This window comes from Oscillibacter ruminantium GH1, from assembly GCF_000307265.1.
Classification (GTDB): domain Bacteria; phylum Bacillota; class Clostridia; order Oscillospirales; family Oscillospiraceae; genus Oscillibacter; species Oscillibacter ruminantium.
This window is the reverse complement of the sequence record NZ_DF158896.1, coordinates 197,253-253,657: the sequence shown is the minus strand read 5'-3', so window position 1 is coordinate 253,657 and position 56,405 is coordinate 197,253. Positions and strand designations below refer to the sequence as shown.

Below are 56,405 nucleotides of genomic sequence, written 5' to 3'. Positions count from 1 at the left end.
TCGTTTGCGGCGGCCTTCTTTCCACCCAGCAATCCGTTGATTCCCGCCGCGGCGATGTCGCCGGTTCCGGCGGCGGAATCGTCCTTCTTGGGCTGCGCCGGCATAGGACCATAGGTTTTGCCGTTTTCGTCGGTATAGGTAAAGCCCTCCACAGGGGTGATATGGGCCAAGCCCGTGCTGGAATCAAATTGCACTTTGGCGATCTTGTCGTCTTCAATCAGGGTGACAAACTCACTGTAACTGATCTCTGCGGAGGCGCTGTCCTCCGAACCGGAAATCCAAGCGCTGGCATAGCTGATCAGGATCGTCAGCAGCAGTGCCCAACATACCAGGGAGACGACTCCCCGCCAGTTGTTGCCGCCGTTCTGTCCGTTTCGGTTCGGACCCTTGCGGTTCTTTTGATCGTTATTCTGACTCATCCAATGAATACTCCTTCGGTTCTTTGCCTGATAAGAGGCTGTGCTCAAATTACCATGCAGTATACCATAAAAAGAGGAGGGCCACAAGGACAGCCGTCCCCCTTTTCGATGAAATTTCTGTGAATTTCACTTTATTGTATGCGAAAACTATGATACAATTATAATAATTATCGACATCTCTCAGAAATTCAAGCATACAGCCGGACGGTCACCCATGTTTTCGGCCCTGCAAAGCTGCTGCTGCATTTCTGAATCCCCGCGCCGTTTTCACGGAGACGGCGTCTTTGTCCCGCCTGACGGCGGGAACCTGATTTTTACGACATTGAAGGAGAACGTATGGACAGCGAAAAGAAAGACCTGCTCACCGCCGAGGCAGACGGCATTATCGAAGGCCGCAACGCGGTGATCGAAGCTCTGCGCGCCGGGGAATCCATTGACAAGATTTATCTCGCCAAGGGCGAGACGGACAAAACTCTGGGCCACATCGCCTCCAAGGCCCGGGCCGCAGGCGTGGTGGTTGTGGAGGCCGACCGGCGCAAGCTGGACGGCATGAGCCGGACCCACGCCCATCAGGGCGTGATTGCTCTGGCCGCCGTCCGGGAATACGCCACAGTGGAGGATATTTTGGCCATCGCGGAAAAGAAGGGAGAAAAGCCCCTGCTTGTCATCTGCGACGAAATTTCCGACCCCCACAATCTGGGAGCCATCATCCGCACCGCCGAATGCGCCGGGGCGCACGGAATCGTGATCCCCAAGCGCCGCAGCGCGGGACTGACCGCCATTGTGGCCAAGACCTCCGCCGGAGCGGTGGCCCATATGCCGGTGGCCCGGGTTCCCAACATCCCGGCTCTGCTGAAGGATTTGAAAAAACAGGGCATTTGGATTTTCGGCACGGCCGCAGACGGAACCACCGCCCTTTACAGCGCGGACCTGAAGGGAGCCGCCGCCATCGTCATCGGCAGCGAGGGCGAGGGAATGACCCGTCTTGTGGCGGAAAACTGTGACTTTTTGGTCAGCATCCCCATGCGGGGAAAGCTGAATTCTCTGAACGCCTCCGCAGCGGCGGCAATTTTGCTGTACGAAGCTGTGCGTCAGAGGGACTGAGATAAAAACATCTACGCGGGTGGGAGAGAAAAATGGCAGAGATCGTTGAAGGAAAAAAACCATATGACGCGCTCACCGATGCGGAGGATTTGACAGCCGGAACCGATGTGACCGCAGAGGGCGACTTTTCTCTGGAGGAGATTTTGGCGGAATACGGCGGAAGCCGCCGCCAGCAGATTCTGGAGGAAGTAGAGGAAAAGACCGCGCCGGTGGAGCCGGCGGAGTCCGCCCCCCTCGCCGGTGGTGCAGAGGACGCTGACCTCCCCTTCGTTCCGGAAGAGCCGGAGGAAGATACCCTTCTGGCGGGGACATCGTCCCGCGCAGAGGAGCCGCCCATTCCTGAGGAAGTTCTTCCACCACCGCCACGGCCCGTATCCATTGAGCAGGCTGTGGGCCTAACGGTGGGAGACGTGATGGAAGAACGAGAATCCCGCATGGCGGAGCGCGGCTCCCGGCGGGGTCTGTTCTCCCGAAAGAAACTTCCTTTGGAGGATACGGAGCAGCTTTTTGCGCCCCCCGGCCCGGAACCGGAGCCGGAACCGGAGGAACCGCCCATCGGCCCGGAAGAACCGCTGGATGCCGCCATGAAAAACGCTCTGAAGGCTTGGCGCCGCAGCCGGCATCCTCTTGCGCCCGCTGCGGTCATTTCCCTTTTGCTGCTGATTCCGCAGGCGGCGGAAGCCGCTGGCTATTCCATCCCCTTTTGGGCAGGGGACGCGCATCTGCAAACCATTGTCTCCGCCGGAGCGTTGATTCTGATGTGCATTCTGTGCCGCCATGTTTTTATCCGCGGTTTTTCCCGGCTGGCCCATAGATTTTTTACCGGTGAGCTGATGATGGCAGTCGCTGCGGCTGCGGCGCTGCTGGACTGCGCCGCCCGCATTTGGCTTCCCGCCCGCAGCGACGCGCCGCTGTATGCCCTCCCCGCCTGCGTGGGACTGCTGTTTGGTCAGTGGGGCTATTCCCAGCGGGAAAAGGCCCGGTGCGACACGTACCGTACCGCCGCTTTGGACTCCGCGCCGCCGTACCTGGTGACGGACCTTGATAAGGGTGCCTGCAAACAGCCGGGGCGCATCCCCGGTTTCTGGTCCGACGCGGAAAAACCATCCGTGTCGGAGCTTTGGCAGGCTGCGCTGCTGCCGGTGGTCTTTGTCGCCACCATTGTGTTCGCGGGCCTCGGGTCTTTAGGTCAGGGCCGCGGCTCCGATTTTCTTTTGAATTGGTCCGCGATCTTAGTGGCGTCCACCAGTCTGTGTCTGCCCATGGCGGATGCGCTTCCCACCGCCCGGTTGGCAAAGCGCCTGCAAAAGGCCGGGTGTGCCGTGGCAGGCTGCGCGGGCGCGGATCGGATCAGCCGAAAAAAATCTATGATTGTTACGGATCAGGATTTGTTCCCCCCCGGCGCCGTGAGCCTGAACGGCGTGAAGCTCTTTGGCGAGGAAATGCCAAAGGTCGTGTCTTACGGCGCATCTCTTGCCCGGGCCTCCGGCTGCGGACTGCGGCGGCTGTTCGACAATCTGCTGGTATCCGAGGGCGGTTCGCTGGAATCGCTGGACGATTTCAGCTTTTACGAGGAAGGCGGTTTTTCCGCCAATATTCGCGGGGAATCGGTTCTGCTGGGCACTGCGTCCTTTATGCGAAAAATGGAGGTTCGCCTGCCCAGCGGACTGAATCTGCGCACCGGTGTGTTCCTCTCCATCGACCGCCAGCTGGCAGCCGTGTTTGCGGTGAAGTATAAGCCCACAGACAACGTGGACTGGGCGCTGCGCCTTTTGCACCGGAACCATATTCTTCCGATTCTTGCCTCCCGGGACCCCAACGTGAATCCCGCACTTTTGAAGCGGAAGTTTTCCGCTAAGGTGAAGGTAGATTACCCCTCCCTTTCAGATCGGCTGGCATTTTCCGAACAGGAGAACGCGCAGGGCCGTCCCCGCGCCCTGCTGCTGCGGGAAGGTCTGCTTCCCTATGCGGAGACGGTCACCGGAAGCCGCCGCCTGTGCCGCGCCGTGCGGGCAGGTACGACGCTGGCGCTGCTGAGTTCCGTCTCCGGGGCGTTGCTGAGCTTCTATCTGACGGGCCTTGGCAGCTATGCGCTGATGAACCCTCTGCGGCTGCTGGTCTTTTCCCTTTTATGGACGCTGCCGGTCTTCCTTCTGGATAATCTGGCAGGGCGATATTAACGCAACAAACCCCCGGTATCCATTTTTGGATACCGGGGGTTTTCTTTGTTCTTACATTTCGCGGTCATATTTAAAACGGTAATATATCCCCACGCCTTCCGCGAAAAGGTCTGCAAAGACCAGCAGCAAAAGAGCTGCCATGTCTGTCCCCATCAGGGCAAAGGCCAGCATCAGCGCGCACTGGATATAGGTCATTGCTTCCCATGCCCGCGCTTTGGCGCAGTTTGCAATGGCAATGTTCCGTTCGTCTTTTTGATCAATTTCCAGTCGTCTTTGAGCCTCCGGGTCCTTTTCCACGGCTCGGCGGCTGACAACGGCGCCGACTCCATGCCCAAATGCGCCGCAGCCCAGCCCTACCAGCACATAGGGCAGCGCCCGTAAAATTCCACCCGGTGTATCCAGCGTTCGTATCAGCGCAAAGCCGACAGCCGCGGCAACCACACCCAATACCGCCATGGCAAACCCCTTGGATTGATTCATACCTGCTCCTCCTCATAGATAAAAATGTCCTCAATGGCCATTCCGAAATATCGGGCAATCTTAAACGCCAGCAGAATGGACGGGTTATACCGCCCGTTTTCCAGCGACCCGATGGTTTGGCGTGAAACCTCCAGTGCGTCGGCCAGTTCTTCCTGACGAACGCCGCGCTGCTTGCGCAATTCTTCCAGTCTGTTTTTCACCGTCACCCTCCTCAAAACGGAAAGTTTGCTTTCCATATCGCTATCATAGCACTTTTACGTAAAATGTCAAGTCTGCTTTCCATTTTTAAATATTTGAAAAGCACTGCGCGTCGCTTCATTGCGCGGAATCCCTTGAAAATATAAAAATCCAACATTTTTTTCAAAAGTGGTTGACAAGATCAAAATTATCGTGTATTCTAATCCTGTTCGTTTCGGACGATTAGCTCAGCTGGCTAGAGCACCTGCTTGACGTGCAGGGGGTCACAGGTTCGAGTCCTGTATCGTCCACCATAGAAGCTCCTAGAGCCGCAAGGCTTTGGGAGCTTTTGCTTTGCTTGCGCATAAGGGCAAAGCAGGAAGTACGACAAAAAGACGACACTTTTCCTTGAAATTCACATTGAAATTTGACTCAGAACAAAATGAATGCTCTGCGTGGACAACAAAATAGCCGGTGATACCCTAACTGTTAGGGTATCACCGGCTCGCTTATGCCCGGTTTTAAGGCCGCTCTCAGCGTTTCAGGGCTGGTATGGTCATAGATTCTGGTCAGCATCTTGAGGTCACTGTGGCCAAGCAGACGGGCTACCATGTAGGGGTCTACCCCTTGGGCAATCCAAAGCGTTGCTCTTGTGTGTCGGAGCTCATGAATGGATAGCCGTGGAATGTCAGGATACGCGGCACACACCGTATCCATGAACGGACGATATACGCGGTTCACCCAGTTGTTTGGCTGGAATGGCTTTCCCTCAGGGCTGTGGAATACAAACTCCGGCCTTACCATACGCTTGCCCACTGCAATCTCACGAGGCAACATCTTTAGGCGAGTAAGTAGCTCCTGATCCATAATTGGGATGCTCCGTTGGCGATACTTGTTTTTCAGGCCATTGCTTTCGGAGACCCATTTCCCCTGATCCTCCGAGTGATAGAACACCAGTCCCTGATTGATGTGCAGCAGCGCATGATCGATATCCACGTCCTCCCACCGCAGTCCTAGCAGCTCGCTTCGGGATACACCCGTCTCCAGCGCTACCATGATCGGCAGCCCGTTTTCGTACCCCTTGGCCATCTCATATACCTTGTCATACTGCTCTTGGGAAAATGCCTGTTTCTCTGTTACTGTCTCATATTTTGGCATCCGGAGACTTTTGACCATAGGACTGCTGCTGCAAAACTGGTTATCCACACCGGTCTGAAAAATCAGGCTTAACGCATTGAAGTCTTTCTTAATGGTTTCTGGCGAATAAATCTTTGCCGCGTCATTGATGTATTTTTGAACATGAAACGGTTTGATATTGTCCATGTTCATATTTCCGAAGTAAGGAATTAAGTGTTTTTCCACAGGCGCGACATAGGTGCCCGCGTATGTATTTGCCTTCACAAAGGGCTTCTTGTACATTTCAAGGCAGGAGACTGCCCAATCGGAGAATTTCATTGTTTTGATATAGGAATTTACGCCGACGCAGTGCTCCATCTCGTATTGAACGCGAAACCGTTCCGCTCGTCTTTTGGCATCCGCTTTGCTTTTGGTGCTGTAAAATGATTTGCGTAAGGGCGTGCCATTTACCGTTTTCCCGAGGTTCAATTTGTACTCATATCGTTTTTTCTTGACGTCCATGGACAGTCTCCTTTCTCAGCATATTACATGCGCTTTACTGTGCTATGGTTTTTGCTCCCGTAACCCAGCAGTAGAATGTGATAGTGGGAACCTTATACGCCGCCTTATCCCCTAACTTCCACGCCAACCCAAATGGGCAGCGTCCTTGTTCCATGCTTGCCCTAAGAGCCTCTGGCTTAACATGCAGGAATTCTGCGACCTTTGACACAGGCAGGTAAAGCGGGTGTTCCTCAATCAAGTGACTAAGCTCTTTCTGCCGTTCTGAAATGACACGGTAGGCTGATTCAGACATTCTTGTTTTTCCTCCTTTTATGCGGTATCCGATCCTCACATTAAAATAATATATCTGTCATTTGTATTTGAATCCGTGTATCAGCGGACTACGATATCGACGCCCGTCAAATCCAAGAACAGATTCTGTTTGGCTGTACATCTGCGAAGGCCGCTCCCTCGCAGATGTACAACCTTAAAGGGGATCCCATCAGGATAACTCTTCTTTTTCCCGCTTCTTTCTTTTCTTGTAGACTTTAGCCTTCAGCCCCATTTTAGCAGCCCTGGAGAGAATCGCCTCTTCTCGCCGCTTCATCTGGACCGCAATTTCGGTAATCCCGACACCGCCCAAATACAATCGGGTCAGTTCTCGTTTATCCTCTTCAGTCCATGGGCTTCCGTAGTTTTGGACGTTCGTGCGGTTGTTGCGCATATCTTGCACGTAGCTCCTGTTTGCTTGACCACTCGTTCCAGAAGAGTCGACGCCCGTGTTTTCCTTTTGATGCTCCGCTTCGTCGCCATTTTTTCTTTTCAGTTTCATAAAATATCAGCCTTTCTATAATTAATGATAATTGGTCCCATACGCCGCAATCGCTGTGATGCCCATGAGTCGTTGTCACAAATGTCTTCCGGTCCGCAAAATAAAACCGAAAGGTTTCTCGGATTGCAACCATTGCAACCGGAGGGAATTTGCAGTAAAATTAAAAACATCTTATTCAGTATTCTCTAGGCGAACCCTACCCGTTGCAAAACCTATTCCTTGTATGCCCCTATGATCCTGTCCCTGCACACGCTTCACCGGGATCAACTGCTTGAAGTTGTGGATCAACCGCCTTGCAAAATTAATTTTTGTACACGATGTAAGGCCTTTTGCTTCGCAGAAGCCGCAGTATTCCACATACAGATTCTCTGTAATCGTTACGCTGCTTGGGTTTAGCACGCAACATTTTCGGACAAATTCCGCGATGGACTTATCTTCATCCCTTCCGGCATCCTCGTCAGGATTAAAGATCACATCATCCAACTCCATTGCAACGGTCAATTGGTTGTTTCGCCGTTTCAAGGCCTGTACGGCATCCACGAGTTTTCCTACAATGTAAGGGGCCTCTTGCTCATACATGAGTTCTGCCAAATGTGGAATCTGCTCCTGCTCTGGAATCGCCCTAAAAAAAGGAATCGGCGTAATTCTTTTCAGAAGCGCCTCCTGGTTATAGATGTCGGGTATTTTGATTTTATGGTTGGTTGCAAATACCATTACGGTTTGGGACTTGAACGTAAACGGATTTTGATATTTTCTATTTCCCAGAATGGGGTCATCCCCTGAGAGCTGCTTCAATACCGAAATTGTCTTAGGGCTGAGATCCTCATCTGGCAAATCCAAGCAGAGGCATAATCGCTTATCCATCAAGGTTCCGGTCGTCCATTCGCCCGAGAAGTCAGATACACTGGAAACTGCCGTGGTGAGGGATTCGCCCAGAAGCTTTTGCAGAAAAAGCCCCCATTGGGATTTTCCTGTGTTGCTGGCACCATACAAAAAAAATATCTTTTTCATATAAATATTTGCGATAATTGCACCTGACATTTCCATGGTTGCCCAGTAGGCCTCTGTCTGCCCGCCAAATGCATTTTTGACATAGCTGTCAAAATACCGGTGAGGCCCGCACCCGATGCTCCCAACGGGGATGTCGATAAAACCAAAAAAATCATATTGACTTGAGTGTGGATAGACGGTGCCGTTCAACGCGTCGTAAATGCCATCGTTGCAATTTATAAGATAATCCTTGCTTTGAAACGACCGGTTATCTATGTGGATACTTTTGTCTGTCCGCAAGGCAGCAACGATTTCCCGAATAAGTCTGGGCGCCATATCTACGTTTTCAAGGTGCAGCTTGACCCAGTTCTTAACCTCCGCCTCCGCTTCTTCGCGGGAGAGGATAACCCAGTGGATCCCGTTGTAGTAGCAGAGATTTTTGTTGATCAGGGCGAAATCGCCCTGAGAGGCAATTCGCCTTGCGACCTGTGCCACAAAAACGCCGGTTTGGTTTTTTTGAACTGCTTTGAGGTCGATGGAAGGCTGTACGCAATCAGCAAAGGCGACACTCAGCATTTTTGGCAAATCGCATTGCTGCGGTTGCGGCATTCCCTGCTCAATTCCGCCATAGTACGTGCACAGAGTATCGCCCTCCATAAAAGCCCGGAGATCAACCATCTCCTCCACCGGCTCGGCATCAATTTCCGAAAACCCAGGCCCATCCCAAATATCTTCGCCAAAGTATTTGCCCAATGTTGGCGGCGGGTCCCCATCGCTTTCACGCTCACATCCCTGCACAGGTGAAAACGCGCAAGACCTGAACGCGGCTTCATCAAAGCTCTCAGAACAGTCAGTTGACGACGCTTCAAAATCAAAGCTCTTCATATATGCTTGTCACTTCCGTCAGCGCGTGAGCAAGTGCAACGAAGTCCTCGTCGGAAGACGCTTCTATCCATGAAGCGACACCTTCTTTTGCGTTCCATGTAGCCACAAGTCCCACTGACCTTTCTGGATTTCTTCCATTCTGTGCGACAGCGGAGAAGAACCCCTCGGCGTCTGCGCCATTGGAATTAATCACCTCTTCACCACCGATGATGATAGAGAATCGGGCATTAGTCCTCTTTTTTTGGTCCATCAGGATAAAAAGGTCGGAGCCCTTTTGAACACTCCCATCTGGCAGAGAAAGGGTCTTTCCGTCGGCGCTGAATTTCCCTGCCAATGCCAGAACGTTTCCAAAGACGTTGCCGCATTTCATAATGGCAGGCGAGCCTTCTTGTATGCTAATGGCCCACGCACGTTGCCGCCCCTCTTGCATGTGCTGGAAAATACTGGTTGCCGTTTCGGAGTAATTGTTCATCATTTGTTCCTCCATTAAAAAAAATAAGTTCGGGTTGTTGCCCTTGCTTATATTTTAAAGGCAAATTTATGTTAATTTTCACCTTCAAAACCGGCAAGATTTTTAGTGTCGATTTAGCAGAGTTGACAAATGTGAAAGGGGAAGTTATATGAGCGAACCATTTTGTATAGCAAAGGCATGCATAAAAAAACGCGTAAAGGATTGCCAAGCAAAACTTCAATTTATCGATTGTGAAGATCCCAAAGAGCTTGATGGTTTCATAAAAAAGCATGAAGCTTGCAACCCATGTTATACCGAGCTTTTTTTAGCAATAGATTCGGTTTTAGGCGAATTGGTTGAGTATATATGTAGAAATTATAAAAATTATCAATCGAGTAAAGAATACGAAGGACTATTGCCGTTATACGACATATTGGGCAAGACGGCACCCGAATATGATTCCGTTGGTCAGGCCAGCAAGCTTGAGTTGTCCTGTGAGCTTAAAAAATATCTACATTATTTTTTCCCCAGTGAAGCGGGCAGATATAATGCAGAAGCTCTGGTCCTGCTATTTGATGACCGCGATGATGCGGTGACAAACATTCTGCCCTATCTGCTAACATCTTTTTATTTCAATGCCCCCGCGAGCCGTGCGTTTATTTGTGCAGAAAATTCTGATAGTAGTGCTCCTAGCATACTGGAGAACTTATTCCAGATAAACAACGCCAATGCCGGCAAGCAGTACAAAGCAGCTGAAACGGTAACCAACATGTTTTCTATGGAAGGGTACATGAAAAAACTTGCCAAAAGGCTAGGGCTACCCTTTGGTGACAATAATAATGATGCCTTGCGAACGCACCTGTCGTCCAACTACGCTCCCGTCGTTTCCGATAGGCAAGTTTTTAGAGCCTTTATCTATTCTCTCTTTGTTCTTGCCTGTTCTAAGGTTCCTGCTCTTTCGAAAAAGGTGGATTACAAATTGTCTTTTGAACTATTTGATGCAGAAACTCTTTCATTTCAGTCAAAAATTAGTGTCTTCAAACCTTTTGCTGGTTTCTCTAAAAGAGAATTGTTCATTCCACCGCTCATTATGTACATCAATGATCATAAGTCGGAACTATTTCCAATAAAATCCAATAGCGCTGAAAATTTATCTTCCCTTGATTTCTCAAGTGTAGCCGTTGCTGATTCAGAAGCCATCCTTTTAGGTATTAATACAGAAACTAATGTTGATATTAACCAACTTTATGTAATTTTTGCCGCAAAATGCATTTTGTTACTTTATCCTACCAATTTTATTCCGTTTGATTACAATAACATTGAAAAAACGCTTACTGGCGAATTTAAACCGAAGCGATATAAGAATGCGGTCTCTAAAAAAAGCACGACCAATCAAACGCGTTCTAAACAATAGGCTGATGGCCCGTTGCGATTCTTTCACAGTACCTTTGTAAATCCCACCTACGTACACGCCAGAGCTTTCCAATACGAAATGCCGGCAGCTCTCCTGAATGGACTAATTCATAAAACTTGTTTTTTCCGATGCAGAGTAGGCTCATGACTTCTCTGGGAGTGAGATACTCATTCTCTATGTGATTTTCTTCCATTACTTCGTCGTCTTCACGTTGAAAGAACATAACTGAAACCTCCTACAAGTATTGTCGCCAGGCAATGCTTCCGCCGCGCCATTTTATCTGTCCGCACAAAGCCCTGCGTTCTGCATTTTGCTGGAACACAGGGCTTTTTCCGCTTTGCACGGCCAGATAAAACAGCACATCGCTCGCATCACCTGGCGGGGGCAAATTGTCCCTTAATGCATTGTTTGCCGTTATTTTCTCCTTTTGAACGGATGTATTATTACTATAGAGGTTCAGCGTCCCCTTGTTTGGCGGCAATTTGGGTACACACGCCTCTCAATGTGTTTAACAAAAAGCAATGGATTCACGCGTAAAACCTGAGCAAATGCCTTGGTTTTACGGTATTGGAAAGGAGTGAACAAGGCCATGCTTCATCAGATACTCATCGCCATTCGCCGCGTTTTGTGGATGATCGCAGAGCGACTACTCTCCACGCACTCGTACGCATAACCTGAAACAAGGTCAAAAGAGACAGAAAGGAGGCTGATTCCCAATGGTAAAATGACAGCGAACCAGAATAACATCTGGAGTATTGTAATCGCCGCGGTAGCCACTGCATTGTGCGTGGCAATTGACATCTTAATATCGGAGGACAAATCATGAAGGTTTTACTCGTAAAACCAAACCAGATTCCACGCGCTTATGATCTGGAGGACAGTCTGGATGCTATGCAGGCCCTAGTTGGCGGCAGCATCCAGGCTGTTTTTCCGTTTCAGGAGCCGGTTGCGCTGGTCTGTCACGAGGAGGGGAAGCTTTTGGGGCTTCCCCTGAACCGTGCTCTATCCCACCCCGACACCGGCGAAGTTTACGACATCATCAGCGGTCCCTTCTTCCTGTGTGCTGCACGGGAGGATTCTGAAACATTTGAAAGCCTTACCCCTGCTCAGATAGACACCTATACTCAGCAGTTCTATAATCCCCAGCAGTTTATCCGGACTGAGAACGGACTCATAATTTTTGAAGAAGTAAGGAGCGTTTAAACCATGAAGGAGCCTTGTATTTGCTCCATCTGCGGAGCCCAGTGCCATAGCGATACCATTACCGAATTTGACGGACAACTCTTTTGTGAAAGCTGTTTGGAAGAAGAAACCACCCTTTGTGATCACTGCGGCGATCGGATTCTCCGAGACAGAGCCGAAGGAAACTGTGAAATCACCCTGTGCCGCAGTTGCTTTGACAATGACTTCACCACCTGCGAGCAGTGCGGAACCCTAATACGTAATGTGGATGCTTATTTCCCGGAGGAGGATGACATCCCCTATTGCCGGGATTGCTGTGAAGAACATAGTCGCTCCAGCATCCACAGCTATTACTATAAGCCGACCCCCACCTTCTACGGCGCAGGGCCTCGCTACTTCGGTGTGGAGTTGGAGCTTGATCGCGGCGGGGAGCTTTGCAATAACGCAAGCAAGTTACTTAGCATTGCCAATCGTGATTCCGGCTATCTCTACGCCAAGCACGATGGTTCCTTGGATGACGGATTTGAGTTGGTGTCCGAGCCGTGTTCTCTTTCTTATCATGAGAAGGAAATTCCCTGGAATGAGGTTCTTCAGGAGGCTGCTCACTTGGGTTATGTCAGTCATAAGGCAGGCACCTGTGGTTTGCATGTCCACATTAGCCGCAATGCATTCGGTGAGGAAGAGGCTGAGCAGGATCGGTACATTGCCCGTATTCTCTATTTTGTGGAAAAGCACTGGGAAGAACTATTAAAATTCAGCCGCCGCACGGAATCTCAGCTGAAACGCTGGGCTGCACGCTACGGCTACCAGGAGCATCCCACGGAGATTCTGGATCGGGCCAAAAATGGTTACTCCGGCGGACGATATACCTGTGTCAACCTGACCAACACGGATACCATTGAATTCCGCATGTTTCGTGGGACGCTGAAGTTCTCCACCTTTCTTGCAACATTACAGATGGTCAACGCAATCTGTAATGTTGCAACTTTTTATACTGACGAAAATGTCCAAGAGCTATCTTGGACAAGTTTTGTTTCCGGCCTTGATTGCAAGCAGTACCCCGAGCTGATTGCCTATTTGAAAGAACGCCGCCTGTATACCAATGAGCCCGTACTCGCGGCGGAGGAGGTTTGACCATGTGCTGTCTCTTCGGAATTGTAGACTATCAGAAGAGCCTTTCACTCCATCAGAAGAATCGCATGCTGGCCGTTTTGGCAAAGGAATGCGAGGCGAGAGGTACCGATGCCACTGGCATCGCTTACAATAGTGGCGGAAAGCTGCGAATCTATAAGCGCCCTCGTCCTGCCCACGAAATGCACTTTGTCCTGCCCCGCGATGCCAATGTCATTATGGGGCACACGCGAATGGCCACGCAGGGTAGTGCATGCAAAAACCCAAATAACCATCCGTTTCCCGGTTCAATTCCAGATCACCCTTTTGCATTGGCCCATAACGGCGTTTTGTATAACGACAGAATGCTACGCAATCTTTTGCAGCTGCCAACCACCCGCGTGGAGACCGACAGTTTTATCGCTGTGCAGCTTCTGGAACAAAAGAGAGCCCTCACCTTTGACAGCCTAAAGTACATGGCTGAACAGGTGGAGGGCTCTTTCTGTTTCTCGGTCTTGGATGATCTCAATCGCTTGTATTTGGTCAAGGGGGACAATCCGCTTTGTCTGTATTACTATCCGGCTATGGGGTTATACCTCTACGCATCCACTGAGGGAATACTTCGTGCAGCCATTCACCGCATACGAGGCCTCCGAGGCAGGCCTGTTCAGGTTGCCATTTCCCCCGGCGACATTTTAGAAATTCAGCCAAATGGCCAAATTACGACGCAGCAGTTCCTATACGAAGCGCAAACACCAGATTGGTTTTATAGTGGGCGTGGTAGTTCAGCTCATAATGTATATCGCTATGCCAGCACTCTTGATAGCGAGGCTGATGATTGCTACCTTATACAACTGCAGGAGATTGCCCCGGCCTTCGGATACACCCCCGATGAGATTGATGCGCTTTATCAATCCGGATTTGCACCAGAGGAGATTGAGGAGTGGCTTTATAGCGGTGAGATATGATGTGCCAATAGGGTGTACCCATATGGCACAGTGAAAAAGTATCCCAATAGGGTCGATATTTGGATTTTGGCATGTGCCAGTTCAAATGCCGACCCTATTGGAAAAACAAAGTTCAAATTTAAGTTCGGGCGGATGGGCGGATGTTTTTGGAAAAAGTTTTTTGCGCAATCTTTGTACGTGAATGCATCGGGAAAAAACTTTTCTTGAATAGATCCGCCCATCCGCCCGGGACAGGAGATGAAGATATGAAGATTGGGTATATTCGCGTGAGCACTGCGGAACAGAACACCATTCGTCAAGAGGTGCTGCTGCAGCAGCTGGGTGTGGACGAGTTGTTCATTGACAAAGCCAGCGGAAAGAATACCAATCGGCAAGAGCTTAAACGCATGATGGAATATGTACGGCAGGGCGACACTGTTATTGTAGAGTCTATAGGCCGCTTTGCCCGTAATACACGCGATCTGCTGGAGCTGGTGGAGCAACTGACGCAAAAGCAGGTGGAGTTTATCTCACGCAAGGAGTCCATTGATACAACAACGCCGTCCGGCAAGTTTATGCTTACTATTTTTGGTGCAGTTGCAGAGTTGGAGCGCGAGTACATTCTCCAACGCCAGAAAGAGGGTATTGCCGAAGCAAAAAAGCGCGGTGTCTATACCGGGCGAAAGCGAATTGAGCATCCGGACTTTCATCGTGTGGTCCAGCAGTGGCGAGATGGTGATCTCACAGCGGTGCAGGCCATGCAGAAGCTTGGTATGAAACCAAGCACGTTTTATCGAAGGGTAAAACATAGTGAGTAATTCTTTATTAAAGTATATCCGCAGCAAGCTATAAAAAACCTCTGCCGCTACAAAGGTGAAACGACAGAGGCTCTTTATTTTTCAGGGGAGTCCAAGGCCATTAGGTAGTTCTTCAAGATTTCCTCCGCGTAATGCCGCTGTGCCGGGGTGCATTGTTGCAGCATTTGACTGATGGGGGTGGTGTTCGGTTCCTCACCTGTTCCGCTGAGAATATAATCCGTGGACAGCTTCAGCTTAGAGGCAATCCGGAGAAGCGTAGGAATGGACATACCCTTAAGGCCCAACTCGATATCCGAACAAAACTTAGGAGTGACCCCAATCTGTTCCGCAAATTGTTCTCTAGTATATCCCATAAACTCACGCTGGCGGCGGATTCGTGACCCAATTGATCTCCAGTCCATATGTATCTCCCTCCGTCTATTTTCCTTAGTTTACCCCGGGGAGTTATAGACATAAACCAACTATAAGGGTTTACAATATACAACTGTTAGCGTATAATCGTACCATCAATTAGTGTGTGGACTGATCAATAACCAATAGCAGAAACGAAAGAAAGAAAGAAAGAAAGAAAGAAAGAAAGAAAGAAAGGAAGAAAACAACATGGATTTAATTTTACTGTTGCTCTATTTTTGGGCCGGATATTGGGCGGCTGGACTTGTGCTATTTTATAACAAAATTGTGATAGGGGGCATTGGTGCGCTGTTCCTACAGAGGCTTGCCTTTGGTGCAATCTTTGGCTGGGCGCTTATTCCGATTGCCTTAATTATGAAGCTTTTTCGGATCAGATAATAATTGCTGCTATATTTTTGAGCAACCGACAATAGTCTACGTTGTATGTAACATGCGACCTGTTGTCCGGCTGACATTCCATTTCCGCAGGACTTTCAGCTTCTGAACGAAGCCAGAGAAAAGCTGCATATTACTAAGCATTCAATATCTCCACAACGGTTTACCCTCTAATTTGAACCCGCGCAGCGGCTCCTGCATCGCTGCGTTGTTGATGCGGCAACTTTACAAATGCCGTTGATCGTTGCGGACTTGGCACCAGCTTTTGACTAAGCCTTCAATGGGAGCAGAATCTTCCTGCTCCCATTGACGGCCTTGATTTTTTTGATGCAGTTGTACTATGATGGATGAGAAAGGGTGTGGTGCCGCATGGATTATCAGGAAATCAAAGAACTCAGCACCTCCCCCAAGTGCCGGGCAATACTGATTACGGACCAGCAAGAACGGCATTTTGTGCGAAAATGGATGGCAGGAAACCACGCGGCCTATCAGCAATTAAGAGATCTGGATCACCCCTACCTGCCGCACATTGAGGAAGTAACCTTTGCGCCGAATGAAACGATTGTCACAGAGGAATACATTGACGGCCCAAGCATCGGAGAAGCAGGACTGAAACCTCATAATGTTCTCAAAAGCATTCGGGAGCTTTGCGCCGTACTGTCTTACCTGCACCGGCAGGGAATTGTTCACCGGGACATCAAGCCCTCCAACATTCTTCTGGCTCCGGATGGCCATATCCGTTTGATTGACTTCGACGCTGCCAGAACCGTAAAAGGCGCGATGCATGAGCAGGACACGATCCTGCTAGGGACTCGTGGCTACGCGCCTCCTGAGCAATATGGTTTTTCGCAAACGGACGCCAGAGCTGATATTTACTCACTGGGAGTTACCTTTCGTCAGCTTCTCGAAAAAACTTCAAAGAAACAAAAATATCAGAGGATTATCAAAAAATGTACTGCCTTCGACCCCAAGCAACGATACCCCTCTGCCGACAACCTGAACCGAGCTCTCTATTTTTTGACAGCCAAGCAAATTCTTCGCCATGTCGCAATGATATTTCTGATTTTGTTAGTTGCCCTGCTTTTTCTGCCATCGTGGAGTACGGTCAGGATGGTTGTCAACGATTTGCATCAATTGACGTGGCAAACGGTAGTCCCCTACCTGAAGCAGGGAATTGTTCCGGATGATATGCTGTTTTACTACCCATATATGGACTACGCTTCCATAGACGGACAGAGCCTGACCGAAGGAAAGCGGATTGACCTCTCTGTGGATTTGGACAGAGACGGAAACAAAGAATATTTTACCGCTTATCTTGATAAACAGGGCTCCCTTGCAATCACCGGCAGCGCCAACGGACAGGACATGAATTTCTCTTCTGATCCATGGTTCCGCGAATTATCGACCGAAGGCTGCTCTGTGCAGCTGGCCGCCTGTGATACGGACGGTGATGACGTAAAGGAGGTCTACGTCTCCTTGGGGGATCATTCCACATGGCAAACTACGGCTATCTATACGCTGTCAAAGGGAGACCCGCCTTACGATGATCGGGGCAGCATCACGGACGGCATTCGTGTTGACTATCTGCACCATCACCTTGTTGCGCATGATTCTGCAGGAGGAGAAATCAGCGAATACTTCTTCACCAATCAAGATGGTCTGCATGTATTTGGAAAACAATAAAAAAAGCGCATCCACTGAAAGGATTTTCAGTGGATGCGCTTTCCTATTCCAAACATTCAATATGATTGTCATACAGCAGCTCGTTGGCTTCCAGAATCGTCTGCCGGTGGACCACAGACGAAATCAGCAGCGCATCCCTTGGATCGCGGGCGTAGAGTTCCCGATAGCCTGCCTGCTGCAAGAGCTTCTTCGTTTCGGTTAAATCCATGGCAAAGCCAAACGCCAGTGCAATAACTTTATCTCTTGACGGCGTTTTCAAGCCCAAAAATATCTGATAGACGTAGGCCCGATTCAAACCGGATCGGCGCGCCACCGCAGCTTTGGTACATTTTTTGATTTTTAGCCACTGTCCAAGACTTTCAGAAAAACCGTTCAACTGCAATTCCGCACGGTTCTTTTCAAAATAGTCCACCATATCGGTAGCCTTACAAATTTCGTTTGTCAGTTCGTCTGTTGTTTTCACGCCCTTCACCTCTGCCAGTATCATAACAGATCATACTTTGAAATGGTTAGCTGTCGGCTAACCATTTTTTATTGTCTCTATTGTAAACTCATTTTGTAACAGGCACAAGAAACCATAATACATCTGCTCACTGGCATTCATTTTTATGATAAAAGTTGATTTTTCTCTCAAAAGAGAGCATACTTCAGTACAAATAGAGTTAACCATTTTCAGAAGTCAATTAAATATACCAGCAAAGCAGGTGAAAACCTGCCCTCGCAAAGCTATAGGGCCTCCGAACAGGTGGTTGCCAGTTGCAAACGTAGGACGGCCATCTCTGATTTTGAGATGGCCGTCCTGTCTTAATCTGCTTTTAAAAGAAACAGTTTCAAAACCTGCTCTGCTAATTTTAATTCTCGTTCACTGCACTTGGAGAGAAGACTAAAGATATCTGACGGATCTCCCTGCTCGGGTGGCGTTCCAAACAAGATATACTCGATCGGAAGTTTGGCCGTGTGCGCGACTTTTATCAAGGTGTCGATGGACATTTGGGATGTCCCAACTTCAATCTGCCCATAATAGCCGGTTCCAATGTCGGCTAGCTCTGCAAATTGTTCCCGCGTCAAGCCCAATGCATTCCGCTGCTGCCGCAGGCGATTTCCCATATCAGCCAATTGCTGCTTCTCCATATCTTTCAACACCTCTTTTTCATTATTGTATAGGGTGTCCCCAATCGGCTGAATATGCTTAAAAATATTGAAAAACGTTATTTTATAGAATACAATTGTTACACTGGAATCTTACTCAAACGGGGTGGTAAAAATGTACTGTGCAAGATGCGGCGCAAAACTGCCGGACGAAGCAAAGTTTTGCCCAAGATGTGGGAAGAACACCGGCGTGGCTACAAAGACAATGGATTTCACACTTAAGGATTCTTCTCCGAAAAATGATGCCATGCAGGATGCCCAATCTATTTTTAGCAAAGGAGATCTTCAGTCAAAAATCCAAGATTTGAAAGCTCAACCGCCAGTAATTACAGGCGATATAGACATAGATGAATGTTTAGATGCAATTGAGCGTTCAAATACTTTAAAAACTCATGAGGCAGTTGAAAATAGCGCAGCTAAAGATAAAAATTTTTCAGAAAAAGTATACTCAATTCACGCTGAAGCTTCAAAAAGGAATCTTCAGGAACCCGCATTGAAACAGCTGACGGCAGATTCGAATACAATATCTGCAGAAAAATTTTTCAAGATCCCAAAAAACTCTGATTGGCAGCAGCAGGAAACATCCAACAAAGAAGCGCCCGTGATAGACGATGACTGTCCTTTTTGTGGAGCGAAGGGGTGCCATCTGGTAGAAAAGAGCACTGTTACAATGAACGGATCGAATTATCACGCGATTTGCGGTATTTGCGGAGCTTGCCTAGTGGGACCCTTTGGTGCTTTATGTGGGCTTTGCGGAAGCGGTACAAAAGTTGATATTAGAAACGAAACATGGTGGCAATGTCTCAACTGCGGAAAACAACATATCGCGTCACAAGATGCAAGGGAAAAGGCAAAAATGATGGGTACATCTGCGCTACTCTATACAATGGTATGTTCTTTATTTCTTTCTCATGCGATTTGGTATGGCCTAAGACTATGGCTTCTTTTCCTGTCCTTGATCGTACCTCCTGTGTGCTGGTTTGGAATCTATTCTGAACTTTCAACCGAGTTGGGATGCTCTCTTTTTTCTATCTTTACTGCTTCTGAACGCAGAAATATGATGATTATTGTTGTTTCGTTAACCGTGGCAATGCTTATCTTGGGGGCACCTCTGTTGGCAGAAATTTTGGGGGGCTAAGATGGAGCGAATGTATACTGTACTAATGCGAATAGGTAAGTTGTCTGGGTGTCACCAAAGAGCTGACAGAAGCTTTTTCTGGAGGGGAAATCAATTTCCTGTCTGCGCACGTTGCACAGGTGTTTTCTTTGGGCAATTCTGCGCCTGTTTTTTGTTTCAATTTTGCCGTGCTCCATTTTGGATTATGATTGCCTTTTGCAGCCTGATGTTCTTAGATTGGTTTCTTCAGTACAAAGAAATCAGAGAGTCCACAAATCTGCGCCGGTTTATAACCGGGTCTCTGTGCGGATATGCTTTTGGTTCCACTGTATTGTGGGCACTGAAAAAGCTTCTTTATTGATGGAGGGATAGACATGAGCGGAGTTTGTATTAACTGCGGAGCAGCTCTGGAAGACGAAGCGAAGTTTTGTCCGCAATGTGGGGCAAAGGTATTTGTACCAACGTGCCCAAACTGCCGGGCGGAGATTGACCCTGATGCAACCTTCTGTACGCAATGCGGACAACCTGTAAGCAAAACATCCTCGGAATCACATTGCCGGCAAGATGGTTCCCCAACTGATAACAATAGGGATAAGACCGTTTACGGGGAAACAGGCAGAAATGAGGAGACCAATGCTGCAGAAGAGCAAGCTAAAGCAGCACAGGCAGAACATGACAGGCAACTTCATGATTTTGCGTATGTTATTGGGAAGAACACAGAATATTATCTTCCCGAATTTGAAAAAGCAGGGCGTGGTGGAAAGGTCAAATTTAATTGGGCCGCATTTTTACTGGTACCGATGTTTTGCTTCTATCGAAAATGTGGAGATCTATTCATAAAATTTTTCTTACTTCCACTAATCGTTGAAAATGCAGGCGGGATTATTTCCCTTATTGGTATGGCTGTTCTTCCTTTTCAATCTACCGTGGCACTTGTTATGATGGCCGGAGGTGTTCTATCGCTGCTAGTCGGCATAGTATGGCTTGCCATAAATGGGATTCGGTTTGGTCTTCATTTTAATGAACTATATTATCACCATTGCTGCCAGTTGATTAACTCCAGAGACATCAAACATTGTGGAACCTCCGTATGGCATGCAATTCTATATGCTGTTGTGGCTTATTTAATTGAAACGATGTTAGGGGTTATATTGGTGGTTGCGATGATACCGGCTCTTCTGATGGGCGTTCAGTTATCAGGGACAGGCTTGCCCTCTGATGAAAACACTCCTGTATTCTATGATGCATCCGAATCTCAAAGCTCGAGCAATGTAAACAATACTGAATCCGGCAGTAATGATCCTTTCAGCAATTATACGGGAGATTATGAAGCAATGATGTTTCTGAAGGAATGTTGGAGTTGGAAATGGTATTATTGCGTATTTTTTGATTATGAAAAAAACATATTTAACGGGCAGGAGATGCAAAATGGGGATACTTTTTACATAACGTCTACTTCAATGAACGGATGCGCATATTCAATATTGAATGGATATCGTACGGGTGATACATATACCTATACGGTACAGATATCTGGAAGCACTTTTGATATTATAATTACGCACTATGATGATCCTTATGAATCTGATTATAGTATTCAATCTGACTGCACAAACAAAGATTTTTCCTTTCAGGCGTTCCGTGAGCAGGATAGTAATTCCACTGCTGATTCAGGCGGAAATAGTAATGATTATCTTTTCCCCAGCGACACACAGTACATCTCTGTATCAGATCTCTATGACCTGTCCAAAGATCAGGTCAGTTTGGTTTTAAATGAGATCTACGCCCGACACGGCTGCAATTTCAATTCTACAAATCTAAGAGATTATTTTAATGCGCAGGACTGGTATTATCCAGAGGAGGGGTTGAATGCCTCCAACTTCGATTCGTCCGTTCTAAATGACTGTGAGAAAGAAAATACCGCAACGATCGTACAATACCAGAAGGATCAGGGGTGGCGTTCATGAAGAAACAACTTTTTGCATTGCTTTTTCTATGCGTTGTGCTGTGTGCCGGATGCGCAATTCAATCTTCTGCAGAGACTCCTGCGGAGCCGGGCTCTGCTGCTGTTTCCACACAGGGAGTCTCCGCGCCGGATGAGTCTGCAGAGACACATGAGCAGGAAGCGAATTCAAGTATAAATAACGAAGCACCCGCTGAATCTGCATCATCTAAATCATTGCCATTGGAGGGGCATATCATCTGTGTAGATCCGGGGCACTGTGTGACTGATGAAATTGGAAAAGGCGGACAAGAACAACTATCACCGCTCTCCAATCAGACAAAAACCGCTTTTGGCGGCGGTACACACGGGGCAAATATGACGGAAGAAAAGCTGAATCTGTCCGTTGGCCTGAACCTTCGGGATGCCTTGGAAACTGCAGGCGCACAGGTTATTATGACGCGGGAGGTTTCGGAAATCACACTCTCCGGACAAAAGCGATGCCAGATCGCTCAGGATGGAAATGCGGAGGTGATGGTTCATATCCATGCCGATGGATATAGTGATACCTCCGTACACGGCGTATCCGTTTTAGTCCCCTCCGGAGATCTTCTGGGAACACCTTCCATTGTCAAAGAGAGTGAACGCCTAGGCAAACTGATGGTTGATGCAGTAGCCACCGCTACGGGCGCCAAAAATAGAGGTACTAGCGGAAGGTCAGATATGGTTGGCTTTAACTACGCAACCATGCCAACCGTTTTAATTGAGATGGGCTTTATGACAAATCCGGAGGAGGATGCATTGTTGGAATCGGACGTCTACCAAGATAAAATTGTACAGGGAATGGTAGATTCAATATGTGATTGGTATGCCGTAGACGGATACGAATAAAGAATTGAATTTTTGGGAGTATCTGCGGATTTATAGCTGCGGTGGCAATCATTTTTACGAAAATATCTGAGTGATGGCATTATACAAGTTTCGAGAACATTTTTGTTGCATAGAACGCGTTTAAATATGGAGGAGCAATTGTGGGATGTGGGACATTGGGCCTGGTTTTTGCAGGCGGTGGAGCGAAAGGCGCTTACCAGATAGGTGCATGGGCGGCAATGCGGGACTATTCTGTTAATGGATCCCAGCTGACAGAATATGTTACCAAAATATCGGGAACATCCATTGGAAGCCTTAATGCAGCCCTATTTGCACAGGGAGACTTTGATAAAGCCAGAGATATTTGGGAATCAATTTCTTCATCACAGATTTTCAATATCCGAGGGATTGAAGAATTTAAGAAAACGCTATATTCTCTCCTTAAGATAATCAGGGCACATCCAGAAAGTACGAAGGAAAAAGAACATGATACTACTGTTCATGCGGCTGTAGCAGGGGCACTGGGAGCAAGCGCTATTTATCAACGAGAAAAAAGCAAGAACAGCTATGTTGCTCTGTTCAAATGCTGCGTATCAATAGTACTAACGGTAGGACTTGTGACCCCTGTTGCAACAAACGCCGCATTGGTGTCAGCAGGCGCGACGGTACTTGGCTCAGGAGCATTTCTTTCGGGGACACTCCCTATATCTGTTGCCCCGCTGGTCTTTCCTATGGCACTTGCGCTGACGGGATTTCTGATTAAAAGCCGTCCAACTAAGGATGAGTTATTTGCAATACTTCGAAAGCTGAAACAAATTTCCTCATTTTCCTTTTTAAATAGTGACGGGATTCAATACATGCTCCGAGAGGCACTCCAGTTTGGCGTGGTATCTGAGTCAAAAATTCAGTGCTATGCTACATGCACAAATTTAGAAAAAGATGTCGGAGTGTCTTTTTTGCTCAATGGTCAAGAACCGAAAAATGTCGAGCAAATATTACTTGCGTCATCAGCTTATCCCTTTGCGTTTCCTGAACAGATTATTAATGGCGTTCGTTATTGTGATGGTGGGTTTATTCCCCCAAATAATGTCCCTACAGATGTGCTGCTCGACAGTAGTATGAACGAGAGTAATTCTCTTATTATCGAAATCTTATTAGACTCAGAAGATCTGGTTATTCGGAATAACCCGAAAATACTAACACTATGTCCTTCCATTGATTTGGGAAGCATGAAGAGTACATTTGATTTCAATCCACAACGTATTATGGGACGAATTGAACAAGGTCGCAAGGAAATGAGTGATTTTTTGAAGAGCAATCGTGCTAAAATTGAAGAGAGACTATCGGATGAGCATTGGTAATTAGTACGGAGTCTGCAAACAAAAAATCAAGCCCCTAAATAAAAAAACTCTCACAAATCTGTGAGAGAAAAAAAGGCACAACAATGCAGACTGGAAAAGAAGGTGGTTTCCCGGCCAGAGGCTAACAGAATTATTTGTCAAGTCATGCTTGGGGATCGATTTCCTGTGCCGCAAAGCACTCCTTCACACGGACATAGTACACTTTATAAACGATTCCGGATTTGAGAGAGTTGCTGATTATAATCGGCACGAACTTGATTATCAGTATGAAACCAGAGATGTTCTTGACCCTGAGGTAGCAACTTCTATGACTGAAGATGAGCTCAAAGCATATTACGGATATGAAGCAACGCCTTAACAGGCTTACTTAGCAAAAGAGGATTGGAGCATTCGCTCCCTTCTTTTTTCAATAAAACAAAGACAGCTTAGAAATAACATATTTAATACACTTTCTTTGCATATTACAAATGACTGAAATTAAATTGGCAGACAGGAATTCCTGTCTGCCAATTTATCTGTACAGTTGCGAATTTTGGTAAAATGTGCTATACTTTCATACATAGCTAATTGGATGGGTGGGTAGATACCGCGTGGAGTACATTTTATATTGCGATGAGTCTAGTAGCAATGGGCCAATTTTCAGTGACTTCTTCGGTGGCTGCCTAATTAACAGCAAAGATCTCATTGAAGTGACAGAAGCGTTGAATCGAAAAAAAACCGAACTTAATTTAAACGGCGAGATCAAGTGGACAAAGACCACCGATCAGTACTTGGGCAAATATATCCAGATCATGGATCTTTTCTTTGATTTCATTCAGTCTGGGAAAATCAAGGTTCGGGTGATGTTCCGCAGCAATGAGGATCGCCCTTCTAACTACCATGACCGGCACAGCAATGATGATAAATATTTTAAGCTGTATTATCAGTTTTTGAAAAATGCATTTGGCCTGAAATATATCCCATCAGAAGATGGTGACGTTTATGTCCGTATTTATCTGGATCAGCTTCCAGATAAAAAAGAGAAATGTAATGAGTTTAAACAGTACGTGCAAGGTCTCCCCAACATCAAAGATTTTTCATCTGTGAAGAATCGTCTGCACATTCGTGAGGGTGATGTTGCAGAAGTGCGCTCTCATGAGCATGTGCTATTGCAGTGTACCGATATTGTTCTTGGTGCAATGTACTTCCGTTTGAACAAATTGCATTTTGAGAAACCAGAAGGGGCTCGTGTTAGAGGTAAGCGGACGATTGCCAAGGAGAAGTTGTATAAGCATATCAACGGCAGAATTCAAGCCATGCTACCCGCGTTTAACATCGGAGTTTCAACGGGAGAGCGAGGCTATGTAGACCATTTTTGGGCCTTGCCCTATAGCCACTGGAAGTTCAAGCCATATTAAAAAGAAACGTCCCACACTCTCTACATAAGAACCCCACGTAGGAACGCAAGGCTTCGAGAGATGCAGGACGTTACTTACATATTATACGCGCGCGGATACTTTTCTACTATCATCATAATAGGTTAAACCTAAAATGTCAAGAAAATTCTCGATGGCCGTTTAATCCCATCTATTTATTGTTGCAAACCATATAAAAGTTGCATGAAACTGTGCAACTTTCAAAACTTCTTGTTAATATCAGGTACGACAGAATACGACAGTTTCTATATTGCAACTATTTTTTACGGGGTGCGGATTGGCCTAAACCATTGAAAATGCTTGCGTCTCTAAGTACTATCTGTCCTCAGTCTTGCTTGACGTGCAGGGGGTCACAGGTTCGAGTCCTGTATCGTCCACCATTAGCAAGAACGCAGACTGTTAAAACAGTCTGCGTTCTTTTTTGCTGTAAATTTCTTAAGACTATTGTGCAATTATATGCACCATTTTCTCACCGGTACGCCTTTTATTAAGAATAACTTTAGAAATTGGCAGGCGAAAACGGCGCAGTTTTGGGCAGCAGCGACTATTTAAATTGCATGTAGTGAGCTGTTTTTCGGCAGGATGTTCTAACGATGAACCGTGCCCGCTGGGGAAGTCCCGATTACCACGGGTTGCTGAAAGATGCGCTGGACGCCATCGCCCACCAACTGGAGCGGGACTTTGAGCGCAGTGAGCGGGAGAACAACTATATCACCGACGATACCGCAAAGAATCTGAAATCCGCCGTCAGCGAGCAGGAGCGCTGTGGAATCAGCACCGGCTCGACGGGCAGCAAGATTGAAAAACCGGCGTGGTTTGTGAACGGCGACCTGGCGAAAATCCAGCAGTTACAGAGCAAACTCAATCAGTTGGGTATCGGGGAACATCTGGCCGAGGACGGAGTCTACGGGAAGAAAACGATGACGGCGTTGGAAACATATATCAAAACATTCGGAACGGGATCGCTCCCAGTTGCCGGAGTAATGAATCCGCAACTTGGCAAAAAACGCTTTCCACAGCGGCCAGTATTGGTGGCAGTTGGGCCGGATCAACACTGGGTGCAAAAGGCGGCGCTATGCTGGGAGCGCTGCGGGATCAGCGGTCTTTCCTCTTGTTGGGGCGGCAATCGGCGGAGTCATTGGCGGAATCGCCGGAGGAAACGGCAGTAATCAAATCTTTGTCCTTTATGCGACTGAGGAAGAGGCCGACAGCCGATCTGCCTGGCAGATATTCATTCAGTATGGAGAAATGTCTGATAAAATGGATATCACAATGAATAGCAGCCATGTGAATATGAAATACATTGAGGGGAATGATTGGTAAAGTTTGCGAAAAACACGGGAGCCGCTTAAAAGCTGTGCAATTATAGAGGAAGTATTCTTATTAATTGCCGTTGCGGCCCTCCTCTCAGAAAGATGATCGTCGCCGCAAGGAATCGTCATGCCCCGCCCGGCATCGTTCTCCGAGCCAGTCGGCCAGAGGCACAGCCCCGCCTGTCAATACCGAGAGTCATATGCTCTGACTACGTCCCTAGGCCCGGTTGTCCGTGAGTTCCGGCGGGTATTATATATGGTGTTCGTTTTAGACGAGCGGTTCCCACCAGTTTTGGCCAGTCAAACAGCGCCCGCGCACTGGATAAGTGCGCGGGCGCTTTGTCTGCTTGGAAATATTGGTTTCGTCCGGTGGGCAAGCGTACCGACGGGAATCAGCCGAACAGGTTCGGCAGGAACGTCACTGTCCATGGGATATAGGTGATGATCGCCAGCACAACCAGCAATACGCCCAGCATGGGCAGGAGGTCCCGCATCTGCTCTTTCAGACTCACCTTTGCGATGGAACCGGAGACGAACAGGCACACACCCAAAGGCGGTGTGCACATGCCGATGGTCAGGTTCACCGCCATGACGAGGCCGAAATGAATGAGGTCGATGCCCATAGCCTGCACCAGCGGCAGGAACAGCGGGGTGAAAATCACCAGCGCGCTGGTGGTGTCGATAAACGTACCGGCAATCAGCAGTACCACGTTGATGACCAGCAGCATGACATACTTGTTGCTGATGGTGGCGGAGAGGAATGCGCTGACCGTCTGGGGCACCTGCGCCACCGTGATAACCCATGTGAAAAGGCTGGCACAGGCCACCACGATCAGTACCTGTCCGGTGGACTTGGCGCAGTCGATAAACAGTGTGTACAGGTCCTTCAGCTTCAATTCCTTGTAGACAAACAAGCCCAGAATCAGCGCATAGGCGCAGGCAATCGCGCCGGACTCGGTGGCGGTGAAAATACCGGAAAGGATACCGCCGATGATGATGATGGGCATAATCAGCGCCAGAAGCGCATCCTTGCCGGTCTTGAAGATTTCGCGGGTTGTGGCCCGCTTTTCCCGACCCACATAATGGCGCTTTTTACCCACCACATAGCTGTAAATCATCAGACCCGCACCCATGATGATGCCGGGGACAAAGCCTCCGATAAACAACTTGCCCACGCTGACGCTCGCCATGGTTCCGTACAGCAGCAGCGGAATGGACGGCGGGATAATCGGCCCGATGGAACCACCGCAGGCCAGCAGGGGTGCGGAGAAGTTGTTTTCATACCCCTTCTTCTCCATAATGGGAATCATGATGCCGCCGATAGCCGCCGTGGCGGCGATGGCGGAACCGGTGATAGCCGCGAAGAACATGCACGCCAGAATGCTCACCATGGCAAGTCCGCTGGGCAGATGCCCAATCAAAGCGTCCGCAAAATCCACGATCCGCTTGGAAATACCGCCCTGCACCATCAGTCCGCCCGCCAAAATGAACAAGGGGATGGCGATGAGCGCCGTACTGTCCGCACCGGTAAACATCCGCTGCACCACCACGGTCAGGGGATAGCCCCCCTGCATGATGCCAAACACGGAGACCAGTCCCAGAGAGAAACAGATGGGAATGCCCACTAAAAACAGGACAAACAGCAATACAATGAAAATCATTCCTCACCGGCCTCCTTTTTGGTAAAATCACGCAGTTGTGCTGCTAAAATCTGCACCATGTAAAACAGCATCACCAGCGCGGCAGAGGGAATGCTGGCATAATAGACCGTCATGGGGATGGGCAGATACGAGGTGGTCTGGGAAAGTCCGCTCTTGGCGAACTGGCCGCCATAGACCATCAGCAGCACAAAAAAGCCGCACAGAATCACATTGATGAGAATTTCCACCAGACTCCGCAGTTTGACCGGCATTGCCGTCAGCAGAACGTCCACGTTCAGGTTTCCCTTTTCCCGAACGCACCATGCCGCTCCCCAGAACACCAGATACGTGAAGGCCAGACGCAGGATATCTGTGCTCCACGGAAGGGGGGATTTCAGGACATACCGGCACAAAACCTGCGCAAAGGTGATAACGAACACCGTGGCGGCGCTGAGTCCCATCACGAAACGGGTCAGCCCGTCGACTATTTGGTTCAAAGCTTTCATATTCTCTCCTTCTAAAAGGGACCCGTGAGAATCGACCGCCCACAGGAGGCGGCCGATTCAACAGGTCGGGGCTGCTTTCGTTAGTTGTGGGATTCCTTGACTGCCGCCATCACGGCCTCGGTCAAAGCGGGGTCCACCAGAGCCGCTACATCGTCGCGGGTATACAGGTCGGCGGTGGCGTCCTTAAAGGACTGGATATCAGGGTCTTCGCACACGATAACGCCGCTGTCCTTAATCTGCTGGAGATATTCGGCTTCCATGGAGCTGACCGTCTCGCGCTGATAATCTCTGGCGTAGGCGGAAGCCTCATCCACCCAGCCCTGCTGCTCGGCGGTCAGGCCGTTGTACAGGTTCAGGTTCATGATAATGCTCTCCGCACCATAGGTGTGGTTATCCATGCACATATACTTCTGCACCTCGTCAAAGGCAGAGGTAGCAATGGAGGTAATAGGGTTCTCCTGACCGTCCACAGTGCCCTGCTGCAACGCGGTGTACAGCTCGTTGAAGGCGATGGGGGTAGCAATGAAGTTCAGGCTGTCCGCGAGTGCAAACCAGATGGTGGCCTCCTGCACACGGATAGACAGGCCGGACAAATCGGCCGCGCTTTTGATTTCCTTCTTGTTGTTAGTGAAGTTGCGGAAGCCCAGCTCGCAGAATGCCAGATGCTTGATGCCCTGCGCCTCAAACTTGGGCTCCAGCTCGTCCTGCAGGAAGTTATCCAGCACGTAATAGGCCTCGTCCTTCGTCTCGAACATATAGGGAATGGACAGCACCTGCGTCTCGGGGACGAAGTTGGGCAGCGCGCCGTCGCTGGTGACCACCGTCATTTCGAGGGAGCCGAGCTGCACGCCCTCCACAGCCTCGCGTTCGCTGCCGAGCTGGCTGTTGGGATAGACGGTGGCGGTGATCTGCCCACCGGACAGCTCCGCGATCTTGTCGGCAAACGCCTGCGCGGCAATGGTGGACTGGTGCTTTTCATTGCCCGTGGTGGCAATTTTCAGGTTGACGGCAGAACCGGCGGCAGAACCCGACGCTGCGGGAGCGGAGCCGGATGCGGCGGGGGCGGAGCCGCAGCCCGCCAGCAGCGTGGCGGTCATGGCCAGACTGAGTACCAGACTTAAAAACTTTTTCATCATTATCTCTCCTCTTCACTAATTGCAATCACATTGTAATCGGACGTAAGTTTCCGACCCAGCACCGCATCCGCCATCTCATAGCGGAAATTGGAGCCGTACCGGAAGCCGTTGAGCACCGGCACCGTGCCGGAGAAAATAACGCAGTTGTCGATACCGCCCACGCGCTCGTTCAGCTCCTTGAGAATCGTCTCCACCGGCAGGATGTCCGCCAGCTTGCCCTGCTGATAGGGGACTTCTTCCCCGTCCACGGTCTGCCAGGAGTTCAGGGCGATGTCGTCCCAGTGATCTTTCACTTCCTCGTAATCCCACAGCATGGGGCAGATGGGCTTTGCGCAGATCTGCTTCGCCTTGGGCACGCTCTGGGCCTCCAGCTCCCGGTCGGTATGGTCGCTGCCAAGACCGATGTAGATTTTTCCGTCCTTCAGCACAATGACGTACTCCACCTCGCCGCAGGTTTTTTCCCCTACAAAGACCAAATCCTTTTCCTGCGTCAAAACATAGTTGCCGCACTGAAAGATGGTGGGAATCTTCTTCGGTGCGGGAACGCCCAAATCGCGCTCCAGCTCCTTGATGTGCTCCATGGTCTTTTCCAGATTCCGGCCTGCGTAGCCGATGGCAAACACGCGCTCGTAGTTCAGAGACAGGGGCGTTTCCTTGCCGCCCGCCTGCACGGTAAAGGTCAGATTGCTCATGTAGTTTCTCCTTTTTTTCAAACAGCTTTCAGATACATGCCCGCGGCATGTTTCCATACAAACGTAAAGTGCTTAGACGTGATAGACCTCGGGGATGCGGTCACGGTAGACGTTGATGCTGTCGCGCACCTGCTCCACGGTGGAAAGGTCCATTTCGGTGGTGAGAATCTGCTCGTCGCCGCCGCCCAGAATCAGGCATTCGCCCATGGGGGCGTAAACAGCGGAGTGTCCGCAGCACTTGACGCTCCCGGCAGTTCCCACGGAGTTGGTGCAGGACAGGAAGCACTGGCTCTCAATGGCCCGCGCACGATTCAGTGTATCCCAGTGCAGCGTCCGGGCCTCCGGCCACTGGGACACCACAAACTGTACCTTGGAGCCGCGCAGCATTTCCGTGCGAATCAACTCCGGGAAACGAATGTCATAGCAGATGACCAGACTGCAAGGGATTCCATCCAGTTCAAAATTACAGGCCGAATCTCCGTGCTGGAAATACGTATGCTCCCCAGAGGGGCTGAACAGATGCACCTTGTCGTACTGCGCAATCAGCGTTCCCGTGCGGTCAAAGACGCACGCGGTGTTGTACACCTTGCCGTCCGGTTTCCGGTTTGCCACGGAACCGGCGATGATGTTGACGCCGTACTCTGCCGCCAGCGCGGAGAAGGTTTCCTTCACCCGCTCGCAGTTCTGATCCGCCAGCTCTTCCAAGCCTTCCTTGGGGAAAAAGCCCACGTTCCAAGTCTCCGGCAGCGTAATAACGTCCGGCTTCGCCTGCGCCGCCTGACGAACCAGCTCCACGGCGTGGGCAAAGTTCTCCTCGGGTTTGCCCAGCTTCATGTCCATCTGGATCATGCTGACTTTCATGAAAATCCTCCTTACTCCGCCGAAAACAGAAATCGGCGGCTTGCACACATACTTGGTATTTGGTATACCATATACCACTTGCTTGTCAAAAATATAGCATACAGGCGGAAACCTGTCAATAAAGGACAGGAAATTTCCGTCCCATTTGTGAAAATCATCCTATTTGACAAAAAACACGCTTGCATTTCACATTTCGCACAAAGCATTACCATGAAAAAAGCTGCAAGGAGGCCGCGCCAGCTTTGCGCGGCCTCCTTGCAGCTTTTTTCCTCGATCCCGTTATCCGGGGAAACCATTCGGGTTTTGCGCTGTTTCCGGTCCAGCCGCCTGCTCAAAATTCAGTCAAACTTTAGCGGGCGCTTCCTGTCCCTCCGCCAGCGCACTCACCCGGTGGCTGCGCATATTCTCCTCCGTATAGTGCATGTGCGCCTTCATGGCCTCCACCGCTCCGGCAGTATCCCGACGCTTCAGCGCATCCAAAATCGCCTGATGCTCCAGCAGTGTGGTGAGCCGCCGCTCTTCGGAATTCATGACGGCCTGCGTCCCCAAAAAGCGAAAAATATCGTAATAATTCTCCAGCAGACGAATGAGCTGGTGGTTGCCGCTGCGCTCATACAGGCAGGTGTGAAACCGCCGATCCTGTACAATGAACGCCTCCACATCAAAGTTCTCCAGCATTTTCTGCTGTTCCTCCTGAATCTGCTCCAGCAGCGCAAGATCGCTCTCGGTGATGTGCTCCGCAGCGTCCTCGATGGCGCAGGCCTCCAGCGCGGAGCGGATGCGGGCAGTCTCCTGCATGTAGCGCCAGTCGAACTCCCGCACCACTGCGCCCTTATAGGTTTCGATTTGCAGCCATCCGTCCTGCTCCAGCATTTGCAGCGCCTCCCTTACAGGGGTGCGGCTGATGCCCAAATCCTCGGACAGCTTGCGCTCGTTCAACACATCGCCGGGTTTGTAATGCCCGCTTAAAATCTCTTTTTTCAGGGCATCGTACACCCTGTGCTTGTACGGCAACTGTTTTTCCAGCATGACTTTCCGCTCTTTCTCCATTTTTTGGGGAGCCGTTCCCCGTTCAAAACCGGCCGTTTTCTTATTTTGCACACACTTGCGACTCCCCGTGCAAGCAGTCTTATAAATTATTTATATAACACACCATCCGCCTCTTGGCAAGACACAGCCGCAATTTTCCTTTCTTTCCGGGCGGACTTCTCTCGTTCTTTTCCACAAGTTTTCCGCAACCGTTAATCTATTAAAAACGAATTAATTGTATCATTTCAGATACATAGCCTGCTTGCCAGCGGGGCTTTTACGCATACGTTGTTTCCGACAGCTGGCATAAAAATTCCGTTTAGCCGTGAACCGAATTTTTTAGAATTTTCAATCAAAATGCAGCTTCAAAGCAAACATTCCATACAAATTTTTTCCCAGTCTCCATCTTGCGCATTTCCTTATATTCCCAACATTTTTTCTCTGTGCAACTCGCATTGTGCAAAAAGGAAGCCACTGCCCATTTACCAGACAATGGGCAGTGGCTTCCTCATTTCGAGAAAAAATGGCGGCCTTGCACAAAAAGAATTGTATTTTTGATTCCAGCCTCTCACGCTATTTTGCCCATTGTCCCAGCTTGAACTTTTGCAGGCAGTATCTTATGCAAAAAAGCAACATTATACAACAAATGACAATTTTCGTTTATCTGTTGTTTAAACGCGTGTCGCCGTTTTTAATGCTGGGCATATTTCCCCGGCGTGACGCCAATGATCCGCTTAAACGTTCGAATAAAGTTTGCATTGTTGCCAAAGCCTACGTTTTCTCCGGCCTCCTGAACCGAGGCCCCTTCTCGGAGCAGCAGGCACGCCTGACGCACCCGATAGTTGATGATGTATCCACCCACGCTGAAACCGGTGGTCCCTTTGAACAGGCGGCACAGATAGTACTTGCTGATAAAGAATTCGCGGCTGATTTGATCCAGAGAGATTTCCTCACTGTAATTGTCGTGGATGTAATTGATGATGGGCATGATTTTCAAAAATTCCCTTGAGCTTCCCTCTTTCACCTCCGCCTCATGGGAGCAGAGATGCCGCACAATATAGAGGATTATTCGCATCAACAGAATATTCTGCTCAAAATCCATACCAAGCTCCGGGGCTTGGTGGAGACTCTGCTCAATCAGTTCACTGAGTTCGCCCAATTCCTCTTCGTTTAAAATAATATATGGATTTGCATGATTGAATATGGAAATCAAATCCGTCTGCTGGCTGGATAGCAGCCACAGCGTTTCATAGGAAATGTGGATAATGTAGCGCTCATAGGAGGATACTTCGACCAAACAATGGTGCAAAACCCCCTTTTTCACAATATGGACCGTCCCGCAGTATAAAGGGAGTTTCTCGTCGCCGGATATAAACTTGCCGCCGTCCGCCAGGCAGACGAGAATTTCCAACAGGTCGTGGCAGTGGGGTTCGGTCAAGTCCTGGAATTTATGTAAGTTGCGTTTGATATCAAAATCCAACTGCATATTACTTCCTCCAGCAAAATATGTGTGTTTTCAGTATAATTCATTTTGGCAATTTGCGCAACAAAAAAGCAAAACTTCTAATAGATTTTGTCAATTGAGTCCTGTTATACTAAGACTACAATAAATGTTTCAGCCATTTATGCAAAAAGCTTGTGCGCCGCGTCTTCAAAAATGATGGTGGTTTTTACTGGGACAGGCTTGATTTGTTGGTTAGGGGGGATAAATTCAGGTGAAAACACCCGTGCTGAAGATGTCTTTTGTGAGGAGGTTTCGGATTTGAAAAAATACCGGGAAGTCGTTGGTGGTAGTGTGTTTTTTTTGTTTTCCGCCACGTACTTTGTCATGGCATTTGGTATCAAGCAATATAGCGACGGTTTTCTCAGCTCGGATTTTATCCCCAAAGTTTACGGCATTATTTTAATCGGTTTGAGTATCTGCCAGATTATAATCAGTATGCTAAAATCCAAAAAGAGCCAAGCGGCAGAGGATGATTCGGAAGCCGCCCCCTCTCTGAAACAATCTTTGCTCTCTGTCACTTTGACCTTCGTTCTCCTGATCGGCTATGTGGGTTTATTGAAAACCGTTGGTTTCATCATCATGTCCAGCGTTTTTATTTTCCTGATGACGCTGATGCTCTATCCCCAGGATCAGCGAACCGCCAAGCAGCTGGTCTGGGTGTCCGTCATCGCTGTGGCGTTCTCCACCGGGGTATATCTACTTTTTGTAAAAGCGTTTGCGTTGACGCTTCCAGCCGGAATTTTAGGCTGAGAGAGGGGGCAATAAAAAATGATTTGGGAAGGTATTTCCTCCGTTTTGCTAAGTCCCAGCTGTTTGATTTGGACGTTCATCGGCACCACCGTAGGCATTATTTTCGGCTGCATTCCCGGTTTGACAGCCACCATGGCCATCGCAATGTTTCTTCCGGTTACATACAGCATGGCCTCCACGCAGGGCATTTCTGTTTTGATCGCCCTTTATATCGGCGGTATCTCCGGCGGTCTGATTTCCGCCATTCTCCTGAACATTCCCGGTACGCCCGCCTCCATCGCCACCTGCTTGGACGGTCGTCCTCTGGCGCTGAAAGGGGAAGCGGGGAAGGCCCTTGGCGTGGGCATTGTGTTTTCGTTTCTGGGCACCATTCTCAGCCTTCTGGCGCTTGTGCTGATCTCGCCCCCACTGGCTGCCATCGCCATTAAATTTGGACCGTTCGAATATTTTTCCATCACTATTTTTTCACTTACCTTGATTATCACTCTGTCCAGCAAAAACATTATCAAGGGATTGATGACCGGCGTACTGGGCCTGATCTTTGCCACGGTGGGAATGGCCCCCATTGACTCCGTGCAGCGATATACCTTCGGGTCCCCCGCCTTAAAGAGTGGCTTTGACATACTGACCGTGCTGGTAGGCGTGTTTGCCATTTCTGAAATTCTTCTGGCCGCAGAGGCCAGCCGCACAGGAAGCAAAAAGAACATCGCCGCCACCACAGATTTCAAGATCAAGGGCTTCGGCTTCTCCTTCAAGGAGTTCAAATCCCAGATCGGCAACCTGATCCGGTCCTCCGCCATCGGCATCGGCCTTGGCATTCTGCCCGGCATCGGAAGCGGCACCTCCAATATGCTCTCCTACTCCGTGGCCCGGAGCCAGTCCAAGCATCCCGAAAAATTTGGTACCGGCATCATTGACGGCGTTGTAGCCTCGGAATCCGCCAACAACGCGACCATCGGCGGCACGGTGATTCCCCTGCTGTGCCTTGGCATTCCCGGAGACTCCACCGCCGCCCTTCTGCTGGGTGCGCTGATTATGAAAGGCGTACAGCCCGGTCCTCTGATTTTCCAGCAAAACGGGCAGGTGGTCTATGCAATTTATACCGCCATGGCCATAGCCTCCCTGTTTATGCTGGCGGTCATGTTTATCGGCATGAAAGGCTTTGTCCGCATTTTGAAGATTCCCAGCCACCTGCTTCTGCCTCTTGTTTTCGTTTTGTGCACCGTGGGCGCCTTCGGAATCAACAACCGGCTTTTTGACTGTTTTGCGCTAATCTTCTTTGGTTTTGTGGGATACCTGCTCCAGAAAGGCGACTACCCCATGCCGCCCCTTATTCTTGGTTTTGTTCTCGGTAATATTATGGAGATGAATCTTCGTCGGGCGCTTTCTTATTCCCAAGGCGATATCAGTGAGTTTTTTACCCGGCCCATGTCCTGCGTGTTCCTGATTCTGGCCGCTTTGTCTCTGGTTGTCAGCTTGTATGGAATCTATAAGACCAGAAAAAAGGACAAAGCCGCCGCATGAACCTGTATGTAAGTTTTTACTTGCAGATATTAAAAGGAGGCACTGGAAAATGAAAAAACCGTTTTTGAAAATTCTTGCATCGGCGCTTGCCCTCTCCATAAGTTTAGCCCTGACCGCCTGCGGGTCCAGCGGAGGTTCATCCGCACCCGCCTCTGCCGGCAGCTCCGGAAGCGCCTCCGGCACAAGCTGGCCGGAGAAACCTATCAATTTTGTGGTACCCTGGAGCGCCGGTGGTGACACCGACTTCTTCGCCCGCACTTTGGCCAAATACCTCACCACGGAACTGGGCGTATCCGTCAACGTAACCAACACCGCCGGCGGCGGCGGCTCCATCGCTTCCAACGAGGTCAAGGATGCCGACCCCGACGGCTACACATTCCTCTGCTTTGACACCGCGCTGGCTCTGAACCACTCCTGCGGCATCGCGGACTTTGGCTATGAGGCATTCGACCCTGTGTGTCTGAATGCCAAAAACTCGGGAGAATATCTGGTGGTGCGCAAAGATTTTCCCTGCGACACCATTGCTGAACTGATTGAGTATTCCAAGGCCAACCCCGGCACCATCAAGCTGGCTGCCAACACCGGCGCGACCTCCTATTACGTGGCGGTCAAGCTGACTGAACTGGGGGGCGATTTCAATGTAGTAAATGGCGGCAGTTCCTCTGAACGGGTTGCTTCTCTGATCGGCGGACACATTGATGTCTCCAGCCACGCCATGGGCGTTATCTCCCAGTATCTGGACGGAACCGGAACCGGCGAGTTGAAAATTCTGGGCTGTCTGGCCACCGAGCGTTCCGAGGCGTTCCCTAATATTCCTCTGGCCACCGAGCAAGGCGTGGATATTGCTTACGACATGGTCTACAATATTTTGGCGCCCAAGGGGACCGATCCCGCGATCATTAGCCGCCTCAGCGAAGCCTGCGCAAAAATTATCAACGAAAATGCGGATTATGCCAAGGAGATCTGGGATGCTTACGGCGCCTCTCCCTACTATAAGAACACAGAAGAGGCCATTGCCGATCTGAAGACCGACGATGCAAAGTTTATGGAGTATTCCGAGATTTTCCAAAAGGGTTTGTAAGCGATCACAGAACCCCCGTACACCCTTAATCAGCAGCGGCATGTGCGTCTTAGGCCGGACAGGTCGCGCAGATGCCGCTGCTGTTTTTTTGTAATAACCGAACAAGAAAGAGAGGCAATTTACATGGAAAACGAGACTGCTTGTCTCAGAGCGGCAAAGCGCCTGTCCCATATGTACTTCTCCCCCATTCGCCAAGTGGGCGAACGGGCCTCCGCGCTGGCCGGAGAGGGTCATCCGGTTATTTTCTTTTCTACCGGAGAGCCTGATTTCAACACACCGTCCGCCATTAAAAACGCAGCCATTCAAGCGATTCAGGATAATCAGACCCACTACGCCTCCAACCGCGGAGCGCTTTCTCTCCGCAAGGCGGTGTCGGAACAACTGGCGCGCACAATTCAGTTGGACTATGATCCCGCCACAGAGATTCTGATTACCGCAGGCGGAGCCGAAGCCATTCAAAACGCGTTTCTGGCCACTCTTGATCCCGGAGATGAGGTCATCGTCTTTACCCCCGCTTTTATGAACTACGAAAACCTGATCTCCATGTGCGGGGGCGTTCTGGTGAACATCCCCCTGCGCAAAGAAAATAACTTTCAAATTGATCCGGACGAGCTGTCCTGGCATATCACCGGGAAAACACGTATGATCGTGATTAACAATCCCTGCAATCCCACCGGTGTGGTCTATCAGGAGGCAGTGCTGGCCAAGGTGGCTGAACTGGCGGTCCGGCACGATCTGCTGGTGTTTTCCGATGAAATTTACAATCAGGTGGTCTACGACGCGGTCATGTGCCGCTCCATTGCCTCTTTCCCGGGCATGAGAGAGCGCACCATTGTGATGAACGGCTTTTCCAAAGTATATGCGATGACCGGCTGGCGGCTGGGAACGCTGGCCGCAGATGCCCGGATGATTCCCCATCTGTTGAAGGTTCACCAGTATACCACCACCTGCCAGCCAACCTTTATTCAGGAAGGCGTGGCCAAAGCCATGAATCTCCCGGAAACTTTGGCAGATATGTCCCAAATGGTGGCCGCCTTTGACCGCCGCCGAAAGCTGCTCATGGAAGGGCTTGATCGGATCGGCAATCTGGAATACACCACGCCCTTGGGTGCGTTTTACATCTTTATCGACGTAAGCAAGACCGGGATGGACGGCGACAGCTTTGCCTCCAGACTGCTGGAAGAGCAGTATGTAGCCTGTGTTCCCGGAAGCAAATTAGGCACGCACTGCGGTAATTTTGTCCGATTCTCCTACGCCACCAGCGACGAAAACATCCGCGAGGGCCTGACCCGGATTGACGCGTTTTTAAATCACAAGTAAGCAACGAAAGTGAGGACACGGCTAAATGGATACCAGTTTTATCAAAGGCATCGTCGTTCCTATTCTGACCCCGGTGGATCCGGATGAATCCGTGGACGAGGAGGCTCTGCGCAAGCAGGTGGACTACGTGATTGCACATGGGGTCCATGGCATTCTGGCTTTTGGCAGCAACGGCGAGTTCTATATGTTTGACCCCAGCGAAATGGAGTTTTCCCTGCATGTGATTCTGGATCAGACCGCCCACCGGGTTCCCGTCTACTTCGGCATGGGGGCCGTCAGCACCAAAAAGTGCGTCGCCTTGGCAAAAATGGCCCAGCAGGCAGGTGTGGACGGCATTTCCGTCCTCCAGCCCATGTTTCTCAAGCCCACTGAAGACGAGCTGTTTCTCCACTTCCAGACCATCGCCCAAGCCGTCCCCCAACTGCCTGTTCTTCTCTATAATAATCCCGGCCGGGTAGGGTACACACTCTCCGGCAATTTGGTGGAGCGTTTGGCCCGCGAGGTTCCCAATATTGTTGGTATGAAAGACTCCAGCGGCGACATGACCCAGACCGAGGAGTTTATTCGCCGCACATTGGATCTGGACTTCAAGGTTTTTGGTGGAAAAGACACGCTGATTTATGCGACTATGGCCCACGGCGGCGCTGGCTCCGTCTGCACCACGGCCAACTACATGCCCGATCTGGTAGTCTCCGTCTACGATTCTTTCGTATCCGGCCGAACCCAGGAATCGCTGCAGGCGCAATTCCGCCTCAATCCCATCCGTCTTGCCATGGACAAGGCCAGCTTTCCCGTGGCCACCAAGGATATGGCCAACATGCTGGGGCAGCAGGTAGGCGCTCCCCTTCGTCCAAATCTCCCCACCGGAGAGCAAAGTCCCGCATATGCCGCCATGTACGGGGAACTGAAAAAGGGCGGACTTTTATGACAAGCGCTTTGCTTGTGTTCTTTTCACTTCTCAACTTCAGGAGGTTGCCGTTATGAAAATTGGATTCATTGGTCTTGGTATCATGGGCAAGCCCATGGCAAAAAACATACTGAAAGCCGGTTATGATCTCACCGTCAATAACAGAAGCCAGCCCGCCGTCGCTGAATTGGTCGCGGCAGGCGCCAAGCACGCCGAAAACCTTGAAATCGGGGCTACCTGCGATGTGGTTTTTACCATGCTCCCCAACAGCCCTCAGGTTCGGTCTGTGGTGCTGGGAGAGGGCGGCTTGGCCCAGGCCATGCGCCCCGGCTCTGTTTTAATCGACAGCAGCTCCATCAATCCCCTAGCCTCTAAGGAGATTGCCGCCGCCCTGTCCGCCAAAGGCGTGGAGATGCTGGACGCCCCCGTTTCCGGAGGAGAGCCGGGAGCAATTAACGGCACGCTCTCTTTCATGGTGGGCGGAAAACAGTCCGTGTTTGAGCGGTGCAAACCGCTGCTGGAAACCATGGGCGCCTCTATGGTGCTCTGCGGCGATGTGGGCGCAGGAAACACCACAAAACTTGCGAACCAAGTGGTGGTGGCCTGCAACATTCAGGCGGTGGCCGAGGCCCTGACGCTGGCTCAGATGGCGGGCGTAGACCCGCATCTGGTGCTTGAGGCCATCAAGGGCGGCTTGGCGGGTTCTGCCGTGATGAATGCCAAGGGTCCTATGATGATGGAAGGCAACGACAAGCCCGGCTTTAAGATTGACCTGCATATCAAGGATCTGAACAACGCACTGGACTGTGCCCACTCTGTGGGTGCGCCCCTCCCTATGACCGCTTCCGTTCAGGAGCTTCTGCAATGGCTCCATAACAACAACTGTGGGCAATGCGACCACAGCGCTATCGCCAAGTATTACGAGCAGCTGACCGGAATTCGGATTGGGCGCTGATCGCAGGCGGTGCTGTAAAGGTATAAATGCAGACAGGAGTCCTCGTTGTGAGGGCTCCTGTCCTGTTCGCTGTTTTTATAAGAAGGTTTTCTGCGCGTACTGGGACAATTCCTCCCGGAAGTCCGGGTGCGCAATGGAAATCATAGCCTCTGCCCGCTCCCGCAGCGACAAGCCGGAGAGCTTGACCACGCCGTATTCCGTCGCCACATATTGAATCATACTGCGGGGTGCGGACACCACGCTTTGGGCGGGGATGAAGGGAACAATATTGGATTTAAGCGTCCCGTCTTTCTTCCGGCGGGAGGAGGCAAGGCAGATAAACCCCTTGCCTCCTTCAGAGCGGAATGCGCCTTCCAGAAAATCCAGCTGGCCGCCTGTGCCTGAGAGTTGGCGGCTCCCCGCCGACTCCGCGTTTTCCTGCCCCATGAGGTCCAATTCAACGCCGCCGTTGATGCTGATTACATTTTTCATTCTGCCGATTCGTTCCGGAGAATGGACGTAGTCCACATCCGCGGGACGGAACAGCCCCGGTTCCGCATCCAGCCAGTCGTACAGCTCCTGAGAACCCATGGCCAGATTCCATGTGGAATATCCCGCGTCGATTTCTTTTCTCCGGTTGGTCAATTTTCCGGCACGGTAGAGCGCCAAAAACGCATCGCTGATGGTCCCGGTATGGCAGCCTAAGTCCTTGCGGTCAGACGCGGCAAGCATCCGGGCCACCGTAAATGGAACGCCGCCCACGCCCAGCGACAGGACTGCGCCGTCAGGAATCTCTTCCACAACACGCTTTGCAATTTCCACGTCGATGGAGGAAGGCTCTTTGTATGTGCGCAGAGGCAGAGGCTCGTGCTCTCCCTCTACGATATAGTCCGCCTCGGAGAGATGCACCCGATGGGAGCCGTCCGGACCGTGGAGCCGAGGCAGATGCTCGTTAATTTCAAAGACCACCGTCCGCGCGTTTTCAAAAATGGTGCGCCAGGCATAATTGGAAATACCCAGTCCGCAATAACCTTCGCCATCCGGGGTCGAAACCGGTACGAACGCCGCATCCACGCGGATGTGGCTGCGGTACAGGTCCGGCAGATACCGCAGAATCATGGGCATGAATCGGCACAGCCCGCGAGTTTGCAATTTCCGCTCGTAATCTCCGATATGCCAGCTATAATAGGAGAAGGAGGTCTGCTCGGGGTCGCATTCAACGGCCTCAATCCACGGACGAATGACCAAGCCGCCGCGAATTTTCACACCCTTTAACTCGCCCTTTCGTCTGGCCAGCGCCTTGTCCATCAATTCCGGGAAACCTGCCCCGAAACCGTAATCCACCCAATCTCCGGATTTTACCGCATTTAAAGCGGCAAATTCCGGGGTCACAAATTTGCTTTGAAAGTCTTTTATCATCGTGCTCCGCCCTTTTTAATCATGTGCGCTACTCCAGTGCCAGCCCCGCGTCCAGCGCCTGAATGTTGATGCCGATCACCTTCGGCTTTGCAGCAAAATACGCAGAAATTGCTTCCACCACGCTGTCACGCTTGAGCATTCCCGTGCGTTTGAGAATTGCACCCAGAGCAATCGTATTCGCCACCGCCATGTTGCCCATTTCAATCCCCATCTGTTTAAACGGATAGCCGATAAAAACGCCCTTGCCCTGCGCAGCGGGGGTCACCAGTTCCGTGTCATAAAAGACCAGCGTGTGCTCCGCACAGCGGTCGGCATAACGGTTGTACGCCACCTGCGCCAGACAAAGGATGACATCGGGCGTATTGACATTGGGGTAACTGATGGGCTCATCGCTGACAATCACATCGGATTTTGTAAAGGTTCCCCGAGTCTCCGAACCATAGGCAGCTGCCAGAGTAGCATAACCGTTTTCGTAAATAGACGCAGCCTGACCAATGATCTCCCCGGTGGAAATCAAGCCCTGTCCGCCGACGCCGCTTAAAACGATTTGTGTTTTCATATAGCTGAATTCCTTTCCATAGTTGCATGAAAGCCAAGTTTTTATTTGAAGGTATCCAGCAATTTTACAATATGGGATTTATCATAAAATTGCAAGACTTTTTTAGTTCCGCGCTGTTAGGCGTTTTCCTCCGTGCAGAGTCGGTCGATGATCTTCTGGTAGCGGGTGTAATAGTCTTCTCTGGGCTTGTTCACCAATACGCCGGTCAAAAACAGCCCTTCCAGCTCTTCTGCGGTCATTTTTTCAGCCCTTTCCACAGGCACCGTCATCTTGTGTACCTTTTCCAGCATGTGTCCCGCATCACCGAATTTGTTTAAACGGCCATAGTGGGTGGGGCAGGTATCCAAAATCTCGATCAGAGCGAAGCCCTCTGTCTGCATTCCCTGCTGAATCAGATTGCGGATCTGAACCGGGTTATAGGGTGTGCTGCGGCCCACGAAGGAAGCGCCCGCCGCCGCGGCCAGACTGCAAATGTCGAAGCCGGGCTCAATATGGCCATAGACAGAGGTGGAAGTGATGCTGCCCGAAGGCGTGGTCGCGGAATACTGTCCCCCGGTCTGCCCGTAGTTATAGTTGTTGGCGATGACAGCGGTCAGGTTAACGTTCCGGCGGGCACAATGGATCAGGTGATTGCCGCCGATGGTGGTGCTATCGCCATCCCCCATGGTAACCAGCACCTTCAGATTCGGATTTGCCAATGCAATACCGGTGGCGGCAGGCAGAGCGCGGCCATGGGTCACATGCATACAATTGAGATCCAGATAATCGTCCACCCGGCCAAAGCAGCCGATGCCGCTGACCAAAGCCACGTCGTGCTTGTCCAGCTCCTGCTGCGCCAGCGCGCCCGCAATCGCCTGAAGGATAATCCCATGACCGCAGCCCGCGCACCAGGTGTGAGGCAATTTGTCGAAGAGCATGTAGTCCTGATAGTTTGCCATTTTAAAAGTCCTCCTTCAGAGCGTGAATGATCTGTTCCGGGGCAATCATCATGCCGTCCACCCGGTTGACTTGAATCACCCGGCAGCCGTAGTCATTAAATTTGCGAATCTCTCCGGCAATCTGCCCCAAGTTCAGTTCCGGAACCACCACGGTTTTGGCAGAAGATAGGATTTGTCTGATCTCCTTTTCCGGCAGGGGCCATACCGTCTGCAACTGAAGAATTCCCACCTTTTCACCTTGGGCGCGCAGCTCTTCCATGGCCCCCACGGCGCTTCTGGCGGAGCAGCCGTAAGCAATCAGCGCTACCTCGGCATCTTCCAAGTGTTCTTTTCTGGTCAAGCAGATCTCATCGGCATTTTTCTCAATTTTATTGGTCAGATAGTGAGTAACCCGGTTGATGTTTTCCGGCGTGGGGCGAAACTCACCCTTTTCGTCGTGAGTGGAACCGGTAGTACGGGAAAGATACTTGTCCGATCCGAAAGGCGGCATTGCTGCGGGTTTGATTCCGTCATAGCAATAGGGGCGAAAATCCGCGGCGCTGACGTCCGCACCGGGATGCTTTCGATTGACGATCTCCGAGTCGTCCAGTTCCCGGATGGTCACCGTTTCACGAAGGTGGCCGATAGCCTCATCTGCCATCAAATAGACAGGGGTACGGTATTTTTCAGCCAGATTGAACGCCTGTACGGTGAGGTCAAAGCATTCCTGCACAGACGCAGGGGACAGGGCTATGATGCTGTGGTCGCCATGAGCGCCCCAACGAGCCTGCATCATGTCTCCCTGAGCGGGCTTGGTGGCCGCGCCGGTAGAGGGGCCGCTGCGCTGCACATCAATGACGACAGCCGGGATTTCAGACATGATGCCAAGGCCCAAATTCTCCTGCATGAGTGAAATCCCCGGACCGCTGGTGGCGGTATACGCTTTTGCGCCTGCCACCGAGGCGCCCAGCAGAGCCGCCATAGAACTGATCTCGTCCTCCATCTGGATGTAGAGGCCACCTACCTTGGGCAGCATCTGGGAGGAATACTCCGCAATTTCGGAACTAGGTGAGATGGGATAGCCCGCGTAGAAGCGAGCCCCGGCGGCAAGCGCGCCCTCTACAATGGCAATATTGCCCTCGATAAACTTCTTTTCCGTCTTCATTCTTGGACGACCTCCACTTCAATTGCAAAATCCGGGCAGCGCATGGCACACAGTCTGCACCCAATGCAGGCCCCGGGATTGACCACTGTCGGACATTCTCCCACGCTCTGCGCAAGTACCTCCTTGGGGCACAGATACGAGCAGATGCCACACTGCTTGCAATTTTTCTCCTGTATAAGAATGCGGTATTTCTTGTCCATATCGTCACGATTCCTCCTTTATCCGTGGGAGCCGACGTTCCGGTACTCCCCTGCTGTCATTTATGATACAGGGAACCGCATCAACAATTCTATTAATATTTTGTTGAAAAAGTTGCTTATTTTGCTTCCAGCTGAAATTTATATGCTGCCGGGTATGTAAACGAAAAAATGCAGCTGACTTTGATATTAAATTTACTTAACCGCAAAGATATTTCTTGCTCCTCTTGTTGCCAAGTAATTCTAAATGATGGCAATTTTCGCATATCAAATAAAAAATAGTCGCAATAATCATCAGTTTAGCTTTTCCATGTTTTGATGAAATTTAAAAATAGAAAGAGTGAACTTTTATGAATGAACTGCTGCGATCCCATGCAAATACCATTGTCGCCGGTGCAATTTCTCAGGTTCAGCCCCACGAAGCAGTCCGCCGCGTTTTGGAAAACCGCCGCTTTGATGCCGGCCGCCTAATTCTGGTGGCGGTGGGCAAGGCCGCATGGTCCATGGCGCAAGCCGCCTCAGAATATCTCGGCTCCCGCATTGACGACGGAATTGTCATCACCAAGCACGGCTATGCCAAAGGGCCGATTGGGAATCTGACGATCCATGAGGCGGGCCACCCCGTGCCGGATCAGAATACCTTCTCCGCCACCGCCCAAGCTCTGGCCCTGACGAAAGAATTAAAACCGGAGGATACCGTTCTCTTTCTTCTCTCCGGAGGCGGCTCCGCCCTCTTTGAATCCCCTCTGGTGGACCCGGAGGAACTGCAAAGCGTCACTCGGCAGCTCTTGGCCAGCGGAGCGGATATTGTGGAGATGAACACCATCCGTAAGCGGCTCAGCGGTGTAAAGGGCGGGCGCTTTGCCCTGCACTGTGCGCCGGCCCATGTCCTGACGGTGGTTCTTTCCGACGTGATCGGAGATCCGCTGGACATGATCGCCTCCGGCCCCGCCTGTCCCGACACATCCACTTGCGCCACCGCAAAGCGCATCGCGGAAAAATATACGCTGGCCCTTTCTCCTCAGGCGGCCGCGCTGTTAAAGCAAGAAACTCCCAAGACGCTGGACAATGTGGAAACTCACATTACCGGCTCTGTCCGGGAGCTGTGCAGGGCGGCTTCCAATGTGTGCCGGGAGCTTGGCTATCAACCGGTTGTTCTCACGGACTGTCTGGACTGCGAGGCTCGGGAAGCCGGCCGCTTTTTAGCCGCCGTGGCCAAATCCCATCAGGAGCAGGAGAACTCCTTGGCCTTTCTGGCAGGGGGAGAAACGGTCGTCCATCTGACGGGCAAGGGCTTGGGCGGTCGTAATCAGGAGCTGGCCCTCGCCGCCGCGCCGGGCATTGCAGGACTGCGGGACACCGCCGTTTTTTCCGTAGGCTCCGACGGCACCGACGGCCCCACGGATGCTGCCGGAGGCTATGTGGACGGTGAAACCGCCGCCGCTTTGGCAGCGCAGGGCACCGACATTTTTCAGGTCCTTCGAGACAACGACGCCTATCACGCGCTGGAAAGAAGCGGGGGCCTTCTTTTGACTGGCGGCACCGGCACCAATGTCAACGATGTGGCCGTGGTCCTCATCCGCCGGTAAGCCATATCGTCCCGAAATTTCTCTTGCCTTTCCGGACGTCCACCGCACCCCCAAAAGCCAGAAAAACGCCCGTGGAACAATCGCCGGACAATTGAACGGAGAATTCTCGGCACCTCATACATTCCGGCGTTTGTCTTTTGCCAAGCTATATATGAAAAGACAAAGCACGCAGGGCGAAACACCCTGCGTGCTTTGCGTAATAGATACCCCTCTGCATACCCGTTATGGTCTACGGCCGTCGGCGGCCTCTGCCCGGCGAAGCTGCGCATCTTTTACGCCCGCCTCGCCGCCTGCTTTACAGAGATTCCTACAAGAACCTTGCAGGCATTCTATGCTCTGCACGCCAACCGTGCGTCAAAATCCCACCTTTTCAGAGCAATTAAAATCAAATTATGTAAACTAAGATAAAAATTATAGTTTCGTGTCACTTTTCGACGCGTTTCCCAATTTGCATCGGGTATAATAGCCAAGCTGACACTTGAGAAATAATTTACCGAAGAGGAGACAACCAAAAATTGAGTAACATTACAAAAGAATATCTAATCCTGTTTAATGCAATTTCTGATCTTACTGACCAATTGGAAGAAACGCGAAGAAGACTGATTCGGGCTCAGCAAGCAGCCGAAGAAAGCTACATCTCCGGAGAGGACTAACCGGCAGCTTATTTGCAGCTTGCTTCTCATACATATTCTCCAACGTCTTTACTTTTCCAATATAAAAGTATGCGGTTTTCAATTGCCGCGATAAAAGAGAATCAGAATGAGCAACTCAAGGGGAGTCATGGCAGTCGCCACGACTCCCCTTAGGTCGTTTTATTCCCGCCAGCCCACTGTTCAAATTACCGATAGTCATCCAGACTTTGCTCAGACATCGTAAAATGATTCTTCTCCGCTGTGAGCAGCCCTTCCCGCTGCATTCGGCCAAGCTCACTGGACAGCGCGCTGCGGTCTACATTCAGGTAATCCGCCAACTGCTGGCGGTTAAACGGAATATAGAAATCCCGCGTCCCTTGTCGAAGCGCCTGATCGGAAAGATAGGCGACCAGGCGGCCCCGGATGGATTTTGGGGCCGTGTGCAGACTGCGCCGTGATAAATTGAGATTTTTTTGGGCGGAAATCGCCAATAGATTGCGAATCAGCTTGCTGTGGTGTCCGCAGGCATTGGGACACGACTCTACCATCCTGCCGATATCCAGAAATAGAATCTCGGATAGCTCGGCGGCAACCACATTAATCAGCAGCGCCTCTCCCGGAACGCAGGCATAGGTTTCCGCAAAGACACGCCCCGGTTCCACGCGATCCAAAATGGTTTTGTTGCCCCATAGATCGTCGTTTTCAATAGACACGCTCCCAGATAAAACCAATCCCACCTCATGCACGGTATCCCCCGCCCGAAAAATTATACTGCCCTTTTCGTATTTCTTTTCCTGCGCGCGCAGGCAGGTAAGCATCCCTTGAATCTCCTCCGGAGAGGTCCCCCGAAACAGCGGGGTCGCCGCTAAAAAAATATAATCCATGGTTACCTCCGTTGTTTTAACAACATACTTGTTGTAGAAACTATATTATGCTGTGTTCAGAAAATCAAGAGAAACTGAACGAGATCCCTTCAAACATATTTAAGTACCGCACAGGAAAGGATGAAGATTTATGAAATTTTTTGTTAATGAGAGCTGCATTGGCTGCGGGCTGTGCACGGGTACCTGTCCTGAGGTCTTTGCCATGACAGATGCCGGAGTGGCCGAAGCCATTTCGGACGAGGTGAACGCCGCGCTGGAAGCACCCGCAAGCGAGGCCTTGGAAGGCTGCCCGGTGGGTGCTATCAGGACGGAATAAGGAGGAAACACAGCATGCCGTTTATTAAAAATGTACCGCACGAGTCGGTTTTCGATCTGGCGGCACAGGTTTCGGTTCAGCCCGGACAGGTGGTGAGCAAGACACTGGCCCAAAACCGCCACGTCAGCGTTACCCTCTTCGCCTTTGCAAAGGGTGAAGAAATCGGAACTCACGATTCCGCTGGCGACGCAATGGTCCATGTACTGGAAGGAACCGGCAAGTTCACCGTTGATGGCGAGGCGCACCTCTGCAAGGCTGGCGAAACGTTGATTATGCCCGCCGAAAAGCCCCATGCCGTGTATGCGGAAGAGGACTTCAAAATGATGCTGACCGTGGTTTTCCCGGAGTAAAACTCCAATAGATTTAAATAACTTAAAACAGATGGCGTATGCCAGAGAGGAAATTTATCATGGAACATAAAATGTTTTGCTATCAATGTCAGGAAACAGCCGGATGCACCGGCTGCACGCAGTCCGGCGTGTGCGGCAAAAAGCCGGACGTGGCCGCAATGCAGGATTTGCTGGTCTATGTGACCAAGGGTCTGTCCGCCGTCACCACCGCGTTTCGCAAGCAGGGCGGCGAAATCCCCGCCGAAATCAACCACTTGATTACGCTGAACCTGTTTACCACGATCACCAACGCGAACTTTGACAAGGAAGACATCGTATCCCGCGTTCACGAGACGCTGGATGCTAAACGGGCCCTGCTGGCCAAGGTTCACAATGCCGACGTGCTGCCCAAGGCCGCCGTCTGGGACGGTGCGGAGTCCGATTTTGCGGCCAAGGCCGCCACGGTGGGCGTTCTGTCCACCGAAAACGAAGATATCCGCTCCCTGCGTGAGCTGATTACTTACGGGCTGAAGGGCCTTTCCGCCTATTCCAAGCACGCCAATGCCCTGCTTCAGGAGGACGGCGAGGTAAACGCTTTCTTACAGCGCGCATTGGCAGCCACGCTGGACGACAGCCTGAGCGCCGACGATCTAATCGCTTTGACGCTGGAAACCGGCAAATACGGCGTTTCCGGCATGGCGCTGCTGGATCGCGCCAACACCCAGACTTACGGCAACCCCGAGATTACAAAGGTGAGCATCGGCGTGGGCAAAAACCCCGGCATTTTGGTTTCCGGCCATGACCTGCGGGATTTGGAAATGCTTCTTGAGCAGACGCAGGGCACGGGCGTGGATGTGTATACCCATTCTGAAATGCTGCCCGCCCATTACTATCCCACGTTTAAAAAGTATCCCAATTTCGTGGGCAACTACGGAAATGCCTGGTGGAAGCAGACGGAGGAGTTTGCCTCGTTCAACGGCCCTATCGTGATGACCACCAACTGCATTGTTCCTCCCAAGGACAGCTACAAGGACCGCCTGTACACCACCGGCGCGGCGGGTTATCCCGGCTGCAACCATATCGCGGGCGGCATCGGCGAGGAGAAGGACTTCTCCAAGGTCATCGCCCACGCCAAGCGCTGCGCCGCACCCGTTGAAATTGAAACCGGCGAGATCGTGGGCGGCTTTGCCCACAATCAGGTGCTGGCTCTGGCGGACAAGATCGTGGAGGCCGTCAAGTCCGGCGCAATCAAGAAATTCGTCGTCATGGCAGGCTGCGACGGCCGCGCCAAGGGCCGCAGCTATTACACCGATTTTGCCAAGGCCCTGCCGAAGGACGCCGTGATCCTCACCGCGGGCTGCGCCAAGTACAAGTACAACAAGCTGAATTTGGGCGACATCGGCGGCATTCCCCGGGTGCTGGACGCCGGTCAGTGTAACGACTCCTACTCTCTGGCTGTCATCGCCATGAAGCTGCAGGAAGTCTTCGGCCTTGATGATATCAACGATCTGCCCATTGTCTATAACATTGCGTGGTATGAGCAGAAGGCAGTCATCGTTTTGCTGGCCCTGCTGTACCTCGGCGTGAAAAATATTCACCTCGGCCCCACCCTGCCTGCATTCCTCTCCCCCAACGTTGCAAAGATTCTGGTGGACAGCTTCGGCATTGCGGGTATCGGCTCCGTTGAGGACGACATCGAGCTGTTTTTCGGCAAGAATGGAGAAACATCTTCCGTCACCGGCGACATGCTGATGGGCGATATTCTGCGCCAGTATCCCGAAGCGGCTCCCGCGCTGATGGAGTGCGGAATGCACTGTCTTGGCTGCCCCTCCGCTCAGGCGGAGTCTCTGGCGGACGCCTGCATGGTACACGGTCTGGATGCGGAGCACGTTTTGGCTGCGGTCAATGAAAAGCTAAAGGGTTAATAACGAGACATCAGGCAATGCCCGCAAAGCGGAGAACGGCACATTCTGCCGCCTTGCGGGTATTGCCGCCGCAAGCGGAGATCCGGTTAAGCTGCGTGTAAACAGCCAAGTTTGCATACGACTCCGCCAACGGCACACATTATAGGAAAGGAGGCGTGCAGCATGAGCAGCATTGACCTAATGATACACGAACACGACAATATTCTAGTACTTCTCTCCTGCATAAGAAACGCCTGCTGCGGCATTTTAGAGGGACAGCCGGTGGAGGAATCCGATTTCCGCGACATGATTCAACTGGCCCGTTCCTATGCGGATCGGCATCATCACGGGAAAGAGGAGCAAATCTTGTTCCGCGAAATGACCGCGCATCTGGGATCGACAGCTAATAACCTGATTCGGCACGGAATGCTGGTGGAGCACGATCTGGGGCGGCTGCATATCCGGGAATTGGAAGCAGCTCTGGATCGCTACCACGAAACGCCCAGCACCAGAGAAAAGCTGAATATCATTGCCGAAGCCGCCGGTTATGCAAGCCTTTTGCAGCGGCATATTGAAAAGGAAAACGAAGTGGTCTATTCCTTTGCCGCCAGAAGTCTGCCGCAGGAGGTTCTGGAACAGATCGACCAAGAGGTACAGTTTTTTGAAGAGCAGGCGGACGTGCAGCGCGCGGACAGCTTACAACTGTTGAGCAAGCTGGCAAAAAAGTACGCCGAACCGTCTTCAGATATCCCTTACCACCACTTGTAAAGCATATTTTTGTCTGTTTTTATCAGCAAAGTCTGCGCTTTTCCGAAAGGGGCGCAGGCTTTGCTTCCCCGCAGATGGATCGGACGGCGCATCTTGCTGTTTCAGCCACACCGTGTGCTTGCAAAAAAAGAAAAGAAATTATTCCTTTTTTCTTGACAGGCTTTTTATTTCATGCTATTATACTTTAGCTGACGTTTCCATGGAGGGTTCGCGCAGGTGTAGCACAATGGTCAGGGCACCAGCCTTCCAAGCTGGGGATGCGAGTTCGATTCTCGTCACCTGCTCCAACAACATGCGCCAGTAGCTCAGGTGGATAGAGCAACTGCCTTCTAAGCAGTAGGCCAGGGGTTCGAATCCCTTCTGGCGTACCAACACCCTTTTGGGGCAATATCAGTGTGACTGTGCGGATTAATCAATATGTGGTGGGTGTAGTTCAATTGGTAGAGCACCGGATTGTGGTTCCGGCTGTCGTGGGTTCGAGTCCCATCACCCACCCCAGAAAGAGCAGAGGGGATCGGGCTTGCCCCGATTCTCTCTGTTTTCGCTTCCATCTTGGGGCGTAGCCAAGTGGTAAGGCAAGGGACTTTGACTCCCTCATCCGCTGGTTCGAGTCCAGCCGTCCCAGCCAGTTTTTTCGCTTTCCGCTTTTCATACAAGTCTCAGCATGATCCGGTAGCTCAGTCGGCAGAGCAACTGCCTTTTAAGCAGTGGGTCCGGGGTTCGAATCCCCGCCGGGTCACCAAGTAATGACTTATCCGAACACATACGGTTTATCTTTGTCAACGGCCTTTTTGGCTGTGTGATAAGCCGCGAATAACGGATAAGCCAAAAGCACTCGTCCTTTGTAGGGCGAGTGCTTTTCTTTATACCATTATTTATTCATCTAGTTCTTTCTATAACAAATATTCATTTCCCTCATAGGGGGACGGCGCGGCCACAAGGTTTGCAGTCCCTATTAGAATGGAGTTGCGACACATTATACTAGCGCTCGAATTTTGCCGTTCTTATTTGAGTATCTGTTTTCCACCTGACATATGCCTCAAATGCAGTCTGTGAGCTTTAATGGAATGGAGATATTTGGGATCATCAAACCAAGCCTCCTGTTATGTACCCGTCTGATACCGTTCCTCCAATTCCGGCGAAGTTCCGGCCACCGCGCCGCTCTTGACGTAGGAGTTCCAGTGGAAGGTCAACTCGTCGCAGACGGGATTGGTCTTGGGCTCGGTCTGGGTGTAGAAGGAGTCCTTAGTGCTGCCGGGACCCACAACCACGTGGAAGCCCAGGCTCACGGCATTCTCATCCAGGGCCTTCATCACCTAGTAGCTGGGTACGTCGGGGAACTCCATAGGCAGACTGTGGATGCCTGTGCCCTCCATACGGATACTGCCATTGGACACCACGATGTCGCCGGTCTGCACATCGGCGCAGGTGCCCACGCCACATTTATGCAGTTCCTCGATACAGATGGCGTAGCGGCCCACGTCGTCCTTGCCGAGGTTGATATGCAGCATCTTGTTTTCAGAAATGATTAAGTTCCCCTTTTCTATGTATGTTGTATCTGCGCTGCTACTTGTGTGTACAAGTTAAAACACTTTGCTCCATTTCTCTGATAGTACTAGAAACAGCCCTTCGGTTTTGTACAATATCACCTTTTTCAAAATAATTATAAACCCCTTGCGATAAACAGCTCTCCTTCCGCGTTAATGGGGTGAAAGGGACGACAAGCAGTCCAATTCAACATGAGAAAGGATGAACGATATGAAAAAGCTAAACGCCTCCGTACTCGCCATTGCTCTGGCCGGTGCACTCTCCGTGGGAGCTGCCGCCGCTGGCGCGCAGTCCATCACCGCCGCCCTCCGCCCCGATATCACTGTAGTGGTGAACGGTGTGGAGCAGAAGAAGATGACCGATATGACCGGCAAGCAGGTATACCCCCTCTCTTACGAGGGCACCGTCTACCTCCCCATCCGCGCTCTGGGCGACGTGCTCAGCCATGACGCCGTCTGGAACGGCGACACCCAGACCATCACCCTGACCACCAAGGAGCGCCTGCCCGCCTTTACCAACATCGAGGGTGCCGAAAAGGCGATTGCCGCTCTGGAAGCCAAGATTACCGCGCTGAAAAGCGCCGGCACCTACGAGGGCCGCGCCAGACAGTACGCCGAGTACAGCGCCAAATTGGATGACTTCTCTGACGATTTAGATTTGGTCTACGCCCAGATATCGGACGACTTCAACATGGGCCGTGTGTCCTACGATACCTACCGTGCCCTGATGGCACGGCTGGACAAGGTGACCGAGTGCCGCAAGGCCGCCATGGATGCGCTGGAGAAGAAGACCATTGCCGACACCAGCGGCTACCAGACCGCCTATGACTACAACAAGGGCCGCCTGAACGAGCTGGACACCGCCCTCAAAACCGTGGAGGCCAAGATTTCCGCCCTTGTCAGCGGGAGCATCTACACCGAGCGCGTCAAGCAGTACAACACGCTGGACAAGGAGCTCTCCCCTCTCCAGTCCCAGCAGCGCGAACTGATGGATAACATCAACGACGATCTGCGGGAAAACCGCCTGACCTATAGCGAATACAACACCCTCTCCACCCAGGCCGACGGACTGGATAATCGCATGAAGTCCGCCCGTGAGAGCCTGGAGAAGAAGACCATCTCCATTGGCGACGACAAGCCCGGGCAGGCCCCCGGCAGTGCCGACTACCAGAGCTTTGCCGCCCAAATTGCCGACCTGGAGAAACGTGCCGCCAACGACATCAAGAACGCCGAAAGCTATAAACCCGCTCAGGGCAGCAACAACAACAAGCAGGCTTACCGCAGCCTGCTCGCCAAGCTGGACGCGCTGGACAAGGAGGCCGACCAGTTGGACGACGCGCTGGAAGGCGACTACCGCCAAGGCAAGCTTACTCAGGCGGAGTACCGCAGCCTGGAGAAGTCACTGGACAAAATCGAGGACAGCCTGGATCACGCCGAGGATCGGCTGGACGACCTCTATGATGACGACGATGATTGGGACGACTGATTGAGTTGCCTCCGAGTAAAAATTCTGCTATACTCACCTTACCAAGGCGCGGCCCTAGAAGCCCTTTTCCGGGGCCGCGCCTTAAAACGGACAAGGGAGTTTTCGCCCATGCTTGCCCTGATGATGACAGTGGAAAGAATCGTGGCGGAGCGCAAGCGCGCGCTGCCTGATAAAGAGTGCGAAGCGCTGCTGGAACGTATTGGCCGGGGGGAGCGCGAGGCCTTTGACGCCTTTTACCGCGCCACCGACAGGATGCTCTACGCCTACGCCCTCTCCCTCACTCGCAGCCATCACGACGCTCAGGACGTGATGATGGAGACCTATCTCAAAATCCGCGCCGCCGCCCATCTCTATAGGCCCATGGGAAAACCGCTGGCCTGGGTCTTCACCATCGAGCGGAATCTGGTTCGCTCTCACCAGCGCTCCTTGGGGAAAGAGCTTCCCTTTGCCGATATCTCCGAGGCTGAGCTGGCCTTCGACCCCAGCAACCAAACAGAGGAAGCCATTGTACTCCGCGCCGCGCTGCGCTGTCTCTCTGAAGACGAGCGGCAGATCGTGATACTCCACGCCGTCTCTGGCATGAAGCACCGGGAACTCTCCGAACTGCTGGACATGCCTCTTTCCACCATACTCTCCAAGTACGCCCGCGCCCTCGCCAAGCTCAAGACTTATCTGACCACGCAGGAGGTGAGAAGCAATGGCTGAATATACTGATATGCAGCTGGAAAGCCTGCTCTCCGCCGCCATTGACCGCTCAGTTCCCGACCTGCGGGAGGAGGCCGCCTCGGCCCCTGTATCCCTCCTGTCCGCCCCCGATGGCATTGTCTCCGTCCAGACCTCCCGCCGCTCCTCTGCTCTGCGCCGCACTGTCATGGGCTTGGCTGCCTGCCTGGTGCTGATGCTGGGTCTAAGCTCCTTTGCCTTCTTCCGGCCCCTGTCGGTCATCGGCATTGATGTAAACCCCAGCATTGAGCTCACTGCCAACTATTTTGACAAGGTGCTCTCGGTGAAGCCCCTCAACGAGGATGCTGTCACCATCATCGGGGACATGGATTTAAAATACGTTAATCTGGATATCGCCATGAACGCTCTGGTGGCCTCAATGGCCCTCCACGGCTACTTCGAGAGCGGGCAGGACGTGGCGGTGCTGGTGTCGGTCTCCAGCGGCAGCGAGAGCCATAATTTGACCCTTCAGAAGAAGCTGGCCGTCGATATCAAGGCTGCCGCCAGCGCGGTGGGGGCCAAGGCCTCGGTGTATACGCAGAACATCGACAAGACCTCCGTGGCTCCTCCCACGCCCCCTGCCTCTTCTTCCCCCGTCGTCACGCCCCCTGTAACTCCTAGTCACTCCCTTAGTCCGGCCCCGGAAACCCCCTCCCCGGTGACGCCCACACGCCCCGCCACGGCACAGGAACGGGCAGCCCAGAACGGTATCTCTTACGGCAAACAGGTCTTTATCGACAAGCTCCTCACTCTGGATCCAACCCTCAGCGAGAGTGAGCTGGCTGTCATGCCCATCGGAAAAATTGCCAGTCTGGTCAAACAGCGTGGTCTGGATCTCTCATCCATCGTGGACGATGATTCGGACGACTCTGTCAAAGAGAACATCGAGGACTTTATAGCTGACCTGGACACCCCGGACGACGATGACGATGACGGCAAGGAAAACAATGACGATAAAAAAGGCAACAACGGCAACCACAATGGCTGGGACGAGGATGACGACGAGGATGACGATTGAATATGCGCATTGACTTCGCCCCCCATGAAGGGCGTCACAGGCTATCTGTTTCGGGTCATACACTACAAGTATTTCTCAGGGGCAGACCACTACTTTATGCCTTTCCGCTCCCCCAGCCGGGAGGGAACGAGGTGCAGGTTTGGCTACAGCTCGTGAGTGCAGCGGCTGATGGGCGCACTGCCCTTATCCAAAACACCGACAATGGTATTTTCATAGTCGTAGGGTTCCAGCCCTGCGCTGATGGTCAGGCTTACTCTGATTCACCAGGAAAAGCCTTGCAACACAATGGTTGCAAGGCTTTTTTCTTTTTTGCGAATTGAGAATTGTTAGTAATGCGCTTGTGACCTGAACCCCGAAAACTGAACCAATGGAAATGTTAGTCACGATATGCTAGACTATGAAAAATGGAGTGATTGACATGAAGCAGCGATTTACAGAAGAACAGATCATCAAGATTCTCAAGGAACATACCGGAGGTAAACGGGCAGCGGACATTGTCCGTGAGTACAACATCACAGAGCAGACTTTCTATCGCTGGAAAAGCAAGTATGGCGGAATGGAAGTAAATGAGGTAAAACGATTGAAGCAGCTTGAGGAAGAAAACAGACGTCTCAAGGAGCTTGTAGCTGACCTCACGTTGGACAACCATATTCTAAAGGACGTACTCTCAAAAAACGGCTAAAGCCTGCCGAGAAGCGCAAGATTGCATGTGAGATACAGGAACAGTACCGTCTCAGCGAGCGCCGCGCGTGCAGGCTTATGAACATATACCGAAGCAGCAAGAGATACAATCCAAGTGACAAAAGCGAAGATGCCACAATCACGG

General features: G+C 51.1%; 55 protein-coding genes, 6 tRNA genes, 3 pseudogenes and 1 riboswitch (1 of these 65 only partly in view). Of the genes and pseudogenes, 38 read left to right on the top strand and 26 right to left on the bottom strand.

The features are described 5' to 3' along the window. A protein-coding gene (gene ftsH / locus ON16_RS01320) for an ATP-dependent zinc metalloprotease FtsH (RefSeq protein ID WP_243441742.1) crosses the window boundary here: on the bottom strand, positions 1-419 show its beginning. 1,849 nt of this gene lie to the left of the window's left edge; only the first 419 of its 2,268 coding nucleotides appear in the window; the start codon lies at positions 417-419; the stop codon falls past the left edge of the window. Positions 420-755: 336 nt separating this feature from the next. Here ftsH and rlmB point away from each other — a divergent pair, with 336 nt between their 5' ends. Then, positions 756-1,523 (top strand): 23S rRNA (guanosine(2251)-2'-O)-methyltransferase RlmB, encoded by a 768-nt coding sequence (gene rlmB / locus ON16_RS01315; RefSeq protein ID WP_040658751.1) that lies wholly within the window; start codon positions 756-758, stop codon positions 1,521-1,523. Between the two features lie 32 nt (positions 1,524-1,555). Beyond that, complete coding sequence (locus tag ON16_RS14840; protein ID WP_051131460.1) at positions 1,556-3,703, top strand: hypothetical protein; 2,148 nt, start codon at positions 1,556-1,558, stop codon at positions 3,701-3,703. A gap of 51 nt (positions 3,704-3,754) precedes the next feature. Here ON16_RS14840 and ON16_RS01305 read toward each other — a convergent pair whose 3' ends face one another. Both ON16_RS01305 and ON16_RS01300 read right to left on the bottom strand, forming a co-directional pair. Then, complete coding sequence (locus tag ON16_RS01305; protein ID WP_040658750.1) at positions 3,755-4,183, bottom strand: hypothetical protein; 429 nt, start codon at positions 4,181-4,183, stop codon at positions 3,755-3,757. Continuing rightward, positions 4,180-4,383, bottom strand: a complete 204-nt coding sequence (locus tag ON16_RS01300; protein WP_040658749.1) for a helix-turn-helix transcriptional regulator — start codon at positions 4,381-4,383, stop codon at positions 4,180-4,182. Before ON16_RS01300 ends, ON16_RS01305 begins: the two co-directional genes overlap by 4 nt. A 214-nt stretch (positions 4,384-4,597) precedes the next feature. On the opposite strand from ON16_RS01300, the gene ON16_RS01295 reads away from it, so the two are divergent. Beyond that, a tRNA-Val gene (locus ON16_RS01295) sits at positions 4,598-4,674 on the top strand. Between the two features lie 175 nt (positions 4,675-4,849). Here the strand turns inward: ON16_RS01295 and ON16_RS01290 are convergent. From ON16_RS01290 to ON16_RS01270, 4 genes are all read right to left on the bottom strand, one after another. Beyond that, complete coding sequence (locus ON16_RS01290; RefSeq protein WP_040658748.1) at positions 4,850-5,998, bottom strand: tyrosine-type recombinase/integrase; 1,149 nt, start codon at positions 5,996-5,998, stop codon at positions 4,850-4,852. A gap of 481 nt (positions 5,999-6,479) precedes the next feature. After that, positions 6,480-6,809 (bottom strand): hypothetical protein, encoded by a 330-nt coding sequence (locus tag ON16_RS01280; protein WP_040658746.1) that lies wholly within the window; start codon positions 6,807-6,809, stop codon positions 6,480-6,482. 171 nt (positions 6,810-6,980) lie between these two features. Further along, positions 6,981-8,684 (bottom strand): DNA primase family protein, encoded by a 1,704-nt coding sequence (locus ON16_RS01275; protein WP_040658745.1) that lies wholly within the window; start codon positions 8,682-8,684, stop codon positions 6,981-6,983. Next, positions 8,671-9,159, bottom strand: coding sequence for a hypothetical protein (locus ON16_RS01270; protein ID WP_144032022.1), 489 nt, complete (start codon positions 9,157-9,159; stop codon positions 8,671-8,673). The genes ON16_RS01275 and ON16_RS01270 overlap by 14 nt, the downstream gene beginning before the upstream one ends. 145 nt (positions 9,160-9,304) lie before the next feature. Between ON16_RS01270 and ON16_RS01265 the strand changes: the two genes are divergently transcribed. After that, on the top strand, positions 9,305-10,549 hold the full coding sequence (locus ON16_RS01265; RefSeq protein ID WP_040658743.1) for a hypothetical protein: 1,245 nt from the start codon (positions 9,305-9,307) through the stop codon (positions 10,547-10,549). Here ON16_RS01265 and ON16_RS16315 read toward each other — a convergent pair. Beyond that, positions 10,539-10,742: a helix-turn-helix domain-containing protein gene (locus tag ON16_RS16315; RefSeq protein ID WP_144032045.1), complete on the bottom strand. Its 204-nt coding sequence runs from the start codon at positions 10,740-10,742 to the stop codon at positions 10,539-10,541. The genes ON16_RS01265 and ON16_RS16315 overlap by 11 nt on opposite strands. 629 nt (positions 10,743-11,371) lie before the next feature. Here ON16_RS16315 and ON16_RS01255 point away from each other — a divergent pair. From ON16_RS01255 to ON16_RS01240, 4 genes are all read left to right on the top strand, one after another. Continuing rightward, on the top strand, positions 11,372-11,752 hold the full coding sequence (locus tag ON16_RS01255; protein WP_040658741.1) for a DUF3846 domain-containing protein: 381 nt from the start codon (positions 11,372-11,374) through the stop codon (positions 11,750-11,752). Between the two features lie 3 nt (positions 11,753-11,755). Beyond that, entirely contained in the window at positions 11,756-12,865 is a 1,110-nt protein-coding gene (locus ON16_RS01250; RefSeq protein WP_040658739.1) for an amidoligase family protein, read from the top strand. Positions 12,866-12,867: 2 nt separating this feature from the next. Further along, positions 12,868-13,809 (top strand): class II glutamine amidotransferase, encoded by a 942-nt coding sequence (locus ON16_RS01245; RefSeq protein ID WP_051131459.1) that lies wholly within the window; start codon positions 12,868-12,870, stop codon positions 13,807-13,809. Positions 13,810-14,054: 245 nt separating this feature from the next. Further along, positions 14,055-14,606 carry a recombinase family protein gene (locus tag ON16_RS01240; RefSeq protein ID WP_040658737.1) on the top strand — a complete coding sequence of 184 codons (552 nt, stop codon included), beginning with the start codon at positions 14,055-14,057 and terminating at the stop codon, positions 14,604-14,606. A 74-nt stretch (positions 14,607-14,680) separates the two neighbouring features. Here ON16_RS01240 and ON16_RS01235 read toward each other — a convergent pair whose 3' ends face one another. Beyond that, entirely contained in the window at positions 14,681-15,007 is a 327-nt protein-coding gene (locus tag ON16_RS01235; RefSeq protein WP_040658736.1) for a helix-turn-helix domain-containing protein, read from the bottom strand. Positions 15,008-15,206: 199 nt separating this feature from the next. On the opposite strand from ON16_RS01235, the gene ON16_RS01230 reads away from it, so the two are divergent. Beyond that, positions 15,207-15,395 (top strand): hypothetical protein, encoded by a 189-nt coding sequence (locus tag ON16_RS01230; RefSeq protein WP_040658734.1) that lies wholly within the window; start codon positions 15,207-15,209, stop codon positions 15,393-15,395. A gap of 366 nt (positions 15,396-15,761) precedes the next feature. After that, positions 15,762-17,075 (top strand): serine/threonine protein kinase, encoded by a 1,314-nt coding sequence (locus ON16_RS14835; protein WP_051131458.1) that lies wholly within the window; start codon positions 15,762-15,764, stop codon positions 17,073-17,075. A 43-nt stretch (positions 17,076-17,118) separates the two neighbouring features. Here ON16_RS14835 and ON16_RS01220 read toward each other — a convergent pair whose 3' ends face one another. Beyond that, positions 17,119-17,538 (bottom strand): helix-turn-helix domain-containing protein, encoded by a 420-nt coding sequence (locus ON16_RS01220; protein ID WP_051131457.1) that lies wholly within the window; start codon positions 17,536-17,538, stop codon positions 17,119-17,121. A gap of 221 nt (positions 17,539-17,759) precedes the next feature. Next, positions 17,760-17,839: riboswitch (cyclic di-GMP riboswitch) on the top strand. 40 nt (positions 17,840-17,879) lie between these two features. Beyond that, complete coding sequence (locus tag ON16_RS01215) at positions 17,880-18,206, bottom strand: helix-turn-helix domain-containing protein (protein ID WP_040658732.1); 327 nt, start codon at positions 18,204-18,206, stop codon at positions 17,880-17,882. A gap of 133 nt (positions 18,207-18,339) precedes the next feature. Between ON16_RS01215 and ON16_RS16310 the strand changes: the two are divergent. From ON16_RS16310 to ON16_RS01185, 8 genes and pseudogenes are all read left to right on the top strand, one after another. Next, positions 18,340-18,402 (top strand): annotated as a pseudogene (locus ON16_RS16310) (zinc-ribbon domain-containing protein); the annotation flags it as partial. Positions 18,403-18,414: 12 nt separating this feature from the next. Then, positions 18,415-19,362 carry a hypothetical protein gene (locus tag ON16_RS14830; protein WP_051131456.1) on the top strand — a complete coding sequence of 316 codons (948 nt, stop codon included), beginning with the start codon at positions 18,415-18,417 and terminating at the stop codon, positions 19,360-19,362. 1 nt (position 19,363) lies between these two features. Then, positions 19,364-19,702: a DUF2085 domain-containing protein gene (locus ON16_RS15255; RefSeq protein WP_081579559.1), complete on the top strand. Its 339-nt coding sequence runs from the start codon at positions 19,364-19,366 to the stop codon at positions 19,700-19,702. A gap of 13 nt (positions 19,703-19,715) precedes the next feature. Further along, positions 19,716-21,308, top strand: coding sequence for a YARHG domain-containing protein (locus tag ON16_RS01205; protein WP_040658730.1), 1,593 nt, complete (start codon positions 19,716-19,718; stop codon positions 21,306-21,308). Next, the gene (locus ON16_RS01200; RefSeq protein ID WP_051131455.1) at positions 21,305-22,174 is read left to right on the top strand and encodes an N-acetylmuramoyl-L-alanine amidase family protein; all 870 of its coding nucleotides are present in this window, start codon (positions 21,305-21,307) and stop codon (positions 22,172-22,174) included. The genes ON16_RS01205 and ON16_RS01200 overlap by 4 nt, the downstream gene beginning before the upstream one ends. A 140-nt stretch (positions 22,175-22,314) precedes the next feature. Next, positions 22,315-23,514 carry a patatin-like phospholipase family protein gene (locus tag ON16_RS01195; protein ID WP_040658728.1) on the top strand — a complete coding sequence of 400 codons (1,200 nt, stop codon included), beginning with the start codon at positions 22,315-22,317 and terminating at the stop codon, positions 23,512-23,514. Positions 23,515-24,104: 590 nt separating this feature from the next. Further along, positions 24,105-24,911, top strand: a complete 807-nt coding sequence (locus ON16_RS01190; RefSeq protein ID WP_040658726.1) for a DUF3800 domain-containing protein — start codon at positions 24,105-24,107, stop codon at positions 24,909-24,911. Positions 24,912-25,522: 611 nt separating this feature from the next. Further along, positions 25,523-26,098, top strand: a complete 576-nt coding sequence (locus tag ON16_RS01185) for a peptidoglycan-binding domain-containing protein (RefSeq protein ID WP_040658724.1) — start codon at positions 25,523-25,525, stop codon at positions 26,096-26,098. Positions 26,099-26,634: 536 nt separating this feature from the next. On the opposite strand, the gene ON16_RS01180 is transcribed toward ON16_RS01185, so the two are convergent. From ON16_RS01180 to ON16_RS14825, 7 genes are all read right to left on the bottom strand, one after another. Beyond that, a complete protein-coding gene (locus ON16_RS01180; protein ID WP_040658722.1) occupies positions 26,635-27,903 on the bottom strand; it encodes a TRAP transporter large permease in 1,269 nt (422 codons plus the stop codon). Then, entirely contained in the window at positions 27,900-28,388 is a 489-nt protein-coding gene (locus ON16_RS01175) for a TRAP transporter small permease (RefSeq protein ID WP_040658721.1), read from the bottom strand. Before ON16_RS01175 ends, ON16_RS01180 begins: the two co-directional genes overlap by 4 nt. A gap of 80 nt (positions 28,389-28,468) precedes the next feature. Further along, positions 28,469-29,521, bottom strand: coding sequence for a TRAP transporter substrate-binding protein DctP (gene dctP / locus ON16_RS01170; protein WP_243441741.1), 1,053 nt, complete (start codon positions 29,519-29,521; stop codon positions 28,469-28,471). A 2-nt stretch (positions 29,522-29,523) separates the two neighbouring features. Further along, on the bottom strand, positions 29,524-30,216 hold the full coding sequence (locus tag ON16_RS01165; protein WP_193372933.1) for a DUF2848 family protein: 693 nt from the start codon (positions 30,214-30,216) through the stop codon (positions 29,524-29,526). Positions 30,217-30,288: 72 nt separating this feature from the next. Continuing rightward, positions 30,289-31,077, bottom strand: a complete 789-nt coding sequence (locus ON16_RS01160) for a carbon-nitrogen family hydrolase (protein WP_040658719.1) — start codon at positions 31,075-31,077, stop codon at positions 30,289-30,291. Positions 31,078-31,419: 342 nt separating this feature from the next. Further along, the gene (locus ON16_RS01150) at positions 31,420-32,178 is read right to left on the bottom strand and encodes a GntR family transcriptional regulator (RefSeq protein WP_243441740.1); all 759 of its coding nucleotides are present in this window, start codon (positions 32,176-32,178) and stop codon (positions 31,420-31,422) included. Positions 32,179-32,797: 619 nt separating this feature from the next. After that, a complete protein-coding gene (locus ON16_RS14825; protein ID WP_051131453.1) occupies positions 32,798-33,592 on the bottom strand; it encodes a helix-turn-helix transcriptional regulator in 795 nt (264 codons plus the stop codon). Between the two features lie 171 nt (positions 33,593-33,763). On the opposite strand from ON16_RS14825, the gene ON16_RS01140 reads away from it, so the two are divergent. From ON16_RS01140 to garR, 6 genes and pseudogenes are all read left to right on the top strand, one after another. Beyond that, positions 33,764-34,360 carry a tripartite tricarboxylate transporter TctB family protein gene (locus ON16_RS01140; protein ID WP_081579556.1) on the top strand — a complete coding sequence of 199 codons (597 nt, stop codon included), beginning with the start codon at positions 33,764-33,766 and terminating at the stop codon, positions 34,358-34,360. An 18-nt stretch (positions 34,361-34,378) separates the two neighbouring features. Next, complete coding sequence (locus tag ON16_RS01135) at positions 34,379-35,884, top strand: tripartite tricarboxylate transporter permease (RefSeq protein WP_040658715.1); 1,506 nt, start codon at positions 34,379-34,381, stop codon at positions 35,882-35,884. A gap of 49 nt (positions 35,885-35,933) precedes the next feature. Beyond that, a complete protein-coding gene (locus ON16_RS01130) occupies positions 35,934-36,965 on the top strand; it encodes a tripartite tricarboxylate transporter substrate binding protein (RefSeq protein ID WP_040658713.1) in 1,032 nt (343 codons plus the stop codon). A 123-nt stretch (positions 36,966-37,088) separates the two neighbouring features. Continuing rightward, a complete protein-coding gene (locus ON16_RS01125; protein WP_040658711.1) occupies positions 37,089-38,285 on the top strand; it encodes a pyridoxal phosphate-dependent aminotransferase in 1,197 nt (398 codons plus the stop codon). A gap of 25 nt (positions 38,286-38,310) precedes the next feature. Next, positions 38,311-39,213: a dihydrodipicolinate synthase family protein gene (locus ON16_RS01120; RefSeq protein WP_040658709.1), complete on the top strand. Its 903-nt coding sequence runs from the start codon at positions 38,311-38,313 to the stop codon at positions 39,211-39,213. 43 nt (positions 39,214-39,256) lie between these two features. Beyond that, positions 39,257-40,147, top strand: a pseudogene (garR, locus tag ON16_RS01115) (2-hydroxy-3-oxopropionate reductase); the annotation flags it as partial. 75 nt (positions 40,148-40,222) lie between these two features. Here garR and ON16_RS01110 read toward each other — a convergent pair. From ON16_RS01110 to ON16_RS01090, 5 genes are all read right to left on the bottom strand, one after another. Further along, positions 40,223-41,545: an acetyl-CoA hydrolase/transferase family protein gene (locus ON16_RS01110; RefSeq protein WP_040658706.1), complete on the bottom strand. Its 1,323-nt coding sequence runs from the start codon at positions 41,543-41,545 to the stop codon at positions 40,223-40,225. Between the two features lie 28 nt (positions 41,546-41,573). Beyond that, positions 41,574-42,104, bottom strand: a complete 531-nt coding sequence (locus tag ON16_RS01105; protein ID WP_040658704.1) for a 2-oxoacid:acceptor oxidoreductase family protein — start codon at positions 42,102-42,104, stop codon at positions 41,574-41,576. 116 nt (positions 42,105-42,220) lie between these two features. Beyond that, positions 42,221-43,042 (bottom strand): thiamine pyrophosphate-dependent enzyme, encoded by an 822-nt coding sequence (locus ON16_RS01100; protein ID WP_040658702.1) that lies wholly within the window; start codon positions 43,040-43,042, stop codon positions 42,221-42,223. A 1-nt stretch (position 43,043) separates the two neighbouring features. After that, positions 43,044-44,186, bottom strand: a complete 1,143-nt coding sequence (locus ON16_RS01095) for a 2-oxoacid:acceptor oxidoreductase subunit alpha (protein ID WP_040658700.1) — start codon at positions 44,184-44,186, stop codon at positions 43,044-43,046. Further along, a complete protein-coding gene (locus tag ON16_RS01090) occupies positions 44,183-44,386 on the bottom strand; it encodes a 4Fe-4S binding protein (RefSeq protein WP_040658698.1) in 204 nt (67 codons plus the stop codon). Before ON16_RS01090 ends, ON16_RS01095 begins: the two co-directional genes overlap by 4 nt. Positions 44,387-44,733: 347 nt before the next feature. Here ON16_RS01090 and ON16_RS01085 point away from each other — a divergent pair, with 347 nt between their 5' ends. Then, complete coding sequence (locus ON16_RS01085) at positions 44,734-45,972, top strand: glycerate kinase type-2 family protein (protein WP_040658696.1); 1,239 nt, start codon at positions 44,734-44,736, stop codon at positions 45,970-45,972. Positions 45,973-46,810: 838 nt separating this feature from the next. Here ON16_RS01085 and ON16_RS01080 read toward each other — a convergent pair. Continuing rightward, positions 46,811-47,488, bottom strand: a complete 678-nt coding sequence (locus tag ON16_RS01080) for a Crp/Fnr family transcriptional regulator (RefSeq protein WP_040658694.1) — start codon at positions 47,486-47,488, stop codon at positions 46,811-46,813. Positions 47,489-47,618: 130 nt separating this feature from the next. On the opposite strand from ON16_RS01080, the gene ON16_RS01075 reads away from it, so the two are divergent. The 9 genes from ON16_RS01075 to ON16_RS01035 all read left to right on the top strand — a co-directional run bounded on the left by ON16_RS01075 (position 47,619) and on the right by ON16_RS01035 (position 51,547). Continuing rightward, complete coding sequence (locus ON16_RS01075) at positions 47,619-47,804, top strand: ferredoxin (RefSeq protein WP_040658692.1); 186 nt, start codon at positions 47,619-47,621, stop codon at positions 47,802-47,804. Between the two features lie 14 nt (positions 47,805-47,818). Further along, positions 47,819-48,154, top strand: a complete 336-nt coding sequence (locus ON16_RS01070; protein ID WP_040658690.1) for a cupin domain-containing protein — start codon at positions 47,819-47,821, stop codon at positions 48,152-48,154. A gap of 59 nt (positions 48,155-48,213) precedes the next feature. Further along, entirely contained in the window at positions 48,214-50,058 is a 1,845-nt protein-coding gene (hcp, locus tag ON16_RS01065; protein ID WP_040658688.1) for a hydroxylamine reductase, read from the top strand. A gap of 162 nt (positions 50,059-50,220) precedes the next feature. Then, complete coding sequence (locus tag ON16_RS01060; protein WP_040658686.1) at positions 50,221-50,805, top strand: hemerythrin domain-containing protein; 585 nt, start codon at positions 50,221-50,223, stop codon at positions 50,803-50,805. Between the two features lie 212 nt (positions 50,806-51,017). Next, positions 51,018-51,092, top strand: a tRNA-Gly gene (locus ON16_RS01055). 7 nt (positions 51,093-51,099) lie between these two features. Beyond that, positions 51,100-51,176: transfer RNA gene (locus ON16_RS01050), tRNA-Arg, on the top strand. Positions 51,177-51,227: 51 nt separating this feature from the next. Beyond that, a tRNA-His gene (locus ON16_RS01045) sits at positions 51,228-51,303 on the top strand. Between the two features lie 55 nt (positions 51,304-51,358). After that, positions 51,359-51,433 (top strand) — tRNA-Gln (locus tag ON16_RS01040). A 38-nt stretch (positions 51,434-51,471) separates the two neighbouring features. Next, positions 51,472-51,547, top strand: a tRNA-Lys gene (locus tag ON16_RS01035). 361 nt (positions 51,548-51,908) lie between these two features. On the opposite strand, the gene ON16_RS14820 is transcribed toward ON16_RS01035, so the two are convergent. Together ON16_RS14820 and ON16_RS14815 are read right to left on the bottom strand one after the other, a co-directional pair. Next, positions 51,909-52,094, bottom strand: a complete 186-nt coding sequence (locus tag ON16_RS14820) for a nucleoside phosphorylase (protein ID WP_144032021.1) — start codon at positions 52,092-52,094, stop codon at positions 51,909-51,911. Positions 52,095-52,121: 27 nt separating this feature from the next. Continuing rightward, positions 52,122-52,316, bottom strand: coding sequence for a nucleoside phosphorylase-I family protein (locus ON16_RS14815; RefSeq protein WP_051131451.1), 195 nt, complete (start codon positions 52,314-52,316; stop codon positions 52,122-52,124). Positions 52,317-52,563: 247 nt separating this feature from the next. Here ON16_RS14815 and ON16_RS14810 point away from each other — a divergent pair, with 247 nt between their 5' ends. The 4 genes and pseudogenes from ON16_RS14810 to ON16_RS16090 all read left to right on the top strand — a co-directional run. Further along, entirely contained in the window at positions 52,564-53,838 is a 1,275-nt protein-coding gene (locus ON16_RS14810; protein ID WP_144032020.1) for a hypothetical protein, read from the top strand. A 108-nt stretch (positions 53,839-53,946) separates the two neighbouring features. Further along, complete coding sequence (locus ON16_RS01020; RefSeq protein WP_040658684.1) at positions 53,947-54,543, top strand: RNA polymerase sigma factor; 597 nt, start codon at positions 53,947-53,949, stop codon at positions 54,541-54,543. Continuing rightward, on the top strand, positions 54,536-55,579 hold the full coding sequence (locus ON16_RS01015) for an anti-sigma-I factor RsgI family protein (protein WP_040658682.1): 1,044 nt from the start codon (positions 54,536-54,538) through the stop codon (positions 55,577-55,579). The genes ON16_RS01020 and ON16_RS01015 overlap by 8 nt, the downstream gene beginning before the upstream one ends. Positions 55,580-55,997: 418 nt before the next feature. Continuing rightward, a pseudogene (locus ON16_RS16090) lies at positions 55,998-56,405 on the top strand (transposase); the annotation flags it as partial.

Excerpts from the sequence above, each read along its gene's own strand:
- ON16_RS01080 (WP_040658694.1), bottom strand. The coding sequence starts at position 47,488 with ATGGATTATATTTTTTTAGCGGCGACCCCGCTGTTTCGGGGGACCTCT.
- ON16_RS14835 (WP_051131458.1), top strand. The coding sequence starts at position 15,762 with ATGGATTATCAGGAAATCAAAGAACTCAGCACCTCCCCCAAGTGCCGG.
- ON16_RS01160 (WP_040658719.1), bottom strand. The coding sequence starts at position 31,077 with ATGAAAGTCAGCATGATCCAGATGGACATGAAGCTGGGCAAACCCGAG.
- ON16_RS14810 (WP_144032020.1), top strand. The coding sequence starts at position 52,564 with ATGAAAAAGCTAAACGCCTCCGTACTCGCCATTGCTCTGGCCGGTGCA.
- ON16_RS01200 (WP_051131455.1), top strand. The coding sequence starts at position 21,305 with ATGAAGAAACAACTTTTTGCATTGCTTTTTCTATGCGTTGTGCTGTGT.
- ON16_RS01130 (WP_040658713.1), top strand. The coding sequence starts at position 35,934 with ATGAAAAAACCGTTTTTGAAAATTCTTGCATCGGCGCTTGCCCTCTCC.
- ON16_RS14815 (WP_051131451.1), bottom strand. The coding sequence starts at position 52,316 with ATGCTGCATATCAACCTCGGCAAGGACGACGTGGGCCGCTACGCCATC.
- ON16_RS01255 (WP_040658741.1), top strand. The coding sequence starts at position 11,372 with ATGAAGGTTTTACTCGTAAAACCAAACCAGATTCCACGCGCTTATGAT.
- ON16_RS01275 (WP_040658745.1), bottom strand. The coding sequence starts at position 8,684 with ATGAAGAGCTTTGATTTTGAAGCGTCGTCAACTGACTGTTCTGAGAGC.
- ON16_RS01100 (WP_040658702.1), bottom strand. The coding sequence starts at position 43,042 with ATGGCAAACTATCAGGACTACATGCTCTTCGACAAATTGCCTCACACC.
- ON16_RS01205 (WP_040658730.1), top strand. The coding sequence starts at position 19,716 with ATGAGCGGAGTTTGTATTAACTGCGGAGCAGCTCTGGAAGACGAAGCG.
- ON16_RS01110 (WP_040658706.1), bottom strand. The coding sequence starts at position 41,545 with ATGATAAAAGACTTTCAAAGCAAATTTGTGACCCCGGAATTTGCCGCT.
- ON16_RS01120 (WP_040658709.1), top strand. The coding sequence starts at position 38,311 with ATGGATACCAGTTTTATCAAAGGCATCGTCGTTCCTATTCTGACCCCG.
- ON16_RS01105 (WP_040658704.1), bottom strand. The coding sequence starts at position 42,104 with ATGAAAACACAAATCGTTTTAAGCGGCGTCGGCGGACAGGGCTTGATT.
- ON16_RS01180 (WP_040658722.1), bottom strand. The coding sequence starts at position 27,903 with ATGATTTTCATTGTATTGCTGTTTGTCCTGTTTTTAGTGGGCATTCCC.
- ON16_RS01245 (WP_051131459.1), top strand. The coding sequence starts at position 12,868 with ATGTGCTGTCTCTTCGGAATTGTAGACTATCAGAAGAGCCTTTCACTC.
- ON16_RS01070 (WP_040658690.1), top strand. The coding sequence starts at position 47,819 with ATGCCGTTTATTAAAAATGTACCGCACGAGTCGGTTTTCGATCTGGCG.
- ON16_RS01060 (WP_040658686.1), top strand. The coding sequence starts at position 50,221 with ATGAGCAGCATTGACCTAATGATACACGAACACGACAATATTCTAGTA.
- ON16_RS01250 (WP_040658739.1), top strand. The coding sequence starts at position 11,756 with ATGAAGGAGCCTTGTATTTGCTCCATCTGCGGAGCCCAGTGCCATAGC.
- ON16_RS01270 (WP_144032022.1), bottom strand. The coding sequence starts at position 9,159 with ATGATGAACAATTACTCCGAAACGGCAACCAGTATTTTCCAGCACATG.
- ON16_RS01125 (WP_040658711.1), top strand. The coding sequence starts at position 37,089 with ATGGAAAACGAGACTGCTTGTCTCAGAGCGGCAAAGCGCCTGTCCCAT.
- ON16_RS01240 (WP_040658737.1), top strand. The coding sequence starts at position 14,055 with ATGAAGATTGGGTATATTCGCGTGAGCACTGCGGAACAGAACACCATT.
- ON16_RS01090 (WP_040658698.1), bottom strand. The coding sequence starts at position 44,386 with ATGGACAAGAAATACCGCATTCTTATACAGGAGAAAAATTGCAAGCAG.
- ON16_RS01280 (WP_040658746.1), bottom strand. The coding sequence starts at position 6,809 with ATGAAACTGAAAAGAAAAAATGGCGACGAAGCGGAGCATCAAAAGGAA.
- ON16_RS01185 (WP_040658724.1), top strand. The coding sequence starts at position 25,523 with ATGAACCGTGCCCGCTGGGGAAGTCCCGATTACCACGGGTTGCTGAAA.
- ON16_RS01305 (WP_040658750.1), bottom strand. The coding sequence starts at position 4,183 with ATGAATCAATCCAAGGGGTTTGCCATGGCGGTATTGGGTGTGGTTGCC.
- ON16_RS15255 (WP_081579559.1), top strand. The coding sequence starts at position 19,364 with ATGGAGCGAATGTATACTGTACTAATGCGAATAGGTAAGTTGTCTGGG.
- ON16_RS01135 (WP_040658715.1), top strand. The coding sequence starts at position 34,379 with ATGATTTGGGAAGGTATTTCCTCCGTTTTGCTAAGTCCCAGCTGTTTG.
- hcp (WP_040658688.1), top strand. The coding sequence starts at position 48,214 with ATGGAACATAAAATGTTTTGCTATCAATGTCAGGAAACAGCCGGATGC.
- ON16_RS01290 (WP_040658748.1), bottom strand. The coding sequence starts at position 5,998 with ATGGACGTCAAGAAAAAACGATATGAGTACAAATTGAACCTCGGGAAA.
- ON16_RS01015 (WP_040658682.1), top strand. The coding sequence starts at position 54,536 with ATGGCTGAATATACTGATATGCAGCTGGAAAGCCTGCTCTCCGCCGCC.
- ON16_RS01235 (WP_040658736.1), bottom strand. The coding sequence starts at position 15,007 with ATGGACTGGAGATCAATTGGGTCACGAATCCGCCGCCAGCGTGAGTTT.
- ON16_RS14825 (WP_051131453.1), bottom strand. The coding sequence starts at position 33,592 with ATGCAGTTGGATTTTGATATCAAACGCAACTTACATAAATTCCAGGAC.
- ON16_RS01075 (WP_040658692.1), top strand. The coding sequence starts at position 47,619 with ATGAAATTTTTTGTTAATGAGAGCTGCATTGGCTGCGGGCTGTGCACG.
- ON16_RS01215 (WP_040658732.1), bottom strand. The coding sequence starts at position 18,206 with ATGGAGAAGCAGCAATTGGCTGATATGGGAAATCGCCTGCGGCAGCAG.
- ON16_RS01230 (WP_040658734.1), top strand. The coding sequence starts at position 15,207 with ATGGATTTAATTTTACTGTTGCTCTATTTTTGGGCCGGATATTGGGCG.
- ON16_RS16315 (WP_144032045.1), bottom strand. The coding sequence starts at position 10,742 with ATGGAAGAAAATCACATAGAGAATGAGTATCTCACTCCCAGAGAAGTC.
- ON16_RS14840 (WP_051131460.1), top strand. The coding sequence starts at position 1,556 with ATGGCAGAGATCGTTGAAGGAAAAAAACCATATGACGCGCTCACCGAT.
- dctP (WP_243441741.1), bottom strand. The coding sequence starts at position 29,521 with ATGAAAAAGTTTTTAAGTCTGGTACTCAGTCTGGCCATGACCGCCACG.
- ON16_RS01020 (WP_040658684.1), top strand. The coding sequence starts at position 53,947 with ATGCTTGCCCTGATGATGACAGTGGAAAGAATCGTGGCGGAGCGCAAG.
- ON16_RS01140 (WP_081579556.1), top strand. The coding sequence starts at position 33,764 with ATGATGGTGGTTTTTACTGGGACAGGCTTGATTTGTTGGTTAGGGGGG.
- ON16_RS01095 (WP_040658700.1), bottom strand. The coding sequence starts at position 44,186 with ATGAAGACGGAAAAGAAGTTTATCGAGGGCAATATTGCCATTGTAGAG.
- ON16_RS01265 (WP_040658743.1), top strand. The coding sequence starts at position 9,305 with ATGAGCGAACCATTTTGTATAGCAAAGGCATGCATAAAAAAACGCGTA.
- ON16_RS01165 (WP_193372933.1), bottom strand. The coding sequence starts at position 30,216 with ATGAGCAATCTGACCTTTACCGTGCAGGCGGGCGGCAAGGAAACGCCC.
- ON16_RS01175 (WP_040658721.1), bottom strand. The coding sequence starts at position 28,388 with ATGAAAGCTTTGAACCAAATAGTCGACGGGCTGACCCGTTTCGTGATG.
- rlmB (WP_040658751.1), top strand. The coding sequence starts at position 756 with ATGGACAGCGAAAAGAAAGACCTGCTCACCGCCGAGGCAGACGGCATT.
- ON16_RS01085 (WP_040658696.1), top strand. The coding sequence starts at position 44,734 with ATGAATGAACTGCTGCGATCCCATGCAAATACCATTGTCGCCGGTGCA.